Origin of the sequence: Roseinatronobacter thiooxidans (genome assembly GCF_001870675.1) — a bacterium.
Taxonomy (GTDB): domain Bacteria; phylum Pseudomonadota; class Alphaproteobacteria; order Rhodobacterales; family Rhodobacteraceae; genus Roseinatronobacter; species Roseinatronobacter thiooxidans.
In genome coordinates, this window is the sequence record NZ_MEHT01000001.1 from 230,281 (window position 1) to 286,919 (window position 56,639).

52 protein-coding genes, 1 tRNA gene and 1 riboswitch (2 of these 54 only partly in view) are annotated in these 56,639 nt (G+C 61.5%); of the genes, 27 read left to right on the top strand and 26 right to left on the bottom strand.

Annotation, left to right across the window (positions count from 1 at the left end; genetic code table 11):
• The 3 genes in view from rdgB to hemW are tightly spaced (at most 2 nt apart) and all read left to right on the top strand, a layout consistent with a single transcriptional unit that may run on beyond the window.
• On the top strand, positions 1-375 hold the 3' portion of the coding sequence (rdgB, locus tag BG455_RS00985; protein WP_071468077.1) for an RdgB/HAM1 family non-canonical purine NTP pyrophosphatase. 234 nt of this gene lie to the left of the window's left edge; 375 of the gene's 609 nt are visible here — the last part of the coding sequence; the start codon falls outside the window, past its left edge; its stop codon occupies positions 373-375.
• Complete coding sequence (locus BG455_RS00990) at positions 372-746, top strand: RidA family protein (protein WP_071468078.1); 375 nt, start codon at positions 372-374, stop codon at positions 744-746. The genes rdgB and BG455_RS00990 overlap by 4 nt, the downstream gene beginning before the upstream one ends.
• Positions 747-748: 2 nt before the next feature.
• A complete protein-coding gene (gene hemW, locus BG455_RS00995; RefSeq protein ID WP_071468079.1) occupies positions 749-1,903 on the top strand; it encodes a radical SAM family heme chaperone HemW in 1,155 nt (384 codons plus the stop codon).
• Here the strand turns inward: hemW and BG455_RS01000 are convergent.
• The 7 genes from BG455_RS01000 to hemJ all read right to left on the bottom strand — a co-directional run bounded on the left by BG455_RS01000 (position 1,893) and on the right by hemJ (position 9,222).
• Positions 1,893-2,777: a ParB/RepB/Spo0J family partition protein gene (locus BG455_RS01000; RefSeq protein WP_071468080.1), complete on the bottom strand. Its 885-nt coding sequence runs from the start codon at positions 2,775-2,777 to the stop codon at positions 1,893-1,895. The two genes, hemW and BG455_RS01000, sit on opposite strands and share 11 nt — an antisense overlap.
• Positions 2,774-3,589 carry a ParA family protein gene (locus BG455_RS01005; protein WP_071468081.1) on the bottom strand — a complete coding sequence of 272 codons (816 nt, stop codon included), beginning with the start codon at positions 3,587-3,589 and terminating at the stop codon, positions 2,774-2,776. Before BG455_RS01005 ends, BG455_RS01000 begins: the two co-directional genes overlap by 4 nt.
• Positions 3,582-4,199 (bottom strand): 16S rRNA (guanine(527)-N(7))-methyltransferase RsmG, encoded by a 618-nt coding sequence (gene rsmG / locus BG455_RS01010; RefSeq protein WP_071468082.1) that lies wholly within the window; start codon positions 4,197-4,199, stop codon positions 3,582-3,584. The genes BG455_RS01005 and rsmG overlap by 8 nt, the downstream gene beginning before the upstream one ends.
• A complete protein-coding gene (gene mnmG, locus BG455_RS01015) occupies positions 4,196-6,067 on the bottom strand; it encodes a tRNA uridine-5-carboxymethylaminomethyl(34) synthesis enzyme MnmG (protein WP_071468083.1) in 1,872 nt (623 codons plus the stop codon). Before mnmG ends, rsmG begins: the two co-directional genes overlap by 4 nt.
• 2 nt (positions 6,068-6,069) lie before the next feature.
• Entirely contained in the window at positions 6,070-7,356 is a 1,287-nt protein-coding gene (gene mnmE, locus BG455_RS01020; RefSeq protein ID WP_071468084.1) for a tRNA uridine-5-carboxymethylaminomethyl(34) synthesis GTPase MnmE, read from the bottom strand.
• Between the two features lies 1 nt (position 7,357).
• On the bottom strand, positions 7,358-8,650 hold the full coding sequence (gene rho, locus BG455_RS01025) for a transcription termination factor Rho (protein ID WP_071468204.1): 1,293 nt from the start codon (positions 8,648-8,650) through the stop codon (positions 7,358-7,360).
• 134 nt (positions 8,651-8,784) lie between these two features.
• On the bottom strand, positions 8,785-9,222 hold the full coding sequence (gene hemJ / locus BG455_RS01030; protein ID WP_071468085.1) for a protoporphyrinogen oxidase HemJ: 438 nt from the start codon (positions 9,220-9,222) through the stop codon (positions 8,785-8,787).
• A gap of 379 nt (positions 9,223-9,601) precedes the next feature.
• Between hemJ and BG455_RS01035 the strand changes: the two genes are divergently transcribed.
• The 4 genes from BG455_RS01035 to dnaQ are packed head-to-tail and all read left to right on the top strand — an operon-like array spanning position 9,602 to position 12,291.
• Positions 9,602-10,195 (top strand): Maf family protein, encoded by a 594-nt coding sequence (locus BG455_RS01035; RefSeq protein WP_071468086.1) that lies wholly within the window; start codon positions 9,602-9,604, stop codon positions 10,193-10,195.
• Complete coding sequence (locus BG455_RS01040; RefSeq protein WP_071468087.1) at positions 10,192-11,016, top strand: shikimate dehydrogenase; 825 nt, start codon at positions 10,192-10,194, stop codon at positions 11,014-11,016. Before BG455_RS01035 ends, BG455_RS01040 begins: the two co-directional genes overlap by 4 nt.
• Complete coding sequence (coaE, locus tag BG455_RS01045; protein ID WP_071468088.1) at positions 11,013-11,600, top strand: dephospho-CoA kinase; 588 nt, start codon at positions 11,013-11,015, stop codon at positions 11,598-11,600. The genes BG455_RS01040 and coaE overlap by 4 nt, the downstream gene beginning before the upstream one ends.
• The gene (gene dnaQ / locus BG455_RS01050; protein WP_071468089.1) at positions 11,593-12,291 is read left to right on the top strand and encodes a DNA polymerase III subunit epsilon; all 699 of its coding nucleotides are present in this window, start codon (positions 11,593-11,595) and stop codon (positions 12,289-12,291) included. Before coaE ends, dnaQ begins: the two co-directional genes overlap by 8 nt.
• A 49-nt stretch (positions 12,292-12,340) precedes the next feature.
• Here the strand turns inward: dnaQ and secB are convergent, their stop codons facing one another.
• Both secB and BG455_RS01060 read right to left on the bottom strand, forming a co-directional pair.
• Positions 12,341-12,865 carry a protein-export chaperone SecB gene (gene secB, locus BG455_RS01055; RefSeq protein WP_071468090.1) on the bottom strand — a complete coding sequence of 175 codons (525 nt, stop codon included), beginning with the start codon at positions 12,863-12,865 and terminating at the stop codon, positions 12,341-12,343.
• Between the two features lie 71 nt (positions 12,866-12,936).
• On the bottom strand, positions 12,937-13,389 hold the full coding sequence (locus BG455_RS01060) for an FxsA family protein (RefSeq protein ID WP_071468091.1): 453 nt from the start codon (positions 13,387-13,389) through the stop codon (positions 12,937-12,939).
• Positions 13,390-13,496: 107 nt separating this feature from the next.
• Between BG455_RS01060 and BG455_RS01065 the strand changes: the two genes are divergently transcribed.
• From BG455_RS01065 to BG455_RS01095, 7 genes are all read left to right on the top strand, one after another.
• Positions 13,497-14,165, top strand: coding sequence for a Tim44/TimA family putative adaptor protein (locus BG455_RS01065; RefSeq protein WP_071468092.1), 669 nt, complete (start codon positions 13,497-13,499; stop codon positions 14,163-14,165).
• Positions 14,162-14,761 carry a Smr/MutS family protein gene (locus BG455_RS01070; protein WP_071468093.1) on the top strand — a complete coding sequence of 200 codons (600 nt, stop codon included), beginning with the start codon at positions 14,162-14,164 and terminating at the stop codon, positions 14,759-14,761. The genes BG455_RS01065 and BG455_RS01070 overlap by 4 nt, the downstream gene beginning before the upstream one ends.
• Before the next feature lie 165 nt (positions 14,762-14,926).
• The gene (tgt, locus tag BG455_RS01075; RefSeq protein ID WP_071468094.1) at positions 14,927-16,057 is read left to right on the top strand and encodes a tRNA guanosine(34) transglycosylase Tgt; all 1,131 of its coding nucleotides are present in this window, start codon (positions 14,927-14,929) and stop codon (positions 16,055-16,057) included.
• A gap of 18 nt (positions 16,058-16,075) precedes the next feature.
• Complete coding sequence (locus BG455_RS01080; RefSeq protein WP_071468095.1) at positions 16,076-16,774, top strand: phosphatidylserine decarboxylase; 699 nt, start codon at positions 16,076-16,078, stop codon at positions 16,772-16,774.
• Positions 16,775-16,776: 2 nt separating this feature from the next.
• Entirely contained in the window at positions 16,777-17,508 is a 732-nt protein-coding gene (pssA, locus tag BG455_RS01085; protein ID WP_071468096.1) for a CDP-diacylglycerol--serine O-phosphatidyltransferase, read from the top strand.
• A 78-nt stretch (positions 17,509-17,586) separates the two neighbouring features.
• Positions 17,587-17,663, top strand: a tRNA-Asp gene (locus BG455_RS01090).
• Positions 17,664-17,883: 220 nt separating this feature from the next.
• Positions 17,884-19,200, top strand: a complete 1,317-nt coding sequence (locus BG455_RS01095; RefSeq protein ID WP_071468205.1) for an ABC1 kinase family protein — start codon at positions 17,884-17,886, stop codon at positions 19,198-19,200.
• Positions 19,201-19,247: 47 nt separating this feature from the next.
• Here the strand turns inward: BG455_RS01095 and BG455_RS01100 are convergent, their stop codons facing one another.
• Positions 19,248-22,955, bottom strand: coding sequence for an efflux RND transporter permease subunit (locus BG455_RS01100; RefSeq protein WP_071468097.1), 3,708 nt, complete (start codon positions 22,953-22,955; stop codon positions 19,248-19,250).
• Positions 22,952-24,046, bottom strand: coding sequence for an efflux RND transporter periplasmic adaptor subunit (locus BG455_RS01105; RefSeq protein WP_071468098.1), 1,095 nt, complete (start codon positions 24,044-24,046; stop codon positions 22,952-22,954). The genes BG455_RS01100 and BG455_RS01105 overlap by 4 nt, the downstream gene beginning before the upstream one ends.
• Before the next feature lie 218 nt (positions 24,047-24,264).
• Here BG455_RS01105 and BG455_RS01110 point away from each other — a divergent pair, with 218 nt between their 5' ends.
• The 3 genes from BG455_RS01110 (at position 24,265) to der (ending at position 27,823) form a co-directional block, all read left to right on the top strand.
• Positions 24,265-24,915 carry a hypothetical protein gene (locus BG455_RS01110; RefSeq protein ID WP_071468099.1) on the top strand — a complete coding sequence of 217 codons (651 nt, stop codon included), beginning with the start codon at positions 24,265-24,267 and terminating at the stop codon, positions 24,913-24,915.
• Positions 24,916-25,017: 102 nt separating this feature from the next.
• Positions 25,018-26,298: an outer membrane protein assembly factor BamB family protein gene (locus tag BG455_RS01115; protein ID WP_245735432.1), complete on the top strand. Its 1,281-nt coding sequence runs from the start codon at positions 25,018-25,020 to the stop codon at positions 26,296-26,298.
• A 73-nt stretch (positions 26,299-26,371) separates the two neighbouring features.
• Positions 26,372-27,823, top strand: coding sequence for a ribosome biogenesis GTPase Der (gene der / locus BG455_RS01120; protein WP_071468101.1), 1,452 nt, complete (start codon positions 26,372-26,374; stop codon positions 27,821-27,823).
• A gap of 226 nt (positions 27,824-28,049) precedes the next feature.
• On the opposite strand, the gene aroC is transcribed toward der, so the two are convergent.
• Positions 28,050-29,171, bottom strand: coding sequence for a chorismate synthase (gene aroC / locus BG455_RS01125; protein WP_071468102.1), 1,122 nt, complete (start codon positions 29,169-29,171; stop codon positions 28,050-28,052).
• A gap of 93 nt (positions 29,172-29,264) precedes the next feature.
• Positions 29,265-29,366: riboswitch (TPP riboswitch) on the top strand.
• Positions 29,367-29,410: 44 nt separating this feature from the next.
• Between aroC and BG455_RS01130 the strand changes: the two genes are divergently transcribed.
• From BG455_RS01130 to BG455_RS01140, 3 genes are read left to right on the top strand one after another with little or no spacing between them, the layout of a single operon-like run.
• The gene (locus BG455_RS01130; protein ID WP_071468103.1) at positions 29,411-30,388 is read left to right on the top strand and encodes a thiamine ABC transporter substrate-binding protein; all 978 of its coding nucleotides are present in this window, start codon (positions 29,411-29,413) and stop codon (positions 30,386-30,388) included.
• Positions 30,364-31,962: a thiamine/thiamine pyrophosphate ABC transporter permease ThiP gene (locus BG455_RS01135; protein ID WP_245735433.1), complete on the top strand. Its 1,599-nt coding sequence runs from the start codon at positions 30,364-30,366 to the stop codon at positions 31,960-31,962. Before BG455_RS01130 ends, BG455_RS01135 begins: the two co-directional genes overlap by 25 nt.
• Complete coding sequence (locus tag BG455_RS01140) at positions 31,949-32,641, top strand: thiamine ABC transporter ATP-binding protein (RefSeq protein ID WP_071468206.1); 693 nt, start codon at positions 31,949-31,951, stop codon at positions 32,639-32,641. The genes BG455_RS01135 and BG455_RS01140 overlap by 14 nt, the downstream gene beginning before the upstream one ends.
• Positions 32,642-32,891: 250 nt before the next feature.
• Here the strand turns inward: BG455_RS01140 and BG455_RS01145 are convergent, their stop codons facing one another.
• The gene (locus tag BG455_RS01145) at positions 32,892-33,254 is read right to left on the bottom strand and encodes a Fur family transcriptional regulator (protein ID WP_071468207.1); all 363 of its coding nucleotides are present in this window, start codon (positions 33,252-33,254) and stop codon (positions 32,892-32,894) included.
• 185 nt (positions 33,255-33,439) lie between these two features.
• Here BG455_RS01145 and chrA point away from each other — a divergent pair, with 185 nt between their 5' ends.
• Positions 33,440-34,645, top strand: coding sequence for a chromate efflux transporter (chrA, locus tag BG455_RS01150; RefSeq protein ID WP_177190860.1), 1,206 nt, complete (start codon positions 33,440-33,442; stop codon positions 34,643-34,645).
• 183 nt (positions 34,646-34,828) lie between these two features.
• On the opposite strand, the gene BG455_RS01155 is transcribed toward chrA, so the two are convergent.
• Positions 34,829-35,740: a 2-dehydro-3-deoxygalactonokinase gene (locus BG455_RS01155; protein ID WP_071468105.1), complete on the bottom strand. Its 912-nt coding sequence runs from the start codon at positions 35,738-35,740 to the stop codon at positions 34,829-34,831.
• A 76-nt stretch (positions 35,741-35,816) separates the two neighbouring features.
• Positions 35,817-36,704: an N-acetylmuramic acid 6-phosphate etherase gene (locus BG455_RS01160; protein WP_071468106.1), complete on the bottom strand. Its 888-nt coding sequence runs from the start codon at positions 36,702-36,704 to the stop codon at positions 35,817-35,819.
• A gap of 144 nt (positions 36,705-36,848) precedes the next feature.
• On the opposite strand from BG455_RS01160, the gene BG455_RS01165 reads away from it, so the two are divergent.
• The gene (locus tag BG455_RS01165) at positions 36,849-37,718 is read left to right on the top strand and encodes a glucosamine kinase nucleotide-binding domain-containing protein (RefSeq protein WP_071468209.1); all 870 of its coding nucleotides are present in this window, start codon (positions 36,849-36,851) and stop codon (positions 37,716-37,718) included.
• Entirely contained in the window at positions 37,715-38,887 is a 1,173-nt protein-coding gene (nagA, locus tag BG455_RS01170) for an N-acetylglucosamine-6-phosphate deacetylase (protein WP_071468107.1), read from the top strand. Before BG455_RS01165 ends, nagA begins: the two co-directional genes overlap by 4 nt.
• Positions 38,888-38,935: 48 nt before the next feature.
• Here nagA and BG455_RS01175 read toward each other — a convergent pair whose 3' ends face one another.
• Complete coding sequence (locus BG455_RS01175; RefSeq protein ID WP_143079856.1) at positions 38,936-39,862, bottom strand: hypothetical protein; 927 nt, start codon at positions 39,860-39,862, stop codon at positions 38,936-38,938.
• A 471-nt stretch (positions 39,863-40,333) separates the two neighbouring features.
• Between BG455_RS01175 and BG455_RS01180 the strand changes: the two genes are divergently transcribed.
• Positions 40,334-40,534 (top strand): hypothetical protein, encoded by a 201-nt coding sequence (locus tag BG455_RS01180; protein ID WP_071468109.1) that lies wholly within the window; start codon positions 40,334-40,336, stop codon positions 40,532-40,534.
• An 18-nt stretch (positions 40,535-40,552) separates the two neighbouring features.
• Here the strand turns inward: BG455_RS01180 and BG455_RS01185 are convergent, their stop codons facing one another.
• From BG455_RS01185 to BG455_RS01195, 3 genes are all read right to left on the bottom strand, one after another.
• Positions 40,553-42,874, bottom strand: coding sequence for a xanthine dehydrogenase family protein molybdopterin-binding subunit (locus BG455_RS01185; RefSeq protein WP_245735434.1), 2,322 nt, complete (start codon positions 42,872-42,874; stop codon positions 40,553-40,555).
• Positions 42,875-42,923: 49 nt separating this feature from the next.
• Positions 42,924-43,988: a glycosyltransferase family 4 protein gene (locus BG455_RS01190; RefSeq protein WP_071468110.1), complete on the bottom strand. Its 1,065-nt coding sequence runs from the start codon at positions 43,986-43,988 to the stop codon at positions 42,924-42,926.
• A gap of 202 nt (positions 43,989-44,190) precedes the next feature.
• The gene (locus BG455_RS01195; protein WP_084386061.1) at positions 44,191-46,218 is read right to left on the bottom strand and encodes a polysaccharide biosynthesis protein; all 2,028 of its coding nucleotides are present in this window, start codon (positions 46,216-46,218) and stop codon (positions 44,191-44,193) included.
• Between the two features lie 666 nt (positions 46,219-46,884).
• On the opposite strand from BG455_RS01195, the gene BG455_RS01200 reads away from it, so the two are divergent.
• Entirely contained in the window at positions 46,885-47,799 is a 915-nt protein-coding gene (locus BG455_RS01200; RefSeq protein WP_071468212.1) for a glycerophosphodiester phosphodiesterase family protein, read from the top strand.
• A gap of 46 nt (positions 47,800-47,845) precedes the next feature.
• On the opposite strand, the gene BG455_RS01205 is transcribed toward BG455_RS01200, so the two are convergent.
• A complete protein-coding gene (locus BG455_RS01205) occupies positions 47,846-48,352 on the bottom strand; it encodes a pseudoazurin (RefSeq protein ID WP_084386063.1) in 507 nt (168 codons plus the stop codon).
• Between the two features lie 229 nt (positions 48,353-48,581).
• Here BG455_RS01205 and BG455_RS01210 point away from each other — a divergent pair, with 229 nt between their 5' ends.
• Entirely contained in the window at positions 48,582-49,475 is an 894-nt protein-coding gene (locus BG455_RS01210) for a homocysteine S-methyltransferase family protein (protein ID WP_071468111.1), read from the top strand.
• Positions 49,476-49,507: 32 nt separating this feature from the next.
• A complete protein-coding gene (locus BG455_RS01215; RefSeq protein WP_071468214.1) occupies positions 49,508-50,149 on the top strand; it encodes an NAD(P)-dependent oxidoreductase in 642 nt (213 codons plus the stop codon).
• 313 nt (positions 50,150-50,462) lie between these two features.
• Here BG455_RS01215 and BG455_RS01220 read toward each other — a convergent pair whose 3' ends face one another.
• From BG455_RS01220 to BG455_RS01245, 6 genes are all read right to left on the bottom strand, one after another.
• Positions 50,463-52,445 (bottom strand): hypothetical protein, encoded by a 1,983-nt coding sequence (locus tag BG455_RS01220; RefSeq protein WP_071468112.1) that lies wholly within the window; start codon positions 52,443-52,445, stop codon positions 50,463-50,465.
• A gap of 134 nt (positions 52,446-52,579) precedes the next feature.
• Positions 52,580-53,806, bottom strand: coding sequence for an ATP-grasp domain-containing protein (locus BG455_RS01225; protein ID WP_071468215.1), 1,227 nt, complete (start codon positions 53,804-53,806; stop codon positions 52,580-52,582).
• Between the two features lie 256 nt (positions 53,807-54,062).
• The gene (locus BG455_RS01230) at positions 54,063-54,890 is read right to left on the bottom strand and encodes a RibD family protein (protein ID WP_071468113.1); all 828 of its coding nucleotides are present in this window, start codon (positions 54,888-54,890) and stop codon (positions 54,063-54,065) included.
• Positions 54,877-55,665, bottom strand: a complete 789-nt coding sequence (locus tag BG455_RS01235; RefSeq protein WP_071468114.1) for a class I SAM-dependent methyltransferase — start codon at positions 55,663-55,665, stop codon at positions 54,877-54,879. Before BG455_RS01235 ends, BG455_RS01230 begins: the two co-directional genes overlap by 14 nt.
• A 2-nt stretch (positions 55,666-55,667) precedes the next feature.
• Positions 55,668-56,063 (bottom strand): 6-pyruvoyl trahydropterin synthase family protein, encoded by a 396-nt coding sequence (locus tag BG455_RS01240; RefSeq protein ID WP_071468115.1) that lies wholly within the window; start codon positions 56,061-56,063, stop codon positions 55,668-55,670.
• A 9-nt stretch (positions 56,064-56,072) separates the two neighbouring features.
• Positions 56,073-56,639 carry the 3' portion of a zinc-dependent alcohol dehydrogenase gene (locus BG455_RS01245; RefSeq protein WP_071468116.1) on the bottom strand. Its footprint extends 387 nt past the window's final position, so the window shows 567 of its 954 coding nt (coding positions 388-954); the start codon falls outside the window, past its right edge; it ends in the stop codon at positions 56,073-56,075.

The following is a 56,639-nucleotide window of genomic DNA, read 5'->3' on the forward strand; positions in this document are numbered from 1 at the left end:
GTTGCAGCCCTTGGCGGCGCGCCCGGTGTCTATACCGCCGACTGGGCGGAAACCCCGCAAGGGCGCGATTTCAAAATGGCGATGGAGAAAACCCACGCCAAACTGATTGCGGCTCAAGCCCCCCAACCGTGGCACGCGCGGTTTTGCTGCACGCTGGTTCTGGCTTGGCCAGACGGGCATGACGAGGTGTTTGAAGGCCATGCCAACGGGCAGCTTGTCTGGCCCTTGCGCGGGCTGGACGGGCATGGCTATGACCCTATGTTCCAACCCGCCACCAAGACCCGCACCTTTGCGGAAATGACGACTGACGAAAAAAACGCCCTCTCCCACCGTGGCGCCGCGATCAAGGCGCTTTTGCAAGGATGTTTCACATGAAACGCATCTCGACCGGGTCACCCTTTGAAAAGACCCTTGGCTATAGCCGCGCCATTGTCAAAGGCGGCTGGTGCTTTGTTTCCGGCGTAACAGGCTATGACTACGCCACCATGACCATGCCCGAAAGCGTGGCAGACCAAGCGCGCAACTGCTTTGCGACGATTGAAAAGGTGCTGGTTGAAGGGGGCTTCACGCTGGAAGATATCGTGCGCGTGCAATACACGCTGACCGATGCCGCCCTGATGGAAGAGGTCACACCGGCACTGGGCGCGGCCATGGGCGAGGTGCGGCCCGCCGCGACTATCGTGATTGCGGGGCTGATAAAGCCCGAAATGCTGATCGAGGTCGAGGTTACGGCCTTTAAGGGGTAAAGATGGACGACTGGCAGAATGGCGGCTTTGGCCTGTATCTTCATTGGCCGTTTTGCCAGTCGAAATGCCCCTATTGCGATTTCAACAGCCATGTCAGCGCGCAGATCGACCAGCAGGCATGGGCGCGCGCCTATCTGGCCGAGATTGACCGCGTGGCCGAAGAAACCAAGGGGCGGCTGCTGAACACGGTGTTTTTCGGCGGCGGCACACCATCACTGATGGAGCCAGACCTTGTCGCCGCCCTGCTGGAACGGATCAAGTCCCGCTGGACCTGCGCCAATGATTTTGAAGTCACGCTGGAAGCAAACCCCGGATCGGTGGAGGCCGCCCGCTTTCGCGGCTTTGCCGATGCGGGGGTGAACCGCATCTCGATGGGGATTCAGGCGCTGAATGACGAGGATCTGCGCCGCCTGGGGCGGTTGCACAGCGTGTCAGAGGCAAGAGCGGCGTTTGACATCGCGCGCGCACAGTTCGACCGCGTCAGCTTCGATCTGATCTATGCGCGCCAGTTCCAAAGCTTGCAGGCATGGGAGGCAGAGTTGCAAGCCGCCCTTGCACTGGCGGTTGACCACCTGTCACTCTATCAACTGACGGTCGAGCCGGGCACGGCTTTCGGGGCGCGCCATGCGAAAGGCGGGCTGAAAGGGCTGCCAGATGACGATGTTTCGGCAGATATGTACCTGTTAACACAAGATATTTGCGCCGCACACGGAATGCCCGCCTATGAGGTGTCCAACCACGCCCGCCCTGACGCACAATCGCGCCATAACCTGATTTACTGGCGCTATGGCGATTATGCGGGCATCGGGCCAGGGGCGCATGGGCGGCTGACGCAAAACGGCAACAGGGTCGCCACCCACACCCCCCTGACCCCGCAAACATGGCTGGAGCAGGTCGCACAGGCAGGCCATGGCGAGCACCCGCGCGAGGGGATCCCCGCGCAGGAACAAGCCATGGAATACCTGATGATGAGCTTGCGTTTGTCCGAAGGCACCGATTTGGCGCGCTACAACACCATGGCGGGCGCGGCATTGCCCCAAGCCCAAATTGAAGATTTGGTTGACCAAGGCTTACTGGCCCGACACGGCACCCGCATCATGGCCACGCAAACAGGCAGGCCCGTTCTGAACGGCCTGCTGCGTGCGCTTATGTCCTGACGGGGGTTCCCAGAATACCGCACAGGCGGTCAAGCTGTTCCATTGTCTTGAAACTGATGGTCAGGGTGCCTTTGCCCCCGCCCGCATAATCCAGATCAATCGCCATGCCCAAGGTTGCGGACAGGTCAGCTTCCAACGCGCGGGTATCGGCATCTTTGCCATAAGATTTTGATTTGGCTTTCTTATTCGGCGCAGGTGCGGTTTTCAGCAGGCTTTCTGTCTGGCGCACAGACAGCCCTTCCAACACCACTTTGCGCGCCAGCATGGCGGGGTCTTCTGCGGTGATCAGCGCGCGGGCATGGCCCGCTGTCAGCTTGCCTTCGCGCAGCATGGTCTGCACCTCGGCGGGCAGTGTCAGCAGACGCATGAGATTGGCAATGTGAGAGCGGCTTTTGCCCATCGCTTGCGACAGATGTTCTTGCGTATGGCCAAAGCGGTCGATCAGGGCGCGGTAGCCCATCGCCTCTTCCACCGGGTTCAGGTCGGCGCGCTGGATATTCTCGATTATACCGACTTCCAACACCTCGGTATCGGTGAAATCCCGAATGATAACAGGCACTTCATGCACCTGCGCCCGCTGCGCGGCGCGCCAGCGGCGCTCGCCCGCAACAATTTCGAACATATCGCCCTTGGGGCGCACGATCAGCGGCTGAATAACACCCTTTTCGCGGATCGACATGGACAATTCGGCAAGGGCCGTGTCATCGAAATGGCGGCGCGGCTGGTCCGGATTGGCGACCAGCTTTTCCACGGGCAGGCTTTGTTCGCGCGGGCGGTCTGCGCCAGATGCTTCGGGCGATGCGACAGAGACTTCGGCCATCAGCGCAGACAAGCCCCGCCCCAGCCCGCGACGTTCGTTTTTACGGTCTGTCATTGTGCTGCCCCCTCGGGAAGTCGTTTATTGTGCTTTTGCAGCAGTTCGACTGCAAGCTCTCGATAGGCCACGGCCCCTTTTGACGAGGGGTCGAAATTCAGCACCGGCAAGGCGAAAGACGGCGCTTCACTCAGGCGGACATTGCGCGGAATCATGGTTTTCAGAACCAACTCGCCCAGATTTCCGCGTGCATCTGCTTCGACCTGCTGCGCAAGGTTGTTGCGGCGGTCGAACATTGTCAGCAAAATCCCCTCAATCCGCAGGGCGGTATTTGCCGTTTCGCGCAATTCCCGCACTGTCAGCATCAGTTGCGACAGCCCTTCAAGGGCAAAAAACTCTGCCTGCAAGGGCACCAACACCGATTGCGCCGCAACCATCGCATTGATCGTCAACAGGTTCAGCGAGGGCGGACAATCGACAAGGACATAATCGAAGTGGGATTCCTTGATCTCGGGGTGGCGCAAGGCGTCGTGCAACAGGTAGCTGCGCCGCGCGCGCGACATCAACTCAATATCGGCGGATGACAGATCGGTGGTTGCGGGAATGACGGACAAATTAGGGTGCTGTGTTTCAATGACAATTTCGGACGGGCTGACATCGGAAAACAGAAAATCATAAGTGGTATACTTCCGGGCCGACACTTCCAGCCCAAGCCCTGTAGAGGCATTTCCCTGTGGGTCCAGATCGACCAGCAGGGTTTTTTGGCCCCGCTCTGCCAAGGCGGCAGCAAGGTTGATGGCTGTCGTGGTTTTACCAACCCCGCCCTTCTGGTTCGCAATCGCGATTGTACGGGTAGAGGCCAGATCAGACACGGGTTATATCCTTCAAGATGAGCAGTTTCGCCAGCGGGTCGGTCTGACTGTCAAACAGGGCCAGATCAAAGTGCCACTCTCTCTGCGCCGCTGCAAGCTCTTCAGTGTAGTTTTTTCCCTTTGGCAGCAGGGCAACACCATCTTTAGCAAGATGCCGCCCAACCCATTCCAGCAACTGCGGCAAAGGGGCCAATGCGCGGGCCGAGACGACATCTGCGGATTGCGGCGGTGTTGTTTCGGCGCGGGTGGTCAGAACCTTTGCATTCAGGCCAAATTCACGCACTGCGGTGACCAAAAACGCGGCCTTGCGCGCGTCGCTTTCCACCAGTGTGAACTGGCACTCTGGCAAGTGCTCTTTGGCCAGAATTGCGCAGACCAGCGCAGGCAAACCACCGCCAGACCCGAGATCCACCCAATGGCGGGCATTGGCGGGGGCGTGGGTGAATAATTGCGCCGAATCGATGATGTGGCGATCCCAGAAATCTGGCAGAGTCGATGCTGCAACAAGGTTTATATGCGCGTTCCATTTCTGAAGCAGGGCCGCATAAGCATGCAGCCTGTCCAGTGTTTCACGTGAAACATTCACACCACAAATCGGCTGTATCGTCATGCCGAGGCGCGATCTTTGCGGCTTTGCAGGCGTGACAGCAGCAGAACCAGGGCCGCCGGCGTCATCCCATCAATCCGCGCGGCCTGCGACAGGCTTTCGGGCCGTACGCGCGACAATTTACCCGCCAACTCATTAGAAAGCCCGCTTATTCCTGTAAAATCAAACCCTTCGGGAAAACGCCTGTCTTCATCTGCCTGTAGCGCCGCGATCTGCGATTGCTGGCGTTCCAGATAGGAGTCATACACCATTTCTTTCTCGATCTGGCACTTGCTGGCGGCATCGATCCCTTCCAGCGCGGGCGCAAGCGCTTCCAACACAGTGAAGTCAAACCCCGGCAGCCCCAGCAATGTCAGCGCATTGCGGCGCGTGCCATCTTCAGACACTTTATACCCCGCCTTGTTCAACTGCCCCGGTGTAAAAGTGAAACTGCGCAGCTGGTCTTTCGCGCGTTCCAACCGGCCGATCTTGTCTTCAAACATCGCGCGGCGCGTGTCGGAAACAAGGCCCAGCGAAATGCCCAAAGGTGTTAACCTTTGGTCAGCATTATCGGCGCGCAATGACAGGCGATATTCAGCGCGCGAGGTGAACATGCGGTACGGCTCTGACACGCCGCGCAGGGTCAGGTCGTCGATCATCACCCCGATATAGGACGACGCACGGCTAAGCGTGACCTGCTCTAACCCCAAGGCAAAGCGCGCGGCGTTTATACCGGCGACCAAACCTTGCGCTGCGGCTTCTTCATATCCGGTGGTGCCATTGATCTGCCCTGCCAGATAGAACCCCTGCACATCTTTCAGGCGCAGCGACAATGTCAGCGCGCGGGGGTCCAGATAGTCATATTCGATCGCGTAACCGGGCTGCAAAATGCGCACAGATTCCAGCCCACGAATGCTGCGGACATAGGCGTCTTGCACTTCGGCAGGCAGCGATGTTGAAATGCCGTTGGGATAGACAGTGTCATCGTCCAGTCCTTCGGGTTCCAGAAACACCTGATGAGAAGTTTTCTCGGCAAAGCGCGTCACCTTATCTTCAATCGAGGGGCAATACCGTGGCCCGACCCCTTCGATCTGCCCGCCATACATGGCAGAACGTGACAGGTTTTCGCGCACAATATCATGCGTTTGTTCGTTCGTGTGGGTTATGGCGCAGGCGACTTGCCGCGCTGTGAGCTGATTCGTGCTGAATGACAGGAATTCGGGGGTCTCATCGCCCTGCTGCTGTTCCAGCGCCGCCCAGTCGATGGTTTTTCCATCCAGCCGCGGGGGTGTGCCGGTTTTCAGCCGCCCCATGGGCAAGCCCAGACCGCGCAACTGGTCTGCCAGAATATTCGATGCGGCATTGCCCATGCGGCCTGCGGGAAAGCTTTTGTCGCCGATAAACACCCGCCCGCCCAGGAATGTGCCGGTTGTCAGCACAACTGCGCGCGCAAGGATTTCTGTGTCGCCATTGACTTGCAGGCCGGTGACTGTGCCGCCTTGCTGCAAAAGAGCTGTCACTTCAGCCTCGATCACATCCAGATTGGGCGCGGCAAGCACCACGCGCGCGGCGATTTCACGGTAGCGCTTGCGGTCGGCCTGCACACGCGGGCCTTGCACCGCTGGCCCTTTGGAGCGGTTCAGCAACCGATACTGAATCGCAGCATAATCGCCCGCGCGGCCTATTAACCCGTCGAGCGCATCAATCTCGCGGACAAGATGGCCCTTGCCCAAGCCACCAATCGCCGGATTGCAGGACATGACACCCAGATCGGCTGTCTTGAAAGTGACCAAGGCTGTGGTTGCACCCATGCGCGATGCAGCCAAGGCCGCTTCGACCCCTGCATGCCCGCCGCCAACAATGATCACATCATAATGTTTCACGTGAAACACTCCTACTTGCCAATACAGAAAGAGGCAAAGATATCCCCCAGCAGGTCTTCTACATCTATCCTGCCGATCAAACTATCCAATGCCGTCATTGCCTGCCGAATATCTGCGGCTACCAGTTCGGGGATATACGCCTGATCTTCAAGTTTTTCAATCGCGCTTTCCAATGCGGCCGCTGCGCCTGTCATTGCCTGTTGGTGCCTGCGCCGCACACTTAGCCCGTCTTGCGCTGTCATCGCGGACAGGCGCTGCATAATTTGCTGTAACAGATCATCCAGCCCCGCGCCCGTTGCCCCTGACAGCCCGCCGCTATGGCCAGGATACATGTCAGATTTGCTAAATGTCACAATATCGGCGGGGTTTGGAACCACCAATGGTGGGCTGTCAGGCCCGTCGCACAAGATGATGCGAAAATCGGCGGCGGCGGCGCGTTTCTGGCCGCGTGCAATGCCGATGCTTTCAATCTCTTCCTGCGTGTCGCGCAGGCCTGCTGTATCCAGCAAGGTCACGGCATAGCCGCCAATATCCATGCGCAATTCGATCACATCGCGCGTTGTTCCCGCAATGTCAGAGGTGATCGCGGCATCTCTGCCGGCCAGCGCATTCAGCAAGGTGGATTTACCCGCATTCACCGACCCCACCAGCGCAATCTCGAACCCGCTTTGCACCCGTTCGCGCGCCGCCTGCCCTGCCAGTTCTGCCACCAGTTGCGATTGCACATTGCGAAGTTCTGCCAGAATCAGATCATCGAAGTTTCCGACATCTTCCTCGACAAAATCTATCGATGTCTCGACCAAGGCCGCAGCTTTCAGCAAATGTGCGCGCCAGCCGTCAACCAGCCTGCCCAGTGCCCCATCCAGCACACGCATGGCCTGCCGGCGCTGGCTTTCGGTTTCGGCCTCTAGCAGGTCGCTCAGCGCTTCTACCTGTGTCAGGTCCAGAACGCCGTTTTCCAGCGCGCGGCGGGTAAATTCGCCCGGTTCCGCCATGCGCAAGCCATGATCTTGCGCCAGACAGGTTTCCAGCGCCGCGATGGTTGCGATGCTGCCATGGGTCATCACCTCGGCCACCTGTTCGCCGGTAAAGCTGGCGCCCTGGTCGAATAGGACGACCAAGGCCGTGTCCAGCAACGCGCCGTCCATGCGGCGCAGTTTGCGCAGCGCGGTATGGCGCGGCGGGGGCAGTTTGCCTGCCAGTTTTTCCAGAACAGAATGCGCCTGTGGCCCTGACAGACGAATAACCGCAACACCCGATTTCCCACGGGCCGAGGCCAGTGCAAAAATCGTGTCCATATCAGGAATTCATCGAGTCGAAGAAATCGCTGTTGGTTTTGGTCTGTTTCAGCTTCGAGATCAGGAATTCGATCGCATCTGTCGTGCCCATCGGGTTCAGAATGCGGCGCAGGACGAAGGTTTTTTGCAAATCGTTCTTCTCGATCAGCAAATCTTCTTTCCGCGTGCCGGATTTCAGAATGTCCATCGCAGGGAACACGCGCTTGTCGGCCACCTTGCGGTCCAGCACAATCTCGCTGTTGCCGGTGCCTTTGAATTCTTCAAAGATCACTTCATCCATGCGCGAGCCTGTATCGATCAGCGCGGTGGCGATAATGCTTAGCGAGCCACCCTCTTCGATGTTGCGCGCAGCCCCGAAGAAGCGCTTGGGCCGTTGCAGGGCGTTTGCATCCACACCGCCTGTCAGCACCTTGCCAGAGCTTGGCACAACTGTGTTGAACGCGCGGCCCAGACGGGTGATCGAATCCAGCAAAATGACCACATCGCGCTTGTGTTCAACAAGGCGTTTTGCCTTTTCAATGACCATTTCCGCCACAGCAACGTGCCGCGTTGCCGGTTCGTCAAAGGTCGAGGCGATCACCTCTCCCTTGACCGAGCGCTGCATGTCGGTCACTTCCTCTGGCCGCTCGTCAATCAGCAGTACGATCAGGTAGCACTCGGGGTGGTTTTTGGCGATGCTATGGGCGATGTTTTGCAGCAACACTGTCTTACCTGTGCGCGGCGGGGCCACGATCAGGGCGCGTTGGCCTTTGCCAAGCGGCGAGACGATGTCGATAATCCGCGCGGACCTGTCCTTGGTGGCAGGATCGTCTGTTTCCATCCACAAGCGCTGGTCCGGGTATAGCGGCGTCAGGTTGTCGAAATGCACCTTGTGGCGGGCGCGCTCGGGGTCGTCAAAGTTGATGCGTGTGACTTTGGTGATTGCGAAGTAACGCTCATTTTCAGCAGGGGCCTGAATGACACCTTCAATCGTGTCGCCGGTGCGCAAGGAATACTGGCGGATCACATCGGGCGAGACATAAATATCATCGGGGCCGGGCAGGTAATTTGCCTCTGGCGCGCGCAGGAAACCGAAACCGTCTTGCAGCACTTCCAGCACGCCTTCGCCAGAGATGGTCCAGCCTTCTTCTGCGCGTTCTTTCAGGATCGAGAACATCATCTCGCCCTTGCGCATGGAGGGTGCGTTTTCAATCTCCAGCTCTTCGGCCATGGCCAACAGCTCGGCAGGGCTTTTGGCCTTCAATTCTGCCAGATTCAGCGTCTCGTCGCTTTCTGGACGGTCTTCAATTACCATATCGGACATAATAACACCCTGCTCGCCCACACCAAGTGCAGGAAATCTTGTCATAGTTTCATGTGGAACACATCCCACCGGACGGCAGGCGTTGGCCCGCAATAGGGAATAATCGCGCCAGAGTCAATCTGGCTTCAGAATTTCACCACAACCGACAAAACGATCAGCACCATCATCACTGTGGGGACTTCGTTCATCATCCGGTAATTGCGCCCTGTCAGGGTATTGCCACCCTCTGTGAAAATACGGCGGCGGCGGGCGCACCACATGTGAAACCATGTCATGCCGATCAGCCCGATGAACTTGCTCCATGGCCAGATGGAGGACCAAGTGATCAGCCCCGGAATAGACACCATCATCAGCCCTGTGACCCATGCCACGATCATGGCGGGATTCATGATCACGCGCAGCAGCTTTTCTTCCATCGTCTGGAACACAGCGCCCATCGCTGCCCCGTCAGAGCGTTCGACATGGTACACAAACAGCCGTGGCAGATAAAACAACCCCGCCATCCAGCTGATGACAGCCATAATGTGCACCGCTTTGATCCAGAGATACAAGTCACTCAGCATTTTTGCCTCTTTTGGTTCCCGCATCTTCTTAATTAAAAAATAGAGATAAGGGAATGATGTAGTAGTAAGGGCTGTGGATATGGGGATAAGTTTTTGATGCACAGAGTTATCCACAGTTTGGGAAAATCTATTCCGGTTTTTTCTTTGGATAAAACATAATAAAAACAACAAGATAAAACAGAACAAACCAAGAATAACGGGTTCGTGATGTTTTAGGATTCAGGTTTTGCACAGCGTGGGGGGGTCGGGTTATCCCGTGTGGATAGACGCCCGTGTGGACTTGCAGAGGCAGGCACAACATGCCAGCACTTGCTTTGGCGGGGGATATCCTGCCGAATTGCCTTCACTTATTGGCACGCTTGAACACAAGGTTATCCACATGGTGCTTGTCTTGGCCTCTGGTTCCGAAATCCGGCGGCAAATGTTGGAACAGGCGGGTGTGCAGCCCGAGATTTGCGTGGCGCGGGTTGATGAAACGGCGATCATTGCATCCTTGCTGGCAGAAGAGGCAAGCCCGCGCGACATTGCCGACACCCTTGCCGAGGCCAAGGCGCGCAAAGTGTCTGGCCGCATGGCGGGCTGTCTGGTTTTGGGCTGTGATCAGGTTTTGGCGCATAAAGGCGCAATCTTGGAAAAGCCGCCCAGTATAGATGCCGCGCGTGACCAGTTGCGCCTGTTGCGGGGCGGGACGCATCAGCTTTTGTCGGCGGCGGTGCTGTATGAGGATGGCAAGCCTGTCTGGCGGCATGTGGGTGTGGCGCGGTTGGTGATGCGCAATTTCTCGGACAGGTATATGGAAGCCTATCTGGCCCGCAACTGGCCCGCGATCGGTACTTCGGTTGGGGGCTATAAGCTGGAGGAAGAGGGCGTGCGGCTGTTTGCGCAGATACAGGGAGATTATTTCACCATTCTGGGCCTGCCCTTGTTGGAATTGCTGAATTATCTGGCGCTGCGAGGAGAGATTGAGGGATGAGCAAGATACCTTTGGCCGGTGTGATTGGTTGCCCTGTCGGGCATAGCCGTTCGCCCGTATTGCATGGCACATGGTTGCGCGATTACGGGATTAAGGGCCATTACGTTCCGCTGCATGTGGAAGCCAAGGATCTGGCGGCGGTTTTGCACACCCTGCCCGCGATGGGCTTTGTTGGTGTGAATGTGACCATTCCGCATAAGGAAGCCGCCTTGGCGCTGGCCGATACTGCCACCCCCATGGCGCGCGCGATCGGGGCGGCGAATACGCTGTCATTTGTCGATGGGCACATTCACGCGGACAATACAGATGGCTACGGCTTTATGCAGAATTTGCGCGATGGCGCCCCCGCATGGCGGGCAGAGGGTATGGCGCTGGTGCTGGGGGCCGGGGGTGCTGCGCGCGCGGTGATTGTGGCGCTGGCAGATGCAGGTGTGCCCCGCATAGTGCTGTCCAACCGGACACGCGCGCGCGCAGAGGTCTTGCAGGCCGAGATTGCCGCCCCTGTCAGTGTTGTTGACTGGGCCGAATGGCCACAGGCGGCGGCAGATGCGGCATTGGTTGTGAATACAACCTCTCTCGGGATGGCGGGCCAGCCCGCGTTGGACATGCCGCCTGCCCTGTTTGACCCGCGCACAGTTGTTACTGATCTGGTCTATACACCGCTAGAGACGGATTTGCTGCGCCAAGCGCGCGCGTGCGGCTGTGTGGCTGTCGATGGGTTGGGCATGTTGCTGCATCAGGCCGTGCCGGGGTTTGCGCGCTGGTTCGGGCGCAGGCCACAGGTGAGCGATGCGTTGCGCGCTGCGGTGCTGGGGGCATGACGCGGCCTTATCTGCTTGGGCTGACCGGCTCTATCGGGATGGGAAAAAGCACCACAGCGGGGTTTTTCCGTGAATTGGGCGTGCCGGTCTGGGATGCGGATGCCGCTGTTCACAGGCTGTATGCCCAAGGCGGCGCTGCGGTTGGGCCGGTGGGCGCGCTATGCCCCGGGGCGGTTGTGGAGGGGGCGGTTGACCGTGATGCACTGAAAGCGTGGATCGCGCGCGACCCTTCGGCGCTGGGGCGGTTGGAAGCGGTTGTTCACCCGCTGGTGGCGCAAGATCGTGCTGCGTTCGTGGCCTGTGTTCAAGGGCCTTTGGGGGTGTTGGATATACCCCTGTTATTCGAGACAGGCGCAGAGGTGGATGGCGTGCTGGTCGTCACTGCGCCTGAAGATGTGCAGCGCGCCCGCGTTTTGGCGCGCGTAGGCATGAGTGCGGCGCAGCTGGACGCCATTCTAGCGCGCCAGATGCCCGATGCCGAGAAGCGCGCGCGCGCGGATTTCGTGATCGAGACAACAGATATGGACAGCGCGCGCGCCGCAGTTCAGAACCTTGTCACAAGACTGGAGGCAGACCATGCGTGAACTGGTGCTGGATACGGAAACCACGGGGTTTGAACCCGGTGAAGGCCACCGCATTGTCGAGATCGGCATTGTCGAGCTGGTCAACCTGATGCCCACAGGGCGGACATATCACCAATATATCAACCCCAAGCGCCCTATGCCGCCCGAGGCGTTCGAGGTGCATGGGCTGGGAGATGATTTCCTGCGCGACAAGCCGGTGTTTGACCAGATTGTCGATGCGTTTCTGGAATTTGTGGCCGATGACAGGCTGGTTATTCACAACGCCGCCTTTGACATGAAATTCCTGAATGCCGAACTGGGTTGGGCCGGTCGCCCTGTTCTGCCGTTCGAGCGGGCATTTGACACGCTGACGCTGGCGCGCAAGAAATTTCCCGGCTCTCCGGCGTCGCTGGATGCGTTGTGCCGGCGGTTTTCCATCGACAATTCGTCGCGCACGAAACATGGCGCGCTTCTGGACAGTGAAATTCTGGCCGAGGTGTATCTGGAACTGGCAGGCGGGCAGCAGCCCGATTTCGCGCTGTCCTCGCGGCCAGCACAGGGCAGCGCGGGTGCCGGACAACGCGCGGCACCTTTGCCGCGCAGGCCCTCGCCCCTGCCCTCGCGCGTGACAGAGGATGAACGCGCCGCGCATGCCGCTTTCGTTGCCGCGATGGGAGAGGCGGCGGTCTGGGGCAAATACCGCAAGGTATGAAAAAGGCCCCCGAGAAGGGGGCCTGAATACACAGCATATCTTGCGCGGGTCAGTTGGCGACGGGCGCTTCGGTCGGGTTTGTCTGAAGGGCTGCCTGACGCTGCAATTCCTGCTTGTAAAGGGCAAGGAAATCCACAGTGTCGAGGTTCAGCGGCGGGAAGCCGCCATCGCGGGTGACATCGGAAATGATGCGGCGCGCAAAGGGGAAGATCATCCGCGGGCATTCGATCAGCAGGAAAGGGTGCAGCTGTTCTTGTGGCACGCCCTCGATCTGGAAGAGGCCCACATAGTCCAGTTCCACGATAAACAGGGTTTGCGCGTCGGATTTGTTCTTTGATGTGATCTTGAACTTGGTGCCAACCTCGTACTGGTTGTCTGCCTCGCGCTTGTTGGCGTCCAGACTGACCTGCACCTGAATATCCGGCTGCACATTCGAGCCTTGCAGTTTTTTCTGCGCCGCCACATTCTCGAAGGACAGATCACGCATGAATTGCGCAAGAATGCGCATATTGACCTTTGGCGGTGTTGCGGCTGCTGGCTGGGCGCCATTGCCCTGCGGTTCGGATTCAGACATCTAATAGCTCCTCATATTTTTCCGGGTAATTCGGTATCTGGCGCAGCTTGTATCAGCGCACCTGTTCTGGCTCAATCCCGCTTTTCCCTGTCATTCAGGCGTGGTGGCGGGGGGGTGTCGGGGTCCGGGCGGTGTTCATATTCGCCTTCAATGATGACGGCTTCGCTGCGGGTATGCGCGCGGCGAAGGTTTTTCAGCAGCCGGACCAGCAGCACCATCCGCACAGGGGGCAGCAGCAAAAGCCCCAGCATGTCGGTGAAAAAGCCCGGCAGCACCAGCAGGACTGCGCCAATCATGCGCAGGGCGGAATGCGCCATCGGGCTGGCGGGGCTTGCATCGCGGTCGAGGGCCGCGCGCACGTCATGTGCGTTGCGATGCGGTTCCAGCCGCAGCAGCACCAAACCGATGGCCGCTGTGGCAAAAACCTCTGCCAATGTGCCGATCACACCAAATTGTGCCCCGATTTGCACAAACAATGCAATTTCAAGGATAGGAACAGCCAGAAAAACCAGTAAAATCCACATTACTTTGTCCTTCTCGCAAGTGACATGGTCGCATGTGGTGGACTTGACCCGCAACCCACCTTACATAGGCAACAGACCCGCCATACCAACCCTTGGCCGAGGAAACAATGGAACCTGCCGTGATCCAGCTTCTTATTCTTGCCGGAATAGCTGTCTTTCTGATTTTGCGTTTGCGATCTGTATTGGGGACGCGCGATGGCTTTGAACAAAAACCGCTTCCCCGTCAGGGGTCCGGACCCGAGATTGCGGGCAAACCCCGCTTTGAGGTGATCGAGGGGGGGCCGGATACGGATATCACCGATCATGTGCCCGAAGGGTCTGACATGGCCAAGGCGCTGGGGCGGATGAAAGCCACAGACCCCGATTTCAGTGTCGATGAATTCCTGCAAGGCGCGCGCGGTGCCTATGAGATGATCCTGATGGCGTTTGAATCGTCTGATCTGGATTCGATCCTGCCTTTCCTGTCGCGCGATGTGTTCAACAGCTTTGACGAGGTTGTGCAGCTGCGCGAAACAGAAGGGTTGCGCGTGGATGCGACCTTTGTCGGCCTGCGGGAGTTGAGCATTGTCGACGCGCTGTTTGACGAGCAGACCAAGGAAGGCGAGATCACGATCAAGTTTGTGGGCGAGTTGACTTCGGTTGTGCGCAAGGCGGATAGCGGCGAAGTGATCGAAGGTGACCCCAACGAGATCAAGCGGCAGAAAGATGTGTGGACTTTCGCGCGCGATATGAGTTCGGACAGCCCCAACTGGAAGTTGGTGGCGACGGGCGAATGACCCGCAGGCGGCGCGGTCTCTCGCCGGAGGATCAGGAACTTTGGGGCCGCGTGGTGCAGACTGCGCGGCCTTTGAAATCTGACCCCAAGCCTGTCTTCATGCCAGACCCCGCGCCGGTGCCCGAGGCAAAGCCCCGGTTTCGCCCCACCCCCGAGACAGCACGCGGCAGCTACCGCCCCACCCCTTCGCGCCCCCCGCCCGGACATGATCTGGCGCACCCCTTGTCCGAAGCGCTGGCGCAGGTGCCGGTGCGCATGGACAAGCGGAAATTCCAGCGCCTAAGCCGTGGCAAGCTGGACCCGGAGGCGCGCATCGACCTGCATGGCATGACATTGGCGCAGGCACATGGAGTGCTGAACGGGTTTATTTTGCGCGCACAGGCGCAGGGATTGCGGTTGGTGCTGGTGATCACCGGCAAGGGCAAGACAGTGGGCGATGATGGCCCGATCCCGCGCAGGCAGGGCGCGCTGAAGCATGATGTGCCGCAATGGTTGCGCATGGCGCCGCTGCATGGGGTGGTGCTGGAAATCCGTGAAGCGCATGCCCGCCATGGCGGCAGTGGCGCCTATTATGTCTATCTGCGCCGATCGCGGTGACACGGGCTTTGCGCGCGGGGGCGTCGCCCACCCACCCACCCGCTTGCCCCCGCGCGCAAAGCGCCGTTTGGCCAAGCGCGGGATTTGAGTATTTTTGGCAAGAAAATGGGCAGTGCTTGGCAAGGCCAAGCTTTTGCGCCAAAGGAACGGGGCAGATAAAGGGCAATGCTTATGGGTTTCAGCTTCGATATATCGGCCCGGGACGGGCGCGCGCGCACAGGTGTGATTTCCACCCCGAGGGGCGAGATACGCACACCTGCCTTCATGCCCGTGGGCACGGCGGCCACTGTCAAGGCCATGATGCCGGAGTCGGTGCGCGAGACGGGCGCGGATATTTTGCTGGGCAATACCTACCATCTGATGCTGCGCCCTACGGCCGAGCGGATTGCGGACTTAGGGGGCTTGCACAGGTTCATGAACTGGGACCGGCCCATTCTGACGGATTCGGGCGGGTTTCAGGTGATGTCGCTGGCGTCTTTGCGCAAGCTGACGGAAGAAGGTGTGCAGTTTTCCAGCCATATTGACGGGTCGCGCCATATGCTGACGCCCGAGCGGTCGATGGAGATACAGCGCCTGCTGGGGTCTGACATTGTGATGGCCTTTGACGAATGTCCGGCGCTGCCTGCGGATCGTGCGGCGATCGACGCCTCTATGCAGTTGTCGATGCGTTGGGCGCAGCGCTCGCGCGATGCGTTCGGGGACCGGCCGGGCCATGCGCTGTTTGGTATCCAGCAGGGCGGGCTGGAGCCTGATTTGCGCGCGCGCTCGGCAGAGGCGCTGCGCGCCATCGGTTTTGACGGCTATGCCATTGGCGGGCTGGCCGTGGGCGAGGGGCAGGAGGCCATGTTCGGTGTGCTGGAATATGCGCCCGGCCAGCTGCCCGAAGACAAGCCGCGCTATCTGATGGGGGTGGGCAAGCCCGATGACATTGTGGGCGCGGTCCAGCGCGGGGTGGATATGTTTGACTGCGTGCTTCCGTCACGCTCTGGCCGCACGGGGCAGGGCTGGACGGCGCGCGGGCCTGTCAACCTGCGCAATGCGCGCCACCGCGATGACCCGCGCCCGCTGGAAGAGGGGTGCCCCTGCCCCGCCTGCCGCAACTATAGCCGCGCCTATCTGCATCATGTGATCAAAAGCGACGAGATCATTGGCGCGATGTTGTTGACCTGGCATAACCTGGCCTATTACCAGCGCCTGATGCAAGGGTTGCGGGACGCGATTTCTGCGGGCAGGCTTGAGCTATTCGCCGCGCGTTTTCACGAAGACCGGGCGCAGGGCGATATCGGTCTGATTTAACCTAGTGAAGGAAGCCATATGGCCGCTGACATGCTTTCAACTGTTGTGAAGCCGATCCACAAGGAAGGCTATAAATTCATCAGCATCTTTGCCGCGGTCACAGTGCTGCTGTTCCTGATCTGGCAGCCTTTGGGCTGGGTGGGTGTTGGCCTGACAGTCTGGTGTTACTACTTCTTCCGCGACCCCGAGCGCCAGACGCCTATGCGCGAGGGTTTGCTTGTCAGCCCTGCGGATGGGGTGATTTCACTGATCGAACCTGCCGTGCCACCTGCCGAGCTGGGCATGGGTGACCACCCCCTGACGCGGGTTTCGGTGTTCATGAATGTGTTTAACTGCCATGTGAACCGCGCGCCGATTGGCGGCACGATCACCAGCATTGCCTACCGGCCCGGCAAATTCCTGAATGCCTCGCTGGACAAGGCCAGTGTGGATAACGAGCGTAATTCGCTGGCGATCGAAATGGCCGATGGCCGCAAGATCGCAGTTGTGCAGATTGCCGGTCTGGTGGCGCGGCGCATCCTGTGTGAGGTCGAAGAGGGGCAAAGCCTTGCCACCGGCGCGCGCTTTGGCATGATTCGGTTCGGCTCGCGTGTTGATGTGTATTTGCCCGAAGGGGTCGCGCCGCTGGTTGCATTGGGCCAGACCATGATCTCGGCGGAAACAGTTATTGCAGACCTTGCCAGCACAGAGCCGCGCCGCATGGCACAGGCGCGCTGATCATGCCGCGCGAGCGTTTGCCCCTGTTGCAACTGGTGCCCAATCTGGTGACGATTCTGGGCATGTGCGCCGGGTTAAGTGCTATTCGCTACACATTCGACGAACGCTTTGAGCTGGCGGCCGCGCTGATCATTTTTGCCGCTGTGATGGACGGGTTTGACGGGCTTCTGGCGCGCAAGCTGAATGCGGCCAGCTCCTTCGGGGCGGAACTTGACAGTTTTGCCGATTTTGTCAGCTTCGGGGTTGCGCCGGGCATTCTGGTGTTCGGCTATGCTTTGGCAGGGCCAATGGCCGGTGTCGGCTGGATTTTCGTGTTGGTCTTCGCGGTTTGCGCCTGTTTGCGGCTGGCGCGGTTCAATATCTCGCGCGCAACGCCCGATGGGGCTGCACAGCGCCATTTCGTGGGGGTGCCTGCGCCTGCGGGTGCGATGCTTGGCCTGCTGCCGGTCTATCTGGGCCTGTCCGGATTGCTGGACCCTGCGCGCGCCCCCGTTCTGGTGGCGCTTTATCTGGCGGGTATAGGGCTGTTGATGGTGTCGCGCCTGCCCACACCGTCGCTCAAGGCGGTGCGGATCGCGCGGGAAAACGCGATCTGGATCATGATCGGGATGAGTGCCTTTGTGGGGCTGCTGTTCTTGCGCACATGGGTCACGCTGGTGGTGGCGGATCTTGTTTACCTTGCCACTCTGGGCTGGCTGGCCTGGCACCAGAGAGATGCGCGCAGCCAAGTCTGATTTTTGATCCTGCGCGCAAAATTCCTGCCGCTTTGTGCTTGACGGGCGTTTGCAGATTGCCTAAACGGCCCCTATCGCGCGGTTGTAGCTCAGTTGGTTAGAGTACCGGCCTGTCACGCCGGGGGTCGCGGGTTCGAGCCCCGTCAACCGCGCCACTTCAAAAGCCCCTGTCTTCTGGCAGGGGCTTTTGTGTTTCCGGCAGCGCGACACCCCCCTTCGGTGCCAAAGCGTCTTACACATTTTCTTGCGAAAAATACTCGCGGGGGAACCCGGCCACAGGCCGGGTGGGGGCGGCAGCCCCCTGAAGAAAAAACTTGCGCAGCTCAATTGAATTCACTGCTCGACATTGCGCGGCGACACGCCATTTCTACACGCATGGAAAAAGACCAAAATTTTCGCGCGCGGTCCGTCCCTCAACATGCATTCGCGCGTAATCTGCGGATGGGCGGGGTTGCGGGGGGTATTCTTGGGGCCACGCTGGGGGGTGTGGCCTCGGAGTTGATGCGCGGGCGCAGGCCCGATCTTGCGCATGCGGCCCTGACGCCTGCCAATGCCGTGCGGTTGGCGGGCGGGCTTGCGCATCTGCGCGGGGCGGCGATGAAGCTGGGGCAAATGCTGTCCATGGAAAACGGCTTTGCCCTGCCGCCCGAATTGACGGCCATTCTGGGCCAGTTGCAGGCAAATGCGCCTGCCATGCCGCCAAAGCAGTTGAAAACTGTGCTGAATGCCGAATGGGGGCCGGATTGGCACAAGGAATTCGCCCGTTTTGACGTGCAGCCGCTTGCTGCTGCCTCCATCGGGCAGGTGCATCGGGCGCGGTTGCGCGATGGCACTGATCTGGCGATCAAGGTGCAGTTTCCGGGTGTGGCGGGCAGTATTGACAGCGATATTGCAACGCTGGGCAGGCTGATGCGCATGCCCGGCGTGCTGCCCAAAGGTCTGGACATTGCCCCCCTTCTGGCCGAGGCCCGCGCCCAGCTGCATGAAGAGGCCGATTATACCCGCGAAGCGGCGGCGCTGGTGGATTTTGGAACAGCCTTGCATGGGGATGCGGTGTTTGCTGTTCCGCGTTTTCATGCGCCGCATAGCACAGCGCGCATTCTGGCGATGGATTTCATCGACAGCGCCCCGATCGAGGCTTTGGCCAATGCCCCCCAAGACACCCGCGATGCCCGCGTTGTGCAGCTTATAACGCTGGTCCTGCGCGAGATTTTTGATCTGGGGTTCATGCAGACGGACCCGAATTTTGCCAATTACCGGCTGGCCCCTGATGGCCGGATCGTCCTGCTGGATTTTGGCGCGACGCGCGCCATTGCGCCGGATATCGCAGCGCGCTACCGCGCCTTGCTACGCGCCCTTCTGGCGCAGGATCGCGCCGCGATGTGGCAGCATATGCTGGATCTGGGGTATTTTGCCGCTGGCCAGCCAGAGGTGCGCCAAGCGTTGATTCTCGATCTGGCCATTCAGGCCAGCGCGCCCTTGCGCCAAGATGCGCCCTATGATTTCGCGCGCGCGACCCTGATCGAGGATTTGGCCCTTGCAGGCCGTGACTTGGGCGGCGCGAGAGAGTTCTGGCATGTGCCGCCTGCCGATCTGTTGTTCATGCATCGCAAGATCGGGGGCATGTTTTTGCTGGCCCAACGCTTGCGGGCACATGTGCATTTGCGCCCCTTGCTGGAGCGGTGGGTCTGACAGGAAACCCCCCCGAACAGGGTTCGGGGGGTGTGGTGCAAGATGCGTTATTCCGCTGCGCGCAAAGGGGCTTCGGGTGGTAGCGGCTCGCCCAGTTGCAGGGGCAGTTGCACTTCTGCGGGTTCTGGTGGTGTGTCCCAGATCAGTTCTGTTCCGCGTAGGCCGCGCAGTTTCTTTTCCAGCGCATGGTCGCGGCGCGCCGCTGAATCGCGTGGCGAGAGGACCCGCACCAGCCCGAACACCCCGCGATAGGCCCCTTTTTCCACCCAGACCCGCAATGCCAGCAGCGCGGGCGTCAGCATAAGCGTCAGGACAGTTGCAACCCCCAGCCCGAACACCACCGCCGTGGCCAGTTGTTTCCACCACAGCGCTGTGGGGTTGTCGATGGAATAGCCGCCATTGGCAAAGTCGATGGACAGGCCCAGCATCATCGGGGTCAGGCCCGCCATTGTGGTGATGGTTGTCATCAGCACAGGGCGGATGCGCGCCTCGACCGTGCGGATGATCGCCTCGATCCTTGGCATGATGCGGGCATAGTTTTGATAGGTGTCAATCAGCACGATGTTGTTGTTCACCACGATGCCCGCCAACGCCACAATGCCTGTGCCGGTCATGATGATGGAAAAGGTCTGATCCATGACGATCATCCCGATCAAAACCCCTGCCGAGGACAGCACAACCGCCAGCAGCACCAGCACCGAATTATAGAAGCTGTTGAACTGCGTCAGCAGGATGACGAACATCAGCCCCAGCGCCGCGCTGAAGGCGACGGTCAGGAATTGCGTGCTTTCTTCCTGATCCTGCTGCTCGCCCGTCCATTGCCACCCGATAGAGGCGGGCAGCGGGTTTTCGCTTTCCAGCCAGCTGGTCAGCGCCTCGATCCGTTCGGTTGCTGTGATGGGCACCTGCCGCCAGCCGTTGCGTTCAATCTCGGCCAGTGTTTCGCGCACGCGCTGGTATTCGGGCGACCCTGTCGCGTGTTCGCGCGCCACCACGTCAGAGCGGGTCACGACGCGCATGGTTTCGCCCTCGCGGTTGACGATACGCACCATATCTGCCCGGACATCGGCCAGCACGTCATAATAGCGTTGCTGGTTCACACGGTCGATCTGGCCGCGCGCGGCGACTGTGGTGCTGGTGATGAAATTCGACAAGGGCACCAGCCCGAAATTGGTTTGCACCCGCAAGGTTTCCAGCGTGGATAGCAACCTGTCGCCTTCGGGCAGGCGGACGCGAATGTCGATTTCTTCTTCCGAGGTGTCGACCCGCATTGTGTCCAGCAGCAGCCCGCGCGTGACAAGCTGCACCATGCCGCCAATCGTGGCCACATCGGCGCCAAAGCGGCCTGCCATTTCGGTATCGACATTGATCTGCCAGTCGATGCCGGGAACGGGGCGGGTATCTTCCAGATCGAACAGGCCAGGAGTGTCTGAAAAGCGTGCGCGCACAGTCTCAACAGCCGCTTCAAGCTCGGCAAAGTCTTCGCCCGTCAGGCGCAAGTGCACAGGTTTCGCCCCCGCTGGCCCGCCAGAGGCGATCAGGAATTCGGCATAGATGCCCGGAAGCTGCGCAAACTCGGCCTCCAGCCGGTCAAGAATGGCTTGTCCGGTCAGATGCGGTTTGCCTTGTCGGTCGCGCCAATGTGCCAGCTCGAATTGGATCTGGCCAATCGCGTCGCGGGGCGGCCCTTGCCCTGCGGTGTTGGTGTTCAGCCCGCCATCGCCCGCGAAAGCAAAGACCGAAGAAAGCCCTTCTTCTGCCAGTGCGATTTCTTCGACCTGCCGAACCAATTCGTCCTTTTGCGCCAGCGACAGGTTGCCGCGTGCGCGGACATAGATGATGCCCTGCTCTGGTTCGGTTTCGACAAAAAATTCAACGCCGCGATTGTTTTCGCCGTAATACTGGAACACGCCCATAACAAAGGCCACAACCGCCACAACCAGCACCACAGGCATGACTGGATTGCCGACGAACAGCTTGGCAATATAGCCTGCGGGGGAATACTGCCGCTCTGCCCGTATGCGTTTGGGTTTGCGGGGGGGTGTGATGGCGGCGAAGCTGGTGGAAATGCCCATCGCGGCCAGCGCCATCAGCACAGCCCCCGGCAGCATTTGTGCCAGCGATTGCGCCGCTTGTGTGCCGCCTGTCAGCAGACCGGGGTTGAGCAGCATCAACCCGCCCAAGGCGAGCGCTGTAACAGATGCGCCCGCAACTGTCAGGCGCAAGATCAGGGGCAGGGGGCGCAGGGCATCGGTAAGATAGCCCAGTTTGCGCGCGATGCGCCCTGTGATCCCGCCCAGCACGGGCAGAAAGATCAGCGCGACCACAAGCGAGGCTGTCAGAACGAAAATCAGCGTGACAGGCAAAAGCCCCATGAATTCACCCGCGACACCGGGCCAGAACAGCATGGGCAGAAAGGCGCAAAGCGTGGTCGCGGTAGAAGCGATGACAGGCCAGAACATGCGCTTGGCGGCCTTGACATAGGCGTCCATCGGGCCGTCACCTTCGGCAAGGCGTTTGTCGGCATATTCCGTCACCACCACCGCGCCATCGACCAGCACGCCCACTGCCAGAATTAGCCCGAACATGACGATATTGGACACCGCCACATCCATCAGCCCCAGCAGGATGAAGCACAGCAGGAAGGATGTCGGAATGGCCAGCCCCACCAGCAGCGCCGAGCGCGCGCCAAGGGCGGCCAGCACCACGATCATAACCAGCGCGATGGCTGTCAGGACGGACCCTTCCAGCTGGGTGACCATCTCGCCCGTCTGGATGGAACTGTCGAGTGCGGGGGTAATGCGGATGGCGGCTTGTAAATCTTCCGGCCAGGTGGCGCGCTCTGCCTCGATGGCTTCGCGCACCTGGGCGGTGGAATCGATGGCGTTGAAGCCTTTGCGCTTGACCACCTGAATGGCAAGGTTGGTTTCACCATTGAAGCGCGCGGTGCCTTCGCGGTCTGCAAATGTCAGCCGGATTTCTGCCAGATCGCCCAAAGTGACGATGGAATCGCCATTCACCTTGACCGGCAGGCGATAAATATCTTCGGGCGTGTTGAAACTGGAAGGGACAGTGACCGCGAAGGCGCCAAGGTTGGTTTCAACCTCGCCCGCGGCAACAAGCTGGTTGTTTTGGGTGACAACGCGGATCAACTCGCCCGCTGTGACGTTATAGGCCTCCAGCCGCAACGGATCGATCAGCACCTCGACCATTTCATCGCGCGCGCCTGCGATTTCGGCTTCAAGGACAGAATCCAGCCCCTCGATCCGCGATTGCAGATCGCGGGTGGCGCGCAAAAGCGTGCGTTCCGATACATCGCCCGACACGGCCACGATGATGATGGGGAATTGCGAGAAGTTGATCTCGGAAATCGAGTAATTCTGTGCGCCTTCGGGAAAATTCCCTTCGGCGCGGCCCATCGCATCGCGGATGTCGGCCATTGTGGCGGTTTTATCCCAGCCGAATTCGAATTCCAGCACAGCGGCGGCAAACCCGTCGGCGGAAAAGGCGCTGATTGTTTTCAGCCCGTCCAGATCCGAAAGTTCGGCCTCGATAGGTTTGACCAGCATCGATTCGCCATCGACCGCCGAAATGCCGGGGAAAGGGACAGTGATGATGACGGCGGGCACTTCGATATCCGGCTCGCCCTCTTTCGGGAGTGAGAAATAGGCCGCGGTGCCAGCACCCAGCACCATGACCAAAAGGGCCATGACCATGCGCGCATGGTTGGCCGCCCATGTGACGATGCCAATCATTGTGCGGCCTGTGTGTTATCGGCCCAGGTGACCTGCACGCGCGCACCTTCGCGGGTGAATTCCTGCCCGACAATGATGGCGGCAATTTCGTCCGGCAGGCCCGCAAGCCAGATACCCTCGGCGCTGTCGCGCAGAATTTGGGCGGGGGCAAAGCTGACATGGCCTTCGTCATCGACCAGACGCAGGCCCAACTCGCCTGCGTCATTCAGGGTCAGGGCCGACCCCGGCAACAGATGGCCGCTTTGGTCTTGTGCCTGAATGATGATGTCGGCGCTTTGCCCGTCACGAATGCGGCCATCGGGGTTCGGGATTGTCACCTCTATGCGGAAAGTGCGGGTTTGCGCATCGGCAGATCGGGCGATGAAGCTGACGCTGCCCAGCACCTCGCGCCCAGAGGCCAGTTGCGCCCCTGCCGGTGCGTTTTGTTCCAGACGGTCGATCTGCGCTTCGGTGGCGAAGCCCACCAGCTTGATGGGGTCCAGCTGGATTAGCGTGGCACATAGCGCGCCGGGTTGCAGCAAGCTGCCCAGTTCTGCCGTGTCGGTTTCAAGAATGCCATCGAAAGGGGCATGCATGACCAGCCGCGCCATTTCTTCTACGGCGCGGTCTACACCGGCCTGTGCGGCTTGCAGCGCGGCGCGGGCATTGGCCAGCCGCACTTCGGTGGAAAACCCGCTATCTGACAGGCCCGAGGCGGCGCGGAAACTGATTTCCGCCTCGCTTAGCCGCGCCTGCGCTTCGTCAAGGGCGGCTTTGCGCACGCCGGGGGCCACTTCGCACAGCCTGTCACCTGCCTGAACACTTGCGCCACGGCGCAAGGGGTCAGACACAACCAGACCGGCAGTTTCCGAGCGGATCTCGACCTGTCGCATGGCCTCTGTCCGGCCCCGCAAAACGACCGTGCTTGCCACTGGCTGCGCAACAGAGCGTTGCGCCAGCACACGCACGCGCGCAGGCTCTGGCGTGTCAGATTGCTCTTGAACCTCGTCCGCCATGACGCCTGCAAAACCAAGCAGGGCATCACGTTCCATAATGGTCAGGTACAAAACAACGGTCACGACAAGTGCTGTGACCAGTGGAAAAACGCGCATACGCAACACTCCGATCGATTATAAGGCGAAATCTAGCTTAAATACGCTGAACTGACCAGTTCAGATTGGTTTGCACATGCAGAAAAACAAGTCTCTGCCTTGTGTTCACGACAAGGTTTTTGCAGACGCCCGCTTGTGCGGGGTGATTCTGTGCAGGCAGGGCTTGGCAATATGCGGTGCTTCGCGGTAAGAGGGGCAGAGTTTTACAGAGGTGGCGTGTGAGCAATCCTGACAGTTTTTTCAACGAGGTGACAGAAGAACTGCGCCGCGACCGCATGATCGGCTATCTGCGCAAGTATGGCTGGATTGCGGTTCTGGCGGTGTTGCTGATCGTTGGCGGCACCGGCTGGAACGAATGGCGCAAGGCCACAGACCGCGCCAATGCCGAAGCCTTTGGCGATGCGGTTCTGGCGGCGCTGGAAAATAACGAGCCTTCGGAACGGGTTAGCGCCCTTGCCCAGATTGACACAACAGGCGCGCAAGCGGGGCTGATTCAACTGCTGAGCGCGGGCGAATTGATGGAAACCGACCGCGCTGCCGCGCTGGCGGCACTGGCGGCCGCGTCGGAGGATACAGCGCTTCCGGACGCTTACCGGCAGCTTGCCGCGTTGAAGCGGGTGATCGCGGGGGGCAGTGACATACCGCTGGCAGAGCGCGAGGCGCTGCTTGCGGGCCTGTCGCAACCGGGCCAGCCGCTGCGCCCGATGGCGCTGGAACAAACGGCGCTTTTGCAACTGGAACAGGGAAATCCTGAAACAGCCATTGAAATAATGACGGACTTGTTGTCTCAATCAGATGTGACGGACACATTGCGCCGTAGGGTCACGCAGCTTGTTGTCGCCTTGGGTGGTGACGTCGCGTCACGCTAAGGTGCCGCCTGTGTGGCGGATAGTTTTGCAAACCCCGACCGTGCCGGGCTGGAGCGATAGGAGCATATGGTGAAACTCTGGACCTGCGCGAGCCTGCTTGCATTGACAGCATTTATTGCCGCCTGTGACCGTGGATTTGTTCTGGAGGGCGAGCGTTTTGCCCTGCGTGCCCCGTTTTCCGAAAATGCGGGCGAAGCACCTGACAACCGCGCATTGCCCATATCGCTGCCCGCAAGTGCTGCGAATGCGGAATGGACGCATCGTCTCGGCTCTCCCTCAACGCGGATCACGCATCCCGCACTTGGGGGGGCATTGCAACAGGCGTGGTCGGTGCCGATCGGGCAGGGCGATGGCCGCCGCCACCGCATTACCGCCGAACCTGTGGCAAGTGGCGGGCTGGTCTATACGCTGGACAGCCGCGCGCAGGTCACGGCTGTGACCAGCGCGGGCGCGGTTGCATGGACGCGCGATCTGACACCTGATTTCACACGCAGCGCCGATTCCGCCTCGGGCGGTGGGTTGGCGATTGCGGATGGCAAACTGTTCGTAACCTCTGCCTTTGGCATGCTGTGGGCGCTGGATCTGGCAACCGGCGCAGAGGTTTGGTCCAAACGCTTTGATGCGCCGCTGACAGCGGCCCCGACCATTGCGGGCGGTGCCTTGTATGTGGTGGCCAGTGACAGCACCGCCTGGGCGCTGGATGCGGCAACCGGCCAGACCGACTGGCAGCTTGCGGGCGCGCCGTCGCCTTCGTCCATGGTGGGGGGGGCGGCCCCTGCGGTAACGGGTGAATTGGTGTTGTTCCCCACATCGGCGGGCGAATTGATCGCCGCGCGCCGCGATACCGGCCAGATTGTGTGGCGCCGTGCTGTGGCGGGCACGCGCATTGGTGTGGCCTATGCCTCGGTCACGGATGTGACGGGTGATCCTGTGGTACAGGGTGATGTTGTTTATGTCGGCAACCAGTCTGGCCGCGTCATGGCGTTGAATCGCAGTGACGGGCGCATTATCTGGACAGCAGATGAAGCAGCTTATGGCCCTGTCTGGCCTGTTGGCGGGTCGGTTTTCCTGATGTCGGATCGCAACCGCCTTGTGCGGCTGGATGCGGGCACGGGTGAATTTATCTGGGCCGAGTCGCTGCCGTTGTTTACGGAAACACGCGAACGCAGGCGGGCGGGGATTTTCCCGCATTATGGCCCCGTTCTGGCGGGTGGCCGGTTGATTGTCGGGTCGGGGGATGGTGCGTTGCGCAGTTTTGACCCTGCCTCGGGCGCGCTTGTCGCGGAAACAGAGCTGCGTTCCGGCGCAGCTATCGCGCCGATTGTTGTGGGGGGCACGCTGTATGTTGTGTCACGCGATGGTCGGCTGACGGCCTATCGTTAAGGGCCAAAAACAGGTATTGGAACTGCATGGCCCCTGCGTGGGGCCATGTTTGCGTTCAGGAGCATGAAGAGACATGAGTTTCACTCTGGCCATCGTAGGCCGCCCCAATGTCGGAAAATCGACGCTGTTCAACCGTCTGGTGGGCAAGCGTCTGGCGCTGGTCGATGACCAGCCCGGCGTCACGCGCGATTTGCGCGAAGGTGATGCACGGTTGGGCGATCTGCGCTTTACTGTCATCGACACTGCCGGTCTGGAAGAGGTGACAGATGAAAGCCTGCAGGGGCGCATGCGGCGGTTGACCGAACGCGCGGTCGATATGGCCGATATCTGCCTGTTTCTGGTTGATGCGCGCACGGGCATTACCCCCACGGACGAGATGTTCGCCGAAATCCTGCGCAAGCGCGCGGATCATGTGATCCTTGGTGCCAACAAGGCCGAAGGCCGCGCGGGCGAATCCGGTGTGCTGGACGCTTATGCCTTGGGTCTGGGAGAGCCGTTGCGCCTGTCGGCCGAACATGGCGAGGGGATGGACGAGCTGTATCACATCCTGCGCCCTGTGGCCGATGAATTCTCTGAACGCGCCGAGGCGGATGCCCCCGAAACCGATCTGGATGTCAGCGACGACGCACCAGAGGATTTCACCCCCAGCGCCAAGCGCCCGTTGCAAGTGGCTGTCATCGGGCGGCCCAATGCAGGCAAATCCACGCTGATCAACACGATTCTGGGCGAAGATCGTCTTCTGACAGGGCCAGAGGCGGGGATCACGCGCGATGCGATTTCTGTCTCTCTGAACTGGTTGGGCACACCCACGCGGATATTCGACACGGCGGGTATGCGCAAGAAAGCGCGCGTCACGGATAAGCTGGAAAAGCTTTCAGTCTCGGACGGGTTGCGCGCTGTGCGCTTTGCCGAAGTTGTGGTGGTTCTGCTGGATGCTGCCATTCCGTTTGAACAACAAGACCTGCGCATTGCCGATTTCGCCGAGACGGAAGGGCGCGCGGTGGTGGTTGCGGTGAATAAATGGGATCTGGAAGAAGACAAGCAGGACAAGCTTAAAGCCCTGCGGACCGGATTTGAAAAACTGTTGCCGCAGCTTCGTGGCGCGCCGCTGGTGACAGTGTCTGCCATCACCGGCAAGGGGCTGGACCGTTTGCACGATGCTGTGTTGCGCGCGCATGAAGTCTGGAACCGGCGCATTTCCACCGCGCGACTGAACCAATGGCTGGGCGCGATGGTCGAGGCGCACCCGCCCCCCGCACCGGGCGGCAAGCGCATCAAGCTGCGTTATGCCACACAGGCCAAAACCCGCCCGCCGGGCTTTGTATTCATGTGCTCGCACCCTGAAGACCTGCCGGCCAGCTATACGCGGTATCTGGTGAATGGGTTGCGTGACCATTTCGACATGCCGGGCACGCCTATTCGTGTGTTCATGCGGTCGCAAAACGACAAAAACCCGTTCAAGGGCCGCAAGAAAGCGCCACCGTCGAAACTGCGCAAGCATTTGCAGGGGCGCAAGGCGGATTAAGGGGTGTGATGGGGTGGTTTGTGGCCGTCGTCTGAATCACCCCTGCGCGGAACAAAGGCGCGAAGCGCCGCCGCGCATCGCCGGGCCGCACCCACGGCACGGCGATTTGGCTGGGCTACGCGCAAAGCCTTGATCTTACGCGGATTTGGCCAGCATAAAGCGCAATAGCAGCGGGCGAGGATCGCCGCACCGCGGCCCGACGCTGCGCGGCTTGTCGCGCACAGCCTCATTCTGGCGCGCAGGCCCCGATTTCGGCCACCGGCCCTGTGGCCCCTGTCTGGGCGCGGTGCAGCAACAGCTGGTCCAGCAGAATACAGGCCATCATCGCCTCGCCCACCGGCACGGCGCGGATGCCCACGCAAGGGTCGTGGCGGCCTTTGGTGACAACCTCTGTCGGCGCACCTGACCGCGTGACCGAGGCGCGCGGCGTGTGGATCGAGGAGGTGGGCTTGATCGCAAAGCGCACCACCACATCCTGCCCTGTGGAAATGCCCCCCAATATGCCACCCGCCTTGTTAGAGCGGTAGCGCGGGCCATCTGTGCCCATCTCGATCTCATCGGCGTTTTCCACGCCTGTCAGGCTGGCGGCGGCCATGCCTGCGCCGATTTCCACGCCTTTGACCGCGTTGATTGACATCATCGCAGCGGCCAGTTCGGTGTCGAGCTTGGCATAGATCGGCGCGCCAAGGCCCGCTGGCACGCCAGAGGCCACCACCTCGATCATGGCACCCACGGAATTGCCATCCTTGCGGATCTGGTCAAGTGCGCGCGCCCAGTCTTCGGCGGCCTGCGCATCGGGCACCCAGAACGGGTTGCGGTCAATCTCGGCTGCATCAAAGCGGGTGCGGTCTATGTGGTGTGGCCCCATCTGCACCATATAGCCGGTGATCTTCACCTGTGGCGCAAGGGTTTTCAGCACTTCGCGCGCCACAGCGCCCGCGGCCACGCGCGCCGCCGTTTCGCGCGCGGAACTGCGCCCGCCGCCGCGCGGGTCGCGCAGGCCATATTTCTGGAAATAGGTGATGTCTGCATGGCCGGGGCGGAATGTGTCGAGGATATTGCCGTAATCCTTGGACCGCTGGTCTACATTGCGGATCATCAGCTGAATTGGTGTGCCGGTCGTGCGCCCCTCATAGACGCCCGACAGAATTTCCACCGCGTCTGGTTCGCGCCGCTGGGTTGTGTGCCGGTTCTGGCCGGGTTTGCGCCGGTCCAGCCATGTCTGGATCATCGCCTCATCCAGCGCCACGCCGGGGGGGCAGCCATCGACCGTGGCCCCAAGGGCAGGTCCGTGGCTTTCGCCCCATGTGGTGACACGGAACAGATGGCCGAATGTGTTGAAGCTCATGCGCATGCACTCCTTGTATGCGAAACACTTAGCGGCAAGGCGCCACAGGCTCAAGCACTGCTCTTGCTCGGGCGGGCGAAAGCGATTAACTCTTGCGTCACCTCGGGGTGCCCAAACGGGCTGAGATGCGCCTTGCGCGAACCCGTTGAACCTGACCCGGTTCGGACCGGCGGAGGGAAGGGTTCGGGCGGTCTGCCCGCGTCAGTCTTCGCCTGTCGCAAGAGAGATGGAGAGAGAATATGACACGTCCCCTATATGCGACCATTGCGGCGCTGGCCCTTGCGGGGGCGGCGCAGGCCGACACCCTGACAGTGGTGGCCCCTGATTATTTCGGGTCCAGCTGGGGGCCAGGCCCCGCCATTAAGGAAGGGTTCGAGGCGCGCTGCGATTGCACGCTGGAATTTCGCACAGGCGATGTTCTGCCCCGCCTGATGCTGGATGGCGCGCGGCTGGAAGGGGATGTGATCATTGGTTTGGGGACCGATGAATTGCTGCGCGCGCGTCAGACAGGGTTATTTGCAGGGCATGGGCAGAATCTGGCCCCGTTGAGCGTGCCGGTGGACTGGGTGGATGATGTGTTCATCCCCTTTAACTGGTCTTATGTCGCCTTTGTCTATGACCGCACGCGGATGGATAACCCGCCCACCAGCTTTGCCGAACTGATAGAGCGCAATGATATTTCGCTGATCTGGCAAGACCCGCGTTCTTCCGGGGCGGGGCTGGCGCTGATGCTGTGGGTGGACCAGCTTTATGGCGATGATGCGCTGCGCATCTGGGAAAACCTTGCCGCCAAGACTGTGACAGTCACTGCGGGATGGTCCGAAGCTTACGGGATGTTCACCAATGGCGAGGCTGACATGGTGCTGAGCTACACCACATCGCCTGCCTATCACATTGTGGCCGAAGAGGATGACAGCAAGGCCGCCGCGATATTCGACGAGGGGCATTATTTCATTGCCGAAGCCGCAGGGGTGCTGGCGGGGGCCGTGCAGCCTGATCTGGCGCGCGATTTCATGGCCTATATCCTGTCGGAGGATTTCCAGCAGATGATCGCAACGGCAAACTGGTCCTACCCGTCTGCCCTGCCGCATGACGACTGGCCAGAGGTGTTCCGCAACCTGCCCCTGCCCGAAACCGCGATTTTCCTGACCGAGGATGCAGCGGATATGCGCCGCTCGCCTGCCTTGGCGCATTGGCTGGATGGCATGACACGGTGACGCGCGACCCTGCCCGCACAGCGCGCGCGCTGGTTTTACTGGCGGGCGGGGGTGTTGCGGCGTGGCTGCTGGTGTTGAATTTCGGCGCGCTGTTGGCTGTGGCATGGCGGGCCGAAGGGTTCACTGCGTTGCGCGGTGCCGATTGGGCGGCGGTGCGCTTTACGTTGGTGCAGGCGCTGTGGTCGGCGGCGCTGTCGGTGCTGCTGGCCGTGCCTATTGCGCGGGCCTTGGCGCGGCGGCGGTTTGTGGGGCGCGATGCGCTGATCATGCTGATGGGCGCGCCGTTTATTCTGCCAACCTTGGTGGCCGTGCTGGGCCTGTTGGCGGTGTTTGGCCGCGCGGGGCTGGTCAACCAAGGGCTGGAGGGGCTTGGCCTTGCGCGGCTGAACATCTTTGGCCTGCATGGGGTGGTGCTGGCGCATGTATTCTATAACCTGCCCTTGGCCACGCGCATTTTGCTGCAAGGCTGGGCTGCGATCCCTGCCGAACGGTTCCGCCTTGGGGCCAGCCTTGGGTTTGGCCCGCGCGATACATTCCGCCAGTTGGAATGGCCCATGCTGCGCGACTTGGTTCCGGGCGCGTTTTTGGTGATTTTCCTGATCTGCCTGACCAGTTTTTCCGTGGCGCTGACGATGGGCGGCGGGCCACGCGCCACGACGGTGGAGCTGGCGATTTATCAGGCGTTCCGGTTCGATTTCGACATGGGCCGCGCGGCCATGCTGGCGCTGGTGCAGTTCGGGTTATGCGCGGGCGCGGGGGTGCTGGCGTGGCGTGTGGCGCTGCCTTCCGGGCTTGGCGGGGGGATGGACCGGCCCGTGTTGCGGTTTGACACAGGCGCTGTGTGCCTGCGGGTCTGGGATGGCACGCTGATTGTGGCGGGGGCGCTGTTCCTGCTGGTGCCGCTGGCGCTGGTGGTGCTGCGCGGCGCGCCGCATGTGACGGGCCTGCCGCCAGAGGTGTGGCAGGCCGCTGCGCGCTCGCTTCTGGTGGCGCTGGGCGCGACGGGTGTGACCCTGGCCATGACGCTGGCGCTGGCGCATGCGGTGTTGGCTGTCGGGCCGGTACGCGGGGCGGTGCTGGAATGGCTGGGGCTGGCGGCCTTGGCGGCCTCTCCCCTTGTGATTGGCACGGGCCTGTATCTGCTGATCCGCCCGCTTGCCAACCCGCGCGATTTTGCGCTGCTGGTGACAATGCTGGTGAATGCAGGCATGGCGCTGCCCTTTGCCCTGCGGCTGATCCTGCCGGGGTTGCGCGATGTGATGGCCAGTCAGGGGCGGCTGGCCGATAGTCTGGGCCTGCATGGCTGGGCGCGGCTGCGGATTGTGACCCTGCCGCGCCTGCGCCGCCCTTTGGGCTTTGCCGCCGGATTGACGGCAGCCTTGTCGATGGGCGATCTGGGGGTGATCATGCTGTTTGCCGAGCGCGAGGGGGCAACCCTGCCGATGCAGCTTTACCGCCTGATGACCGCCTACCGGCTGGATGATGCGGCGGGGGCAGCACTTGTGCTGCTGGGGGCCAGCCTTGCGCTGTTTTGGCTGTTTGACAGATGGGGGCGCGGGCGTGCTGAGGCTTGAAGATGTGACCATCCTGCAGGATGATTTTTCCCTGCGTGCCGGTCTGGAGGTGGCGCGGGGTGCGCGTGTGGCGGTTATTGGCCCGTCCGGGGCGGGCAAGTCCACGCTGCTGGGCGCTGTGGCGGGGTTTGTGCCCGTGGCGCAGGGGCGCATTCTGTGGGCGGGCGCGGAGATGACAGGCCAAAGCCCTGCTATGCGCCCGATTTCTGTGTTGTTTCAGGATAATAACCTGTTTCCGCATCTGTCGGCCTTTGACAATGTGGCGCTGGGCCTGCGCCCGTCTTTGCGGCTGGGTGTGGCAGAACGCGCGCAGGTTGCAGCGGCGCTGGCGCGGGTGGGGCTGGAGGGGCTTGGCACACGCCGCCCTGCGCAACTGTCCGGCGGGCAGCAAAGCCGCGTGGCGCTGGCGCGGGTGGTGTTGCAGGGCAAGCCGCTGGTGCTGCTGGACGAGCCGTTCTCGGCGCTTGGCCCCGCGCTGAAGGTCGAAATGCTGCATCTGGTGGCCGAGATTTGCCGCGAGACAGGCGCGACATTGCTGATGGTGACGCATGACATCGCTGACGCGCGCGCGATTGCGGACCAGACGATATTGGTGGCCGATGGCGTGGCCGAAGGCCCGTTTGAAACGGCGCAACTGTTGGCGAACCCGCCAGAGGCACTGCGGGCGTATTTGGGCTAGGGTTCGGCTGTATGGAGTAAATCAGGTGTTGTCGCGCCCGTTTCCGCAAGGAGTTGCGCGGAGTCAAGGCGCGAAGCGCCGCCGCGCATCGCCGGGCCGCACCCACGGCACGGCGATTTGGCTTGGCTACGCACAAAGCCTTGATATTACGCGAATTTGGCCTGCATAAAGTGCTGTAGCAGGGGGCGAGGATCGCCGCACCGCGGCCCGACGCTGCGCGGCTTGCCACCTGCAAGAGTGCCTGCGCGCTTTACTTCACCTTGCGACCCAGCAATTCCAGCCGGTGCCCTTCCAGCCGGTAGCCCAACCGCCGCGCGATTTTTTCCTGCAACGCTTCGATCTCGGGGTCGCAGAATTCGATCACCTCGCCGGTATCCATGTCGATCAGGTGGTCGTGATGCGCGCGTTCGCTGTCTTCAAACCGTGCGCGGCCATCGCCAAATTCCAGCCGGTCCAGAATGCCGGTTTCTTCCAGCAATTTCACAGTGCGGTAGACTGTGGCCAGCGAGATGCGCGAATCCAGCGCATTGGCGCGGGCGTGCAATTCTTCGACATCGGGGTGTCCGTCCGCATCCTCGATCACGCGCGCGATGGTGCGGCGCTGGTCTGTCATCCGCAGACCCTGTGCTTCCAGACGGTCAAGAATGGATTTGTTCACGCTGGTTTCCTTGGCACTGCCTTGGAGGGCAGTTTAAACCCTCTCGTCCGGCCTGAAAACCGTTAATCGTGGCCCAAGGACTGGACGTCATGCCAGTGCTGCCCCATGAAGGGGTACCCGAACATGGCATAGGGGGCGACATGACCGATGTGACGCAAACGCCGCAACAGGGCAGCGCGCGAGAGGTGTTCTGGGCCTTCCTGAAACTTGGGCTGACCAGTTTTGGCGGGCCGATTGCGCATCTGGGCTATTTCCGCGACGAATTGGTAACACGCAGGGGGTGGGTGTCAGAAGCCGCCTATGCCGATCTTGTCGCGCTGTGCCAGTTCCTGCCCGGTCCTGCCTCCAGCCAGGTGGGGTTTGCGCTGGGGCTGATGCGCGCGGGCTGGCTGGGCGCGCTTGCGGCTTTCACCGCGTTTACGCTGCCCTCGGCACTGGTGCTGCTGGGTTTTGCGATGACTGCGGCCAATCTGGCGGGGCCGGTGGGAACGGGCGCGCTGAACGGGTTGAAGATTGTGGCGGTGGCGATTGTGGCGCAGGCCGTGCTTGGCATGGCGCGCGCGCTATGCCCTGATGCAGCGCGCGCCGCGATTGCGGCGGCGGCGGTGGTGGTGCTGGCCTTTGTGCCGGGGCCGCTGGGCATGGTGGGCGCGATCACGCTGGGCGGGGTGGCTGGGCTGATGCTGGGGCGCGGGGCCACTGCGCCTGCCGGCAGGTCTGCGCCAGTGCCAGTGTCGCGCGGTGTGGCGCTGGGGGCGTTGGCCGCGTTTTTTGCCTTGCTTGCGCTGTTGCCGCTGGTGGCGGGGCAGGCGCAGGCGCTGGCCGTGATTGACAGTTTCTACCGCGCGGGGGCGCTGGTCTTCGGGGGCGGGCATGTGGTTCTGCCGCTGTTGCAGGCCGAGGTTGTGGCACCGGGTTGGGTCAGCCCTGACGCGTTTCTGGCAGGATATGGCGCGGCGCAGGCCGTGCCGGGGCCGCTATTCACCTTCGCGGCGTATCTGGGCGCTGTTCTGGGGCCAGAGCCGCACGGGCTGGCAGGGGCTGCGCTGGCACTGGCGGCGGTGTTCCTGCCGGGATTCTTGCTGTTGGTGGGGGTTTTGCCGTTCTGGGACCAGTTCCGCCGCATGGCGCGTGCGCAATCGCTGATGCAGGGCGCGAATGCAGCGGTGGTGGGCATATTGGGCGCGGCGCTGTATGCGCCTGTCTTTACCAGCGCGATCGGAGATATGCGCGATTTCGCGCTGGCGCTGGCCTGTTTCGTGCTGCTGGTCGCGTGGAAAGCGCCGCCTTGGGCGGTGGTTGTGGTTGCGGCTTTGGGCGGGGTTGGGTTGGCCTTGGCGGGGTAGAACGCGCCGCCTGCGGGGTTGGGATGCACCTGCCCTTGCGCGCGGAATCAAGGGCCGCAGGCCCGCCGCGCATCGGCGGGCCGCACCACCGGCACGGCGATGCGCGGCTTTTGTCCGTTTTTCAGCGCCCCCGAAGCCATCATTGCGTTTCTACCCGCATAGGGTAAACCCCAAAGCGCGGGGTCAATGCGCTTGCGGGCGGTGTTGCTGTGGCAGATAGGCGCGCGCAGCACCTAGCCCTGCAAGGGTCATGTCGGCCATGTCATGCAGTGTCACAGGCACGGACAGGCGCGCGCATGCTGTGGCATAAGCCTGCGCGACATCCTTGGCCCCGATGACTGCCACGCGCTGGCCCAGCCAATAGGGTTTGGTGGCCGCCAGTTCCGCCCCGACCAAAAGCCCCGACAGCCGCGCGCGGGCATAGCCGGTGTCTTGGCCGTGCAACAGGGTTTGTGCGCGGATCGAGAACAGCCGCGCCATCAGCCGCTCTGGCCGTTCCATGCTTTCGTCGAACCCTTGGGCAAAGCCCGCCTCATCCCAGCCGCCAAGCGAATGGCGCAGGGTCGAATGCTCTGACAGCAGCGCAAACATTTCGCCTGTCAGGAAGGTTTGAAAACTGACCACCTCGCCCGCGCTGATATGCGCCCATTTGCTATGGGTTCCGGGCAGGCAGATCACCCCGTCCCAGTCGGGGTTCAGCGCCATGAACCCCGCGATCTGGGTTTCTTCGCCGCGCATCACATCGGGCGGTGTGGTCTGTTTCAGCCCCGGCACCACATGCAGCGACACGCGCAAATCGCGGCTTTCGGCCTGCACCAATGCCTTGCCCAGCGGTGCGCAGGGAACGGGCCTGTAGCTGGCCTCGATCCAGTCTTTCGCGCCGCCCAGCATGCCGCACAGGATAACGGGTGTTACTTGCCCCTCTGGCAGCCAGTCTTCGATCAATTCCAGCAATGCGGGTTCCATTTCTGCGCGCGAAAGCTGCGCCATGCCGTGGCCGGATTGTGCAGATTGCACCACAGAATGCCCCGCCAAACCCCAGACGCGCAAATGCGACTGGCCCCAATCTGCTGCAATCCAGTCGAGTTTTGTCATTCGGTGGCTACCTTGGCGCGTGCAATCAGGGGGTGGTGATAGGGGGGTTCCGGGCGGTTGGTCAAGGGTGGCGGGATCAGGGTTTCGTCATCACAAGGGCCAGTGCGCGGCGCAGCACCCCTTCGGCCTGTTCCAGCGCGGCAGCGGCCTGCGCCGCAGTGGCCCCGCGCGCGACCAGAACCGCAGGTTTGATGCGCCATTCGGTCTGCTCTAGCGCTGTGTGTGCGGCATCATCTGGCACTTGTGCGATACGGGCAACCATGTCGCGCGCGCGGATGCGCAGTTTCTGGTTCTGGGGGCGCATATCGACCATCAGCCCGTCATGCACATGGCCCAGCCGCACCATGATCTGCGTGGACAGCATGTTCAGCACCACTTTTTGCGCGGTTCCTGCCTTCATGCGGGTAGAGCCTGCCACCACCTCGGCCCCTGTTTCCAGCAAGATGCCATAGCGTGCGACCCGCAAAAGCGCTGTGTCGGGGTTGCAGGCAATGCCCACAGTCAGCGCGCCTGCGGCCTGTGCCGCCTCTAGCGCGGCGATGGTGAAGGGTGTGCGCCCGCTGGCCGCAAGGCCGATGACGGTATCTTGCGCGTTTAGCGCGGCTTGCGCCACTTGTGTGCGCGCGGCATCCGTGTCGTCTTCGGCGCCTTCAACGCTGTGCATCAGCGCGCCCGGCCCGCCTGCGATCAGGTATAGCGTGCGCGTGTCGGGCCAGTTGAAAGTGGGGCCAAGTTCGGTTCCGTCCTGCACCGCGATCCGGATCGAGGTGCCCGCGCCCGCATAGACCAGCCGCCCGCCCGCGCGCAGGCCGGGCAGGGCCGCTTCGACAACCTGCGCAAGCGCGGGCAGCGCGGGGCGAATGCTGGCCAGCGCGCCAAGCTGGCTTTCCCAGATGGCCGCAAGGGCGGTCTGGCTGTCCCAACTGTCCAGCATGCGGTATCGCGGGTCGGCAAATTCTGTCATCGGGGCGTGCCTTTGGTCTGGTGTCAGAACGGGTATGAGATGGCTGTGCGCGCATGGCAAGCCCTGCCTGTATGGGCACTAGGCCGAAAAAGCGCTTTTCATTCGCGCCGTTTTCAGCATGTGTTTTGGGAAAAAGGGGGTGCGATGCAAATCTTCATCGGGCTGGATGGTGGCGGGACAGGGTGCCGCGCGCAGGCAGAGTTTGGCGACGGGCGGCGCGGTGCGGTGCTGACAGGCGGGCCCGCCAATGTGTTTTCCGATTTTGACGCCGCGATGCATGCGATTTCAGACCTTTTGGCGCGCTGCATTGCGCAGGCGGGCGGCGCATCGGTTGTTCAGCCTGTTATTGTGCTGGGGCTGGCAGGGGCCACGGAATCCGGCGCGGCAGAGCAGGTGAAAGCCCGCTTGCCCTACCAGAATGTCACGGTGCTGGGGGATATCGACATTGCCCTGATGGGCGCGTTTCCCGAGGGCGAGGGGATTGTTATGGCGGTTGGAACCGGCTCTGTTGTGGCGCGGTGCTATGGGGGGCGGGTGCAGCGTTTGGGCGGGCATGGGCTGGTGCTGGGCGATGAGGGCAGCGGCGCATGGATGGGCAGAGAGGCGTTGCGGCGCTGCCTGTTGGCGCAAGATGGTCTGGCCGAGGAGGGGGCGCTGACGCGCCATATCCGGGCGCAGTTTGGATCGGTGCGCGCGATTATCAGCTTTGCCGCACAGGCGCGGCCCGCCGATTTTGCCACCCTTGCGCCCTTGGTGCTGGCGCAGGCGCATTGCCCTGTGGCAGGTGCGATTCTGGACGCGGCTTGTGCCTATCTGCGGCGTGCAATCCGGCAGCTTCAGGCAGGCCAGCCCCATGTGCCGGTCGCCGCAACAGGCGGGCTTGGCCCTGCATTGCTGGCGCGCATGGTGCAGTGTGACAGCGCGGGCCTGCGCAACGTGGCCGCCTCTGGCACTGGTTTGGACGGGGCGTTGTGGTATGCCCGCAATCGCGCCGCACAGGAGAAGATGGCATGACAGACCCCCACACCACGCCCACTAAGCCGGTGGTTCTGAAGGCCGCGCAAGTGTTTGACGGCACGCAGATGCATGCGCAGGCGTTTGTCGGGCTGGACGGGGCAGGGCGGGTGACCGCGCTTTGGCCGGATGCTGGGGGGGTGCCGCCAGATGCAGATTTGCGCGATCTGGGAAATGTGATCCTGTCGCCGGGGATGGTGGATGTGCAGGTCAATGGCGGCGCGGGCGAGATGGTGGGCGCGGCCACCGATTTGGACCAATTGCGCCGCATCTGTGCCGCGCATGCCGCACTTGGGGCCAGTGCCATTTTGCCCACGCTGATTACCAATACGCCAGAGGTGACACAGCAGGTGCTGGCCGCCGGTCGCGCGGCAGCGCGCGAGGGAGTGCAGGGCTTTGCGGGGCTGCATCTGGAAGGGCCGCATCTGGACCCCGCGCGCAAGGGTGCCCATGATGCGCGACTGATCCGCCCTATGGGGCAGGATGATCTGGCCGCGTTGCTGGATGCGGCACAAGACCTGCCTGCGCTGATGGTCACGCTTGCGCCAGAAGCCGCAACACTGGACCAGATCAGCCAGTTGGCGCGCGCGGGGGTGATTGTCAGCCTTGGGCATACGGGGTGCAGCGCGGATATGGCGCGGCGCGCCCATGATGCAGGCGCGCGCTGCGTCACGCATCTGTTCAACGCCATGAGCGGGATGCAGGCGCGTGCGCCGGGGTTGGTTGGTGCCGCCCTCTCGACAGGGGTGCAGGCGGGCATCATTGCAGATGGCGTGCATGTCGCGCCGGAATGCCTGCATGTGGCGCTGGGCATGAAAGCGCCGGACGGGCTGTTTCTGGTCAGCGATGCGATGGCCGTTGCGGGCACGGATGACCGCGCGTTCCTGCTGGACGGGCGGCGGGTTTTGCGCGCCTCTGGCCGGTTGACGCTGGAAGATGGCACGCTTGCGGGTGCAGATGTGACATTGCCGCAATCCGTGGCGCATCTGGCAGGGTTGGGGGTGCCCTTGGCGCGCGCGCTTGCCATGGCCACGCGCATTCCCGCCGATGTGATTGGCGCTGTGGATCGCGGGCGCATCGGTGCGGGCGCGCGCGCGGATTTCACAGTGCTGAACCCTGATTTGTCGCTGCATTCCGTCTGGTGCGCAGGGCAAAGGCCGGGGGCATGAGCGGATCATTCGCGCCACGGCAAGAGGCGCGCTTTTGTGGCGGGGCGTTTATGCCGGACGGGCGGTTTCCGCGCCGGTCCGGGCTGTTTGCCGCACGCCCTGCGGCCAGCATCCCTCTAGCCAATCGGGGTCGTCGCCGCGTAGAATCCGGTCGAACAGCGCAAGGGCTTCTTTCTTTGTAAGCAGTTGATCTTTCACGTTGCTCCAGGCCGCGACATCCAGACGATTGACGGTTCGTTCGGTTTTTATAAGGATGGGTAGGGTGGTGTGCCCAAGGGCATACAGGCATGCGGCGCGGTGGGTGCCGCTGTCCAGCATGACCGCCCAATTCTGCCCGTCTTCCATCAGGTAGCCGTTCATGTGGTGGTGTATATCTGCCGGACAATAGCCTTTTTCGATGACCGAGCGCAGCACTTGCCGCACGCGGGCGAATTCCAGCTCTCCTTTCGCGGTCGAGACTGGCCCCATGGCATAGTCGCCATCTTCAAATGACAGCACGACATTGTTTTCCCGTGCCTGCCGCACGGACCTTTCATGCTTCAGGCGCAGCGCGGGTGCACCAAAGGGTTTCCATGGCAGATCGGCTTCGATGCCTTTCATTGCTTTCAACCGTGGGGCGCTGCCGCCCGCGACGATAGCCGCGTTTTGCGGGGCAACATGCGTGAAATAGCTGCACAAGGCCGAGTCGCGATAGGTCAGACTGTCGTTTTCAAGCAGGGCTTGTGCTGTCAGCACGAACGGGTTGGACGGCCAGTCAGGGACAATCGGATGCATGTCGCGCAATCGGGTGAAAGGCAGGTCCAGCAGATGGCGCAGTTTGGGCGCGCGTTGGCGGGCCTCGAACGGGTCATCACTGATTCCGCGAAAATCGACATGCAGCGAGAGAAGATCGACACCCTGATGGGTGACCGCTGGCCAGTTTCTGCGGCCCAGGCGCAACAATCCACGGGCAAGGCGCGCGGGTGTCAGTGGCATGGCGCGCATCCTTTCGGGGCGAAGGCGCGGCGCCTGATTGTGAAAGCGCTGATCGGTTTCAAAATACTGCTCCTGACAATACGGGATAGGTCTGGGCGTATAATTCGGGGAGATGCTGGACAAAACACGCAGGGAACGCAGGCGGGGAAATGGGATCGTCCTGCCAGTGTCGACTGGCAGCGTCACTGAACATTCACAAAGTTTACTGTCGATTTCGTGTTTTTCAAAGAAAATTCTCATGAATATTGGCGAAAGATGGGAAATGCATGCTGCTTTTCCCCGCCAGACTGGCGGGAATGCGACGCTTTTGTGACGGGGGGTTCGCCAGCACGCGGTTTTACGCAGAAAACAGCACCCAGAGTTTTGAGGCGCTTGGACCTTTCACGCCAGACATGATACCTGTTGCGTGTTTCGTATTGTCGGGTGTGTCGTTATCTGTGGCGTCCAATGAAAATAACATGTGAGCCGCGAATGCACATAGTTCTGTTCATCCTTGTTATGCTGGCCAGCGCGCTTGCGATCGGCGTTTTTACGCGGGTTGCGGGCGGGTCTTGGGGGCAGGCTGTGGCGCTGGGGGTGGGCACATTGGTTGTGCTACAGATCCTGTATCTTGCGCTGATATTCGGGCGCGATTGGCTGAAATCCCGCCAGAATTCTGGCAGGGGGCAGTAAACCACGCTGCGGCAGCCTTCAGGCACCCGCCCCGCCGGTGTTCAGCCATGACCAGATGCGCTGGGGGGTCAGCGGCATATCGACATGGCGCACGCCTTGGTCCCACAGGGCATCCAGCGCGGCATTCGACAATGCCGCCAAGGCGCCCACGGTGCCTGCCTCGCCGCAGCCTTTCATGCCGATGGGGTTATTTGCCGAAGGCACGGGCACGCTTTCAAAGCGGATAAAGGGGAAATCTGTGGCGCGGGGCATGGCGTAATCCATGAAGCTGCCGGTTTGAAGCTGGCCTTGGGCATCGAACACAACTTCTTCCATCACGGCTTGGCCGTAGCCTTGGGCCACGCCGCCATGTACCTGCCCCTGCGCCAGCGCGGGGTTCATCAGGGTGCCGAAATCATCGACCGCCAGAAACCGGTCCAGCCGCAATGCGCCGGTTTCGGGGTCGATCTCGACCTCGCACAGATGCGCGCCGTTGGGAAAGGACCGCCCCGCCAGTTTGACCCGCCGTTCATGGCGCAAAAGCCCCTCGGCGCCATGTTTGCGCGCCAGATCAGCGGCTTCCATCAGGGTCAGGCGCTGGTTCGATCCGGCAGCAGAGAAGATGCCATCTTCAAAGGTCACCGGCGCTGTGCCAAGCGCGCCTTCCAGAAACGTGCTGAATGCTTCGGTCATTTGCGCGACCATGCCATGGGTGGCGGTTGTCTGCACTGTGACAGAGCGCGACCCGCCTGTGCCGCCGCCTTTGGCAATCAGGTCGCTGTCGCCTTGCACAATATCAATCAGCGACTCGTCCAGCCCAGTCAGCCCTGCCAGATAGCGCGCATACACGGTTTCATGCCCCTGCCCGTTCGACTGGGTGCCGACATATAGTGTGACCCGCCCTTCAGGCGTGAATTCCACCGCAGCCCCTTCGGTGTCATCGCCCAAGATCGCCTCAATATAGTAGCTTAGCCCCAGCCCGCGCAACAGGCCGCGCGCGGCACTGTCGGCTTTGCGCGCGGCAAAGCCTGCGACATCGCCCAAGTCTTGCGCGCGGGCCAGAAGGCGCGCGAAATCGCCCACATCATAGGTTTCGCCCGCCGGTGTCTGGTAGGGGAAGGCGTCGGTGGCAATGAAATTGCGCGCGCGTATCTCAAAGGGTGACAGGCCCAATTCGCGCGCGGCCATGTCCATGGTGCGTTCGATCAGGGTTATCGCCTCTGGCCGGCCCGCGCCGCGATAGGCGTCAACAGGTGTGGTGTTGGTATAGATGCCCTGCACCTGCAAATGCGCAACCGGAATGTCATAAACGCCGGTGAACACTTTGGAAAACAGCGCGGTCTGGATGTTCTGGCCGAATTGCGAGTTATACGCCCCCAAGTTGAACCGGGAACGGACACGGTAGCCGATGATGCGGTGGTCGGCGTCAAAGGCCAGTTCGGCGGTGCTGGCCAGATCGCGCGCGCCATTGTCCGAGGCGATGGACTCGCCCCGTTCCGCCACCCAGCCCACAGCGCCGCCCAAAGCGCGCGCAGCGGAAGCAAGCGCCAGATGTTCAGGGTAGACCATGACCTTCATGCCAAAGCCGCCCCCCACATCCGGCGTGGTGACATGCACCTGTTCGGGGTCCAGCGCCAGCAGCTTGGCCAATTCGCGTTTCATCGTCCACACGCCCTGCCCGTTGAAGGCGAAATGCAGGCGGGTGCCGTCCCATTCGGCCAAAGCTGCGCGCGGTTCCAGACTGGCGGCGGTGACGCGGTTCTGGCGCACGGTCAGCGTGGTAACATGGGCGGCGCGCTGGAATGCGGCGCTGGTTGCGGCCTCATTGCCCAATTCCCAGTCGAGGGCGATGTTATCGGGGGCCTCTGGGTGCAGGGCGGGGCCATTCGGGGCCAGCGACAAGGCAACGGGCAGTTCGTCAAATTCCAGCGCGATGGCATCGGCGGCGTCGAGGGCTTGGGCAAGGGTGTCGGCCACCACCAGCGCCACAGGTTCGCCCACATGGCGGATTATGCCATCGGCAAGGATCGGGCGCTTTGGCGCGGCCCCTTTGCCCCCGCGCCGGTCTGGCAAGCTTACCCCCAGAACAGAGCCGTTGACCCCTGCTGCATCCAGATCGCGGGCTGTCCAGACCCCGCGCACACCGGGCATGTTGCGCGCGGTGGTGGTGTCGAGCGTGGTGATGCGGGCATGGGCCACAGGGGCGCGCAGGAAAACGGCATGCAAGGCACCCGCTGGCAGGGTGTCGGCCAGATATTGGCCCTTGCCTGTCAGAAAGCGGATATCCTCGCGGCGCGTGCCCCCCTGCGATGTGCCGAATGCGTGCAAAGCCTGTTCCCCCGAATATGTTGCCCTGCACACGATAGCGGCAGAGCGGGCAGGGACAAGGGCAAGCCCTTGTCCTTTGGCATTATTTCCCGGCTGATGACGTTTGCACGCGCTGCAATGCGGCCTGCATGATGCGCGCGGCGTCGTGCCACTGTGGCAATCTTGCAGCCAGTTCCGTGCTTTTGGCGGCATAGGCATGGCGCAAGCTGTCATCTTGCAAAAGCTGCGCCAGCCCATTGGCAAATGCGGTTGCGTCATTGGGTGGCACCAAGATGCCGCTGCCCTGCGGCACGGTCTGCGGTACGGCCCCCACGGCGCAGGACAGGATCGGCAGGCCGTATAACTGCGCCTCGCTCAGGACCATGCCATACCCCTCATACCGCGTGGCAAGTGCAAAGAGGCTGGCGTCGTGGTAAAGCTGGTCCAGCGCATCGGGGGGGATTTCGCCTGTGAAGCGCACGCGCCCTTCCAGCCCAAGCCGCGCGCGTTGGTGCAAAAGCCTGTCATGCACATCGGCTTCGTGTACCATGCCGACGATTGCGGCCTGCCAGTCCAGATGCGCCACTTGCGCCAGTGCATCCAGCAGCACATCATGGCCTTTGCGTTCGCAGATAATCCCGACGGACAGGATCAGTGGCGGGCGGGGCTTGGATAGGGTGCGCAACCTGGGGCGGTCGAACCCCGGCAGCGCAATCGAGATATTGGCCTGCGCCACGCCGAAATCCTGCACCAGAATATCGCGCGTGTGGGGCGAGGGGACGACAACATGCGCGGCATGGCGCAAATTGGCCTTTTCGCGGGCCAGCAATGCGGCGGCGCGCTCGGGGGCCAGCCCCGCTTCCAGCCCCAAAGGGTGGTGCAGCATGGCAATGACAGGCCGGTTCAAACCCGCCAGAATTTGAGTGTCCATTGCGCCAAATACCAGCCCGTCCAGAACCAGCGGCATGCCTTGGGGCAGGGCGGCAAGCTGGTCTGCCAGATCGCGCGCGGCCTGTGGTGTTGGATCAGGCCAGGAGGGCACAACTTCCACATGGCGGGTGGGCTGGCCGATTGCGCGCAGGCTTTCCAGCATCCGCCGGTCATAGATATACCCGCCTGTTCGTGTGTTGATGTCACCGGGAATGGCGAAGGCGGCCTCTGGCTGCATGGGTTTGTTCCTTTAGCTGCGCAAGCGTTCACCGGCCATGCAGGCCAGCATGGCAGGACATAGCACATTGACAAGCCCCAAGCCCATCATGCTGCCCGCGCTTTTGGGGGTGCGATACCCATTCAGTTGAAACGGTATGGGGCGCTGTGGGGTTTGGGCCGTGCAGGGTCGCGTGCTGCCTTGCCGCTAAAGCTGTAGCATTTCACCTGTTCGTGCCCACCAGACGCAAGCGCGACTTCGCCGTGTTTTCAGACTTTGCCTGCCACATCATATCGTGAATTTCGCCGTTTTCAGGGCGATATTGCAAGGGCGCGCGCAACAGCACCGCTTGCACAGAGCGCAGGTCGAAGGTTTTGCACGCGGCCCACAAGTCTTCCAGCAGCTTTTCCAGCGCTGCGGGGGGCATGGAAATTTCCGAGGCAGTCAGGATGCGCGGGTGTTCGGTTCCTTGGGGGTTGCCTGCGATCAACAGTTCTTCGTGCAACTTCTCTCCGTGCCCAAGGCCCGTAATCAGGATGGCGATGTCACCACCCTCGCCCTCTGGTTCATGGGTGTCATCGACCATATAGGGGGTCAGCCCGTGCAACCTGATCATGGATTTCGCAAGGTCCAGAATTTTCACAGGCTGTCCCATATCCAGAACGAATACATCCCCGCCGCGCGCCATCGCGCCCGCCTGAATGACAAGCTGCGCTGCTTCTGAAATAGTCATGAAGTAGCGGGTCACCTGGGGGTCGGTGACGGTGACTGGCCCGCCCTGTTCGATCTGGTCGCGGAACCTTGGAATGACCGACCCCGACGAGCCCAGAACATTGCCAAAGCGCACCATGGAAAAGGTGCAGCCGCTTTGCTTTTGCGCTTGTGCCTGACAGATGAGTTCTGCCATCCGTTTGGTTGCGCCCATGATGTTTGTGGGGCGTACTGTCTTGTCGGTTGAAACAAGTGTGAAGCTTTGCACCCCGCATTCTGCGGCAGCTTCGGCAATGACCCTGGTGCCAAAGACATTGTTGTAAATGCCCTCGATCAGGTTTTCTTCGACCAGTTGCACATGTTTATAGGCGGCGGCGTGAAATACCGTCTGCACTTTGAAATGGCGTAAAATCGCCCGCATCCGGCCCGGATTCTGGACAGACCCCATGACCGGCAGAATGCGCGTGGCGTTGTCGCGCATGGTGTCGCGCAATTCGGTGGTGATGGTGTAAAGCGCGTATTCGGACACGTCGAGCATGACCAGCGCAGTTGGCTTTTGGGCAATGATCATGCGGCACAGTTCCGACCCGATTGTCCCGCCTGCGCCGGTGACCATGACAACTTTGCCGGTGATGTTCTGCGTCATCAATTCGGGCTTTGGTGGCACCGGATCGCGGCCAAGCAGGTCTTCGGGTGTGATAGCCCGCAAATCGGTGAAACGCGCGCGCCCCGAGACCAGATCACCCATGGAGGGGATGGTCTTCACCTCGACCCCAAGTGTTTCAAGGCGCGAGACGATCCGCCTGCGCCGCTGCCGGTTCAGGCTTGGCATGGCCAGCAGAATTTCCCGAATGTTCCACCGCGCGGTCAGGGCGCGCAAATCTGCCGCCGGATGCACAGGCACCCCGTTAATGGTTGTCCCATGCAGGCGTATATCATCGTCGACAAAGGCAACGGGGCGGTATTCCATGCCCAAATTCAGCGCTGCCACCAGCTGCTGTCCGGCATGGCCCGCGCCATAGATCACAACCGGCGTCAGATCGCGCAGCGATGGTTTGCGGATCAGCGAGCGTATCCAGAAGCGCACCCCGCCGACGCTTAGCAAAACCAGCATGGCATGGATCAGCACCAGACCGACAGGCATGGGCACTGAAAACGCGGCACTGAGCACCAGAATAACTGCGGCCCCGACGGCCGCACCCAGCACGATCACGCGCATGACGGTGCCGGTAATGTAGCGCAGCACGGCCCTGTACAGGCCCGCCCTGTCGAGGGCGAGCAAAGTGGCGGGAATCGCGGGCAGGGTGACGGCCAGAACCCAAGGGTCTGCCAGCATCGCCACATCTTCGCCACGAATAAAGATGGCCAGGACAAAACACGCCGCGATCAGCACCGCATCGCCGACCAGCTGCAAGGCGCGCTTGTTAGAGCGGTTCAAGTTGCCGGAATCGAACACAGATTTTTTCAGCCGCGTCTTTCGCGCAAAGGAGGTGGCGCGCCGTTTAGCGGTTTTCAGAACGCGACGTGTTCGGCGTGCCATTGCATTTATTTCCAAGGATCTTCTGATGCGCTGATTTAGCAGTTATAAAATGCGAATATTCTCAGCCTATAAAATAAACTAATCTTTTCTAAATACAACTTTTAGTTCGCAAGGATGTGGGCAGTTTTTATGCGTTATATGTAGTTTTTTGCAGCGTGCAACGAAGCTGTGCAAAAGAATCTCTTAATAAATAGGGGCTAAACGGGCAGTGCCTGCAGGGGCGGTTCAAAACAGACATGGCGGCTGTGCCTGAATTTTGATCACACTGCAGGCAGGCTGCACACCGACTGCCCATGTCAGGGCCGCGCTGGCGCATGTTGGGGGCGGATGCGTTGGCGCGTGTGACGCAGGCGTGGCCTTGTGTTCGAAGGCAAGGCCTGGATTGCGATCTTCGGGCTTTCGGCTGGGTTCTATATTGGACGTTTGGTCAAGGATGGAATTTGGATGGCGGTTAATGTGATTTCTCGCGTTTCGTTATGTCGCGGCTTGTGCGGCCGAATACCGAAACCAAGGGCCAGCCGGTGACGCCTTTTGCCGATTTGATCCGCCCGTTTCTGGCGGCTTGACCCCTTTGGCCCCCGTGCAAAAGGCGTGATCTGTGCGCGCTTGACATTGGGCGAGATGGGCGGGCAAGTTGCTGCGCTGATCTGTGCGAAAAGGGGTGTTATGGTCAACATTTTCCGGCGGCCTGCGGGGCAACCGCTTGTTTATGGGCATCGGGGTGCGCGCGGTGTGCTGCCTGAAAACACGCAGGCGGGGTTTGACTATCTGCGCGCGATTGGCGCGCATGGGGTCGAGATTGATGTACAGGTAACCGCCGACGGGGTGCCTGTGGTCATCCATGACCCGCTGATCCCCATGCAACTGGCGCGCACTGTCGCAGGCGCGTGGCTGGACGCGCCGGGGCCGAAGATAAGCGATCTGACCGTGGCAGAGCTGCGCGCCTATGATGTGGGGCGGTTGAACCCCGCCCACCCTTATGGCGCGCGGTATCCACAGCAGCGCCCTGCCGATGGTGCGCGCGTGCCGGTATTGGCAGAGTTTCTGGACTGGGCCGCACAAGACAGCGCGCTTTATATAAACATTGAAATCAAATCCTTCGCGGATCGTGACGATCTGGGCGCGGCACCAGATGTGCTGGTGCGCGCGGTTCTGGATGCGCTGGGGCATCACGGGGTTGCGAAAACTTGCCTGATTTCGTCTTTCGACTGGCGGGTATTGTCGGCGCTGCGCAAGATCGCCCCTGATATTGCGCGCGGGTATCTGAGTTATGAGCAAGCGGGCGAGGATTGCACCATTTTCGACGGCGCGCCGTGGATGGATGGTTTGCGGCTTGCCGATTATGCAGGCAGCCTGCCGCGCCTGATTGCAGCGCAAGGTGCGCATTGCTGGTGCCCCTATTTCCAAGACCTGACCCCCCAGCGGCTGGCAGAAGCGCATGATCTGGGGTTGGCGGTGAATGTCTGGACTGTGAATGCGCAGCCCGACATGGTGGCCCTGATCAAGATGGGGGTGGATGGTGTGATTACCGACTATCCCGCAGCCATGTTGCAAGAATTGGGCGGACGCGGCGGAAGGTAAGGCGGGGCAAATTTTGCCCCCGCCTGTTGTTTTCGTGGCGCCCTGTTCAGGCAAGCCCCTCTTCAGTGGCGATGGCGTCGATCTCGGCCAGATACTCTTCAACGCGGCGGGTTGTGTCGCGCCCGCGCAACGCACCTGCCGCTGTGCGCACATCTTCCAGATTGGTGGTGAAATCACCCACCAAGATGAAGCCGATCATGCCCATTGTCTGATGCGGCTGGCAGATATAGCCATAGGTGCCTTCAACATCGAGCGTGATTTCGATTTCTTCATTGATGCGGCCGGAAAACGCCTCTGCGCCTTCGGGTGTCATGCCGTCAATGGACTGGGCGTTATGCCCGCGATCGGTGGCAAGGAATTTGATGCTATCCCCCGGCTGCACCCGCACAATGGCCGGTTTGAACAGCATGCGCTGCTGTCTGTCGTCCGGGTCTACATTCAGCATGTCGATCTCGTGCATCTCGCCCGATGCCAGCGCGGCATGTGACGATGCAACTGTGGCGGCCATCGCACCACCGATCATGACCAGATGTTGGCGACGTGTCTGTTTCATTCTGAATTCCACCTTTTATTCATCTACACCTTATGTCACAGGCGTGTGGACCCGACAGTCGGGGTGCGCGCCACGCATGTGTGTGTTGCAGTTTGCAACATTGCATAACCTAGCGGGTTTCCTGAATTCGGAATGTGGCGAAACATCGCGGCGGGTTGGCGGCAGGGCCATCGCTTGACGCTCAGGGGCGGTCTGCTACCTCCGCCCCACGACAACAGGAGTTGAGTTTATGGCGCTGACAATCCTTGATGGCGGCATGGGGCAAGAGCTGGTGCACCGTGCCGGGCGTGCGACCCCGCTATGGTCTACGCAGGCGCTTGTCGATGCGCCCGAACTTGTGCGCGCCGTGCATCAGGAGTTTTTCGCCGCCGGGGCCGAGGTGGCAACGACCAACACATATGCTGTGTTGCCAGACCGGCTGGCCCCTTATGGCCTAGCGGACAGGCTGGAAGAGTTGACCGAAATCGCCTGCCGGATTGCCGCCGATGCGCGCGATGCCGCTGGCCATGGGCTGGTTGCAGGCTCGCTTGGCCCGTTGGGGTTTTCCTACCGGCCCGATCTTGCGCCGCCGCCCGAACAGGCCGCCGAGATTTACGCCAGCATTGCCGCCCTGCAAGCGCGCGTGGTGGATGTGCTGTTGCTGGAAACGATGTCTTCGCTTGATCAGGCGCGGGGCGGGCTGATGGGCGCGCAAATAGCGGGCAAGCCTGTCTGGCTGGCGCTAAGTGTCGATGATGCGGATGGCACGCGCCTGCGCTCTGGCGAAAGCCTGTCAGAGATTGCACCCTTGCTGGCAGAGTTCCGCCCACAGCGCGTCTTGCTGAACTGCGCCCGCCCCGAGGCCGTGTCACAAGGCCTGCCGCTGCTGGCGGGGCTTGGTGTGCCTTTCGGGGCTTATGCCAATGGCTTTACCAAGATCGACCCGCGATTCAACACAATTGGCGCGACAACCGATTTGCTAAGTGCGCGCAAGGATATCGGCCCCGACGCCTATGCCGATTTCGCCGCAGGCTGGGTGGGGGACGGGGCGTCTATTGTGGGGGGGTGTTGCGAAATCGGGCCTGCGCATATTGCCACCCTGACCCGCCGCCTGAAACCCCGTGCCGCGCCGCCAAGCCTGTAAGCGGGCCGTTATACCCCTCTGGAGTGTTCGAGATGACCCAACCAATTCTAATTCTTGGCGCAACTTCAGGGATTGGCAAGCTTGCGATGCAGGACGCCTTGCGCCGTGGGCATACCGTGCGTGCATTCGCGCGCAGCGCAGACAAGTTGGACGCCATGCCCAATCTGGAACGGTGGCAGGGCGATGCGGTGAATGCCGACGATCTTGCCGCCGCGCTTGAGGGTGTGGGGGCTGTGATCTATGCGCTGGGCATTACCGAACGGCTGTCGATGCTGTGGGAGGAAGAGACGCTGTTTTCCCGATCCACAGCGGTGTTGTTGGAGCAGATGACAGTTGCCGGGGTCAGGCGGCTGGTGTGCGTCACGGGCTTTGGCGCGGGCCGCAGCCGTTCGGCCATGAGCAGCCTTGAACGCTTGGGGCATGGCGCGGTTTTGGGCAGGGTCTATGCCGACAAGTCCCGACAGGAAGCCTTGATCGTGCAAAGCGATCTGGACTGGACGATTGCGCGCCCTGTGATTTTGACGAACCGTCCCGCCTCTGGTGCGGCGCGGGTGCTGGCCGACCCTGCAAGCTGGCGCAACGGGATCATTTCGCGCGCGGATGTGGCGGCCTATTTGGTGGATGCGGTCGAAGGCGGGCTGAATATGCGTCAAGATGTTGTGCTGGCCCGCTAGGCGCTAGGGTGCGCCACCAGACAAGAGAGAGGCAATGACAGCTTTGAGGGCTGGGGGACAAGACAAGCCGCGCATTGTCGGGCCGTGGTGCGGCGATCCGCGCCCCCTGCTACAGCACTTTATGCTGGAAAAATCCGCGTAAGATCAAGGCTTTGCGCGTAGCCAAGCCAAATCGCCGTGCCGGGGGACGGCCCTTTGAGGCGCGGCGGCCTACGGCCTTTACTCCGCGCAGGCGAATGGCAGATTAGTCCCGCACCTGACCTTTGTCACACATGGCGGCGTCTTGTGTCAGCTGCCGAACAGCAGGGGCCAGCTACACCCTGTCGCGCGCCCAGCTGTGCTGCGCCATGTCGCGGATTGCGGTGATCTTCTCATCTTCGACAGGCACAGAAACAGGCGTATGCAGCCCGTCATTGTGGAAAATATACAGCCGCGACGCGAATTGCCCGAAGGGCAGTGACGCTTCGCCCAACCGCTCGCCATTGCCGTGGGTGGATACGACAATGCCCAAGCCCCAATCCTGCCCGCTGTCATTGTTGGGGTTGAAGAAATACACCCGCATGTCGCCGGACTGGTCCAGTGCGACACGAATAATGGTGATGGCATGCCAGCCCACGAAGGTGCCCTGACTGTCTGTCACCGCAATGCCTGCGGGTTGGGGGTGGATGACGGGTTCATTGCCATTGTGCAGCGGGTGATAGGCCAGATGAAAATCGCGGATGAACTGGTCATAGTCCTGCAACTTGCCTGTCATTATATCGACCGCGATGTGAAATTCGCGCCCGACCCACCAGCCATGAAGTTCGGGGTTGATCCAGCGGTGGGGGTCTTCGCCCCTGTCGGCCACGCGCCGCCCCATTTCGGCATAGATGCGGTCCAGATGCGGGACAAGCAACACCGATACGGCATCGGCATCCAGCGGGGTATGCAGGGCCAGACCGGCAGGCAGCAGCGCCGAGTCGAGCGCGGCCCCCTCGAAATACATAACGATGCGGTCATTCGCGGTGACTTGTGCCAACAGCCATAGCAGGTAGTCGGGGTCATTCAGCGCCCAGATCGATAAGGCGCGCGCGGCCTGACAGGTGGGGTTGTTGCCCTGCCCTATGCCCAGCGGTTGGCCCAGCAATGTCAGCAGCCCCGCAACAAGGCGCTGGTGGGGTGTCACATCGGACCCGAAAGCGGCGGCCAGCCCCTCTTCGCAGGCGGGGGAAAGCGGGGTTCCCAACAGCCGCCACAGCGAGGGGGCAATGGGCGGGGAATACAGAATGCCCCGTTCCAGCATCAGGGAAATGCCCAAGACGGCCTGCGCTGTACCGGGGTGGACGGCCACATCTATCAGTTGTTGCACAAGCGGCTGGTAGCAGCGCAGGCAATCCAGCCCTGTGCTGCTGAGGCCAAGGGCATCGGGCAGAAAATGGCCCTGCCCGCTGTCCAGAATGTAGCGCAGATACGCGGCGTGATATTCCGAGACCAGCCCTGTGTCATGCATGGCGCGCGCCATGCCCGAGGCTTCGGCCTGCAAGCTGCCTGTATCGGCATGGGCAAGACGGGCCACATAGGCATCGAGGCCGGGGTCTTCGCGGCACAGGTCTGTCGGGCCGAACAGCGCACTGATAAGCCGGTCTGCGCCCAGACGGTTGGCGCTGGCGCTGAAACTCTGGCCTTGCTGCCCCAGCGCGATTGCGATTTGCAGGATCATGGATTTCACATGCCCCACCTGAATTGGCCTTTGGCGCAAGATGCGCCAGACTTCCTCGACCAGCCGCCCCAGAATCCCTTCGGTGCCGACCCCGTCCAGCAAGCGCTGCAACAGCGCATCAACCGCCGGTGTCAATTCATGCGCGGACAGGCGCGCGGCTTCGTGATGCGCGCCCAAGATGCGGTCAAGGTTCAGCGCCAGAACCTGTGTCAGGAAATGATGCGCATGTTCAACCGGCAAACCGGGCTGCGCATGCGCCCCGCGCACCACAGCCAGAAACCGCAACAGGTTCAGGGTTTCCAACACCACGATGCGCGGTTCTGGCGATTTCAGCGCATTGGCCACCATGCCGGGCACAAGGCCCGATGGCTTTGCCCAGTCGGTGCCGTCAAATATGCCCGCGCGGTCCAGTGCGGCGGCGCGGTCTTCCAGCGCGGCCAGCCCGCCTTGCTGTTTCAGCACGCGCTTGGCGGCATCCAGCACGCGGCCCTGATAGCTGAATTTGGCCGCAGAGGACGCGCCCGCAAGCTGGCCCAACACATGGTCAAAGCTGCGCAAAATGGGCTGGATCGAACTGCTGTCAGAGGTCATGGTCATTGCCGGTTATCCTGTGACGCGCGATTTTACGCCGGTTTATGTGTCCAAATTGCGCCGCTTTGCGGCCGGATTGCAAGGCGGCGCGGTGCGGTCGTGGGAAAACTGCCACATCCGCCCGCCGCGCCGCTGCATGCTCAGAGGTAGAAATCCAACTCTTCCTGCGCCTTGAGCAGGTCGCGCAAGCGGTGCGGGTCTTCGCCAAAGAAATAGACCAAGCCCCAATGCGTGCCAAAAGCTGTGCGTTTGGTCACTTTGGATTCCATTGGCGCGGCCAGTTCGTGGAATTCAAAATAGGGGTCATTTTCCGTTTCTTCGGGAATGCGCAATTCGCTGACCACGCGGCGGCGGGGGTAGACCCCGAAACAGCCCGCATGACCCAGCGCATCCTTGACAGGGGTTGGAAAAAACGCGTCCAGTTCTTCCTGCGTTGCTTTCGGGTCGAAGGACAGCACCAGCGCCTGATAGGCATTAAAGCCGTACGCGCGTTCCATCAACTCGAACGCGTTGAAGCCGGGCGGGCGATAGGCCACTTCACCGAAATACATTGTGCCGTCATTGGTCACGAAATATTCGGGGTGGATGAAGCCGAAATCAATATCGAACACCTCGATCAGTTTCTCGATCTGTTCGGTGATCTTGCCGCGCCATTTTTCCAGCTCTGGCGTGGCGGGCACAAAGACGGAATAGCCCAGCGTGACATATTCCGAGATGTTCAGGAACTGGATCTTGCGGTCCTTGATCCATGCCTCGACCGCGAATTCCCAGCCATCCAGATGCGATTCCAGCAGCGCGGGAAATTCGTCATCGGCAATCGCGGCCACATCATCGGGCGAACGGATGACGCGGTGGCCAAGGCAACCGGCCTTGTCGAACGCCTTGAAATGAATCGGGTCATTGGGGTCGCCATCCAGTTTCAGAAGTGTCTGGTTCACGCGCTTCAAAAAGCGGATCACATCGGATTGATCCATCGCTTCCTCGAAAATGCCCACGCGAATCCCGCCAAGCTGCGCGCGCCGTTTCATCAGCGACTTGTCGCGGAACAACATGGCCTGACCCAGCAGGCGGGGGTTGTCCATCAGAACGGAATTCACCGCCCCGGCCCATTCGACAGTTTCCTCGAATAACGGGATCGAGACATCTACGCCCATATCCTTGAGCGTGGTCGCAAGCTCGTGCGAGCGGTCGTTCAAGCGCTCGAAATCCCAGCTGACAAAGGGAATATTGTGCTGCGTGGCATAGTCTTCTGCCCATTTCGGGGCCACGATGACATAGCGGCGATCAAACTTTTCCAACGCATCTATGCAACGCAGACTCCAGCCAAGGATTGCAATGTAACTCTTGTTCGGGTCTTTCGTCGGCATGATCTCTCCTTCATTACGGATCAACATATTGCAGCCCTGCCCCTGTGGCGGACAGGCCAATATGCTTCGCAGAAAGAAGTAACATGAATGCGGTCTGAATGACACAGCGCAGCGAAAATAAGTGAAAACTACAAGAAAATGTCCGATTCTTGCGAAGTTCTGAAACAAAGTGCGCCGCAATTATTTATTTTGGCAACAAAAATATTTTAGGCTGAAATCAGCGCAAGGTGCTGCATAGGCGTGGCACTATGCGGGCTTAGCCGGTGGATTTATCCAGCAGGCCGATATGTTGGGGTTGCTCTGCCTCTGCGGCGGCGGGGGTAAAGCCGCAATCGAACAGCACATCGGACCCTAAAGAGAAGGCGCGCATCTGCGGGCGCAGTGCATTGGCCAGCTCTGCGCTGGGGCTTGGCAGGGTCAGCCCTTGTGGGCCGCCGCCGATCAGCAGCGGCGCAATCGCCACTTGCAGGCGCGTCAGCAAGCCCGCTTCCAGAAACCGCGCGATGGTAATGCCGCCCCCTTCTATCAGCAGGGAATGCAGCCCTTCGGCGCGAAGCCGTGCGGAAATTTCGGCTGGGTCCAGTTGGTTCTTGTGCCGGTCCAGCCGGATAACCTGCACCCCGTTCGGGCGGGTGCGGTCTACGGCCTGAATGACAAAGCGGCGCGCGCCGTCATCGCGCAGGGCGGGCGCGTCATCGGGCAGGCGGCCTTGCGGGTCGATCACGATGCGGTCTGGGTTTGGGCCATCGCAAAGCCGCACTGTCAGGCGCGAGGAATCGTGCAGTGCTGTGCGCACCCCGATCACGACACCATCGACAAGCGCGCGCATCCGGTGCAGATGGGCCAGCCCGTCCGGCCCTGACACATCGCGCGCGTCGCCCGTGACTGTTGCTACGCGGCCATCCAGCGACTGGCCGATCTGCCCGACTGTCACTGGTCCCAGATCGCGCCGTGCCAATGGGCCATACAGGTCAAGCGCGGCACGCTCGCCCGCGCTCCATCTGCCGCAACAGGCGCATGCGCGCCCGCGTCTGATGTCCAGAATACGCGCCCAAGCTTTCGGGGTGACATCAACGAACAGCATGGCGTGCCTCGATCTGTGCGCGTCCGGGGATGGCCAGAATATCCAGATGTCCGATGGTGCAGCGGGTGTTTTGCGCGGCCATCTGCCGCCTTTGCCCCCAGTCGCGGGCATTTTGCGCGCCCGCATCGGCGGCGGCCTGCGCAATGCCGCTGGTCAGGGCGATCTGCAATTCGGCCATATCGGGGCCAATGTGCCACGGGCTTTCGGCCTGTGCCACGTCAAACCCCTTTGCGCCCAAATGCTGCGCCGCGCGCCCTGCTGCATCTGGCCCAAGCGCTGGCCCAAGGCCCTTGTCGCTGCGCTGGTGGTGGTTGAAGGCGTGGGTTATCGCGGCATCTTCCGGGTCTTGTGGCGACCAGTGCATGATACCGTCATAGGACAGCGCAGCATAAAGCGGCGCATTCAGCCGTTCGGCAAGGGCCTGAACCCAAGCATCTGACACAAGGTCCAGCAGCGCCGAGGCCGTGACCAGCGTGGCCCCTTGCAGTGGTAAGGCGTCTATGTCTGCGATGTCTGCCTCCACCAGTTCTGCCCCGCCGCCGGCGACAGCGGCCGCAAGGGCCAGCAGGGCGGGGTCATTGTCTACAAACCGCCAACGCGCACCTTTGGGGAAGTGTTGCGCCATGGCCCGCCATGTGGCCCCTGTGCCGCAGCCCAGATCAACGATCAGCGGTTCTGGCCCCGCCGCCTGCACCGCGCGGCGCAACAGCGCCCCATCGCGCGCCGCCAGATCGGCAGGCTCTCGCAAGGCAAGCCAGTCGGCGGAAAACCCCATGGTTAGATGCTCCCCTCATACCAAGCGCGGGCAAGATGGCTTTCATGCAGCATGATGCGCAGCCGCAGCACGCGCCCTGCATCAGACAACTGCCCCGCGCGCACGCGCATGGCCATCTGGTCAAAGATATGGCGGCACAGAAATTCGGTGGTGGTGAACTTGCCCTCGAATTCGGGCACTTCGTCCAGATTCTTGTAGCGCAGCGGTGCCAGCACTTGGGCCAGCGCATCGGTTGCAAGGCCAATATCGACAACAAGGCCATGCTGGTCGATGTCTTCGGTCATGAAGGCGGCATCGACTGTGAAGGTTGCGCCATGCATTCCCTGTGCAGGGCCAAACACGGGCGAGGGCAGGGAATGGCCGATCATGATATGATCACGGACTTCGACAGCGAACATGGGGTTCTCCTATTCGGGGGTGTAGCGGATGCGGTGGCACAAGGTGCCGGTGTCAGACAGGATCGCGCCATAGCGCGCGGGCAGATCGTTGAACAGCGTCTCTCCTGAAACAAGCGCGTCCAGCGCGGGGTCGGCCAGCAATTCCAGCGCTTTCGCCATGCGGCGTGCATAATTCCAGCGCGGCGCGCGTGCAGTTGGCAGGGTGCCCACTTGCGAGCTGACAAGCCGCAAGCGGCGGCTGTGGAACGCGCCGCCAAGGGGCAGGGGTGTTGCGCCCGCGCCGTGCCAGCTGCCCTCGACGATCGTGGCCTCTTGGCCTGCGCACTCCAGTGCCAGCGCCAGCCCCTGGGGTGTTGCCGACAGATGCACGACCACATCGCAGTCTTTGGGCGCATCAAGGGGTTGGGCAAAGCGGCACCCGAGTGCTTGCGCGATTTCTTCGCGTTGCGGGTTCACATCGACCAGCGTGACATCTGCGCCCGGCAGGCGCGCTGCCAGATAGCCTGTCAGCGCCCCCACAACGCCTGCGCCGATCACGGCAATCCGGTCGCCCGCGCCTGCGCCGCTGTCCCACAG

Bases quoted from the DNA above. Each gene is read 5' to 3' on its own strand.
- BG455_RS01200 (WP_071468212.1), top strand. From the start codon at position 46,885: ATGGTCAACATTTTCCGGCGGCCTGCGGGGCAACCGCTTGTTTATGGG.
- BG455_RS01070 (WP_071468093.1), top strand. From the start codon at position 14,162: ATGACCCGCAGGCGGCGCGGTCTCTCGCCGGAGGATCAGGAACTTTGG.
- BG455_RS01195 (WP_084386061.1), bottom strand. From the start codon at position 46,218: ATGGCACGCCGAACACGTCGCGTTCTGAAAACCGCTAAACGGCGCGCC.
- BG455_RS01190 (WP_071468110.1), bottom strand. From the start codon at position 43,988: ATGCAGCCAGAGGCCGCCTTCGCCATTCCCGGTGACATCAACACACGA.
- BG455_RS01130 (WP_071468103.1), top strand. From the start codon at position 29,411: ATGACACGTCCCCTATATGCGACCATTGCGGCGCTGGCCCTTGCGGGG.
- BG455_RS01235 (WP_071468114.1), bottom strand. From the start codon at position 55,665: ATGGGGTTTTCCGCCGACTGGCTTGCCTTGCGAGAGCCTGCCGATCTG.
- BG455_RS01210 (WP_071468111.1), top strand. From the start codon at position 48,582: ATGGCGCTGACAATCCTTGATGGCGGCATGGGGCAAGAGCTGGTGCAC.
- coaE (WP_071468088.1), top strand. From the start codon at position 11,013: ATGACGCGGCCTTATCTGCTTGGGCTGACCGGCTCTATCGGGATGGGA.
- chrA (WP_177190860.1), top strand. From the start codon at position 33,440: ATGACCGATGTGACGCAAACGCCGCAACAGGGCAGCGCGCGAGAGGTG.
- mnmE (WP_071468084.1), bottom strand. From the start codon at position 7,356: ATGGACACGATTTTTGCACTGGCCTCGGCCCGTGGGAAATCGGGTGTT.
- der (WP_071468101.1), top strand. From the start codon at position 26,372: ATGAGTTTCACTCTGGCCATCGTAGGCCGCCCCAATGTCGGAAAATCG.
- BG455_RS01175 (WP_143079856.1), bottom strand. From the start codon at position 39,862: ATGCCACTGACACCCGCGCGCCTTGCCCGTGGATTGTTGCGCCTGGGC.
- secB (WP_071468090.1), bottom strand. From the start codon at position 12,865: ATGTCTGAATCCGAACCGCAGGGCAATGGCGCCCAGCCAGCAGCCGCA.
- BG455_RS00990 (WP_071468078.1), top strand. From the start codon at position 372: ATGAAACGCATCTCGACCGGGTCACCCTTTGAAAAGACCCTTGGCTAT.
- hemJ (WP_071468085.1), bottom strand. From the start codon at position 9,222: ATGCTGAGTGACTTGTATCTCTGGATCAAAGCGGTGCACATTATGGCT.
- rsmG (WP_071468082.1), bottom strand. From the start codon at position 4,199: ATGACGATACAGCCGATTTGTGGTGTGAATGTTTCACGTGAAACACTG.
- tgt (WP_071468094.1), top strand. From the start codon at position 14,927: ATGCTTATGGGTTTCAGCTTCGATATATCGGCCCGGGACGGGCGCGCG.
- BG455_RS01230 (WP_071468113.1), bottom strand. From the start codon at position 54,890: ATGCTGTTCGTTGATGTCACCCCGAAAGCTTGGGCGCGTATTCTGGAC.
- BG455_RS01205 (WP_084386063.1), bottom strand. From the start codon at position 48,352: ATGAAACAGACACGTCGCCAACATCTGGTCATGATCGGTGGTGCGATG.
- BG455_RS01180 (WP_071468109.1), top strand. From the start codon at position 40,334: ATGCACATAGTTCTGTTCATCCTTGTTATGCTGGCCAGCGCGCTTGCG.
- BG455_RS01225 (WP_071468215.1), bottom strand. From the start codon at position 53,806: ATGCCGACGAAAGACCCGAACAAGAGTTACATTGCAATCCTTGGCTGG.
- hemW (WP_071468079.1), top strand. From the start codon at position 749: ATGGACGACTGGCAGAATGGCGGCTTTGGCCTGTATCTTCATTGGCCG.
- BG455_RS01215 (WP_071468214.1), top strand. From the start codon at position 49,508: ATGACCCAACCAATTCTAATTCTTGGCGCAACTTCAGGGATTGGCAAG.
- BG455_RS01040 (WP_071468087.1), top strand. From the start codon at position 10,192: ATGAGCAAGATACCTTTGGCCGGTGTGATTGGTTGCCCTGTCGGGCAT.
- BG455_RS01060 (WP_071468091.1), bottom strand. From the start codon at position 13,389: ATGTGGATTTTACTGGTTTTTCTGGCTGTTCCTATCCTTGAAATTGCA.
- aroC (WP_071468102.1), bottom strand. From the start codon at position 29,171: ATGAGCTTCAACACATTCGGCCATCTGTTCCGTGTCACCACATGGGGC.
- BG455_RS01080 (WP_071468095.1), top strand. From the start codon at position 16,076: ATGGCCGCTGACATGCTTTCAACTGTTGTGAAGCCGATCCACAAGGAA.
- BG455_RS01095 (WP_071468205.1), top strand. From the start codon at position 17,884: ATGGAAAAAGACCAAAATTTTCGCGCGCGGTCCGTCCCTCAACATGCA.
- rho (WP_071468204.1), bottom strand. From the start codon at position 8,650: ATGGTAATTGAAGACCGTCCAGAAAGCGACGAGACGCTGAATCTGGCA.
- pssA (WP_071468096.1), top strand. From the start codon at position 16,777: ATGCCGCGCGAGCGTTTGCCCCTGTTGCAACTGGTGCCCAATCTGGTG.
- BG455_RS01220 (WP_071468112.1), bottom strand. From the start codon at position 52,445: ATGACCATGACCTCTGACAGCAGTTCGATCCAGCCCATTTTGCGCAGC.
- BG455_RS01240 (WP_071468115.1), bottom strand. From the start codon at position 56,063: ATGTTCGCTGTCGAAGTCCGTGATCATATCATGATCGGCCATTCCCTG.
- dnaQ (WP_071468089.1), top strand. From the start codon at position 11,593: ATGCGTGAACTGGTGCTGGATACGGAAACCACGGGGTTTGAACCCGGT.
- BG455_RS01035 (WP_071468086.1), top strand. From the start codon at position 9,602: ATGGTGCTTGTCTTGGCCTCTGGTTCCGAAATCCGGCGGCAAATGTTG.
- BG455_RS01145 (WP_071468207.1), bottom strand. From the start codon at position 33,254: ATGACAGACCAGCGCCGCACCATCGCGCGCGTGATCGAGGATGCGGAC.
- BG455_RS01000 (WP_071468080.1), bottom strand. From the start codon at position 2,777: ATGACAGACCGTAAAAACGAACGTCGCGGGCTGGGGCGGGGCTTGTCT.
- BG455_RS01100 (WP_071468097.1), bottom strand. From the start codon at position 22,955: ATGATTGGCATCGTCACATGGGCGGCCAACCATGCGCGCATGGTCATG.
- nagA (WP_071468107.1), top strand. From the start codon at position 37,715: ATGACAGACCCCCACACCACGCCCACTAAGCCGGTGGTTCTGAAGGCC.
- BG455_RS01105 (WP_071468098.1), bottom strand. From the start codon at position 24,046: ATGCGCGTTTTTCCACTGGTCACAGCACTTGTCGTGACCGTTGTTTTG.
- BG455_RS01065 (WP_071468092.1), top strand. From the start codon at position 13,497: ATGGAACCTGCCGTGATCCAGCTTCTTATTCTTGCCGGAATAGCTGTC.
- BG455_RS01160 (WP_071468106.1), bottom strand. From the start codon at position 36,704: ATGACAGAATTTGCCGACCCGCGATACCGCATGCTGGACAGTTGGGAC.
- BG455_RS01165 (WP_071468209.1), top strand. From the start codon at position 36,849: ATGCAAATCTTCATCGGGCTGGATGGTGGCGGGACAGGGTGCCGCGCG.
- BG455_RS01155 (WP_071468105.1), bottom strand. From the start codon at position 35,740: ATGACAAAACTCGACTGGATTGCAGCAGATTGGGGCCAGTCGCATTTG.